Genomic DNA, 56,964 nt, shown 5'->3' on the forward strand with positions numbered 1-56,964 from the left:
CCCTGGCCCGTGGCGCCAAGCCGCTGGCCCGCCTGATGGGTGCCGGTATCACCTCGGATGCGTTCCACATGGTGGCTCCGGCCGCGGACGGCGCTCGCGCCGGCCAGGCCATGAAGCGCGCCATGGAGACCGCGGGGTTGTCGCCCAAGGACATCTCGCATGTCAACGCGCACGCGACGTCCACCTCGATCGGCGACGTCGCCGAGGCGAACGCCATCCAGGTCGCCGGTGTAGAGCACGCCGCGGTGTACGCGCCGAAGTCGGCGCTGGGCCACTCGATCGGTGCCGTCGGTGCCCTCGAGTCGATCCTGACGGTGCTGGCCCTGCGCGACGGTGTCATTCCGCCCACGCTCAACTACGAGACCCCCGATCCTGAGATCGATCTCGATGTTGTCGCGGGTGAGCCTCGTTATGGCGACTACCAGTACGCCATCAACAACTCGTTCGGTTTCGGTGGCCACAATGTGGCTCTGGCCTTCGGCCGGTACTGAGAACGAGCGTTACTGAGGCTTCAGAAGACAGGCCTTTGGAAGATCGCAGTACATGAGGTGGGGAACGGCTTGAACAAGCTGTCAACGGGGAACGGTTTGCCCAACGTGGTCGTCACTGGCATCGCCATGACGACCGCGTTGGCGACCGATGCCGAAACAACGTGGAAGAAACTGCTCGCCGGTGAGAGCGGCATCCGTCGGCTCGACGACCCGTTCGTCGAGGAATACGACCTGCCGGTCCGCATCGGTGGTCACCTGCTGGAGGACTTCGAGGACGAGCTCAACCGCGTCGAGAAGCGGCGGCTGTCCTACCTGCAGAAGATGGCGACCGTCATCGGCCGCCGGGTATGGGAGAACGCCGGCTCCCCCGACGTCGACCCCAAACGGTTGATGGTCTCGATCGGGACCGGCCTCGGCTCAGCGGAGGAACTGATCTTCGCCTACGACGGTATGCGGGCCAAGGGTCTGCGTGCCGTCTCCCCGCTGGTCGTCCAGATGTACATGCCCAACGGTGCCGCCGCGGCCGTCGGCCTGGAGCGCAAGGCCAAAGCCGGTGTGAACACCGTCATCTCGGCCTGTGCATCGGGATCGGAAGGTATCGCCAACGCGTGGCGCAACATCGTCTTCGGTGAGGCCGACATCGCCATCTGTGGTGGCGTGGAGACCAAGATCGAGGCGGTGCCGATCGCCGGGTTCGCCCAGATGCGCATCGTGCTGTCCAACACCAACGACGACCCGCCCGGCGCCTGCCGGCCGTTCGACGTCGACCGCAACGGGTTCGTCTTCGGTGAGGGCGGCGCGATGATGGTCATCGAGACCGAGGAGCACGCCAAGGCGCGCGGCGCCAACATCCTGGCGCGCATCATGGGCGCCAGTGTCACCTCCGACGGGTTCCACATCGTGGCTCCCGATCCCAACGGAGAGCAGGCCGGCCACGCGATGAGCCGGTCCATCGAGCTGGCAGGGCTGCAGCCCTCCGATATCGACCATGTCAACGCGCACGCCACCGGCACATCCGTCGGTGACGTCGCCGAGGGCGTGGCGATCAACAACGCCATGAAGGGCCACAAGCCCGCGGTGTACGCGCCCAAGTCCGCGCTGGGCCATTCGGTCGGGGCGGTCGGTGCGGTGGAGTCGATTCTCACCGTGCTCGCCTTGCGTGACGGGGTCATCCCGCCCACGCTGAACCTGAAGAATCTGGATCCCGAGATCGACCTGGACGTGGTGGCTGGCGAGCCGCGCACCGGCAACTACCAATACGCGATCAACAATTCGTTCGGATTCGGTGGGCACAATGTGGCGCTCACCTTCGGAAAGTACTGAACCAAAGTAAGACCCGAGGGCGCCGGTCACCATCCGACGCGTAAGAGGAGGACTGGATGACCATCATGGCTCCCGAAGCGGCCGCCGAGTCGCTCGACCCGCGTGATCCGCTGCTGCGGCTGAGCACGTTCTTCGACGACGGCAGCGTCGCGCTGCTGCACGAGCGTGACAAGTCCGGTGTGCTCGCCGCCTCCGGCACGGTCAACGGTGTTAAGACCATCGCGTTCTGCACCGACGGCACCGTGATGGGCGGCGCGATGGGCATCGAGGGATGCGCGCACATCGTCAACGCCTACGACACCGCCATCGAGGAGCAGAGCCCGATCGTGGGCATCTGGCATTCCGGTGGTGCGCGGCTGGCCGAGGGCGTCAAGGCGCTGCACGCGGTCGGCCTGGTCTTCGAGGCGATGATCCGCGCCTCGGGCTACATCCCGCAGATCTCGGTGGTCGTCGGCTTCGCCGCCGGCGGTGCCGCCTACGGACCCGCGCTGACCGACGTCATCATCATGGCCCCGGACAGCAAGGTCTTCGTGACCGGCCCCGACGTGGTGCGCAGCGTGACCGGCGAGGACGTCGACATGGTGTCCCTCGGCGGCCCGGAGGCCCATCACAAGAAGTCCGGCGTGTGCCACATCGTGGCCGATGACGAGCTCGACGCCTACGAGCGCGGCCGTCGCCTGGTCGGATTGTTCTGCCAGCAGGGCCATTTCGACCGCAGCAAGGCCGAGTCCGGCGATGTCGACCTCAAGGCCCTGATGCCCGAGTCGGCCCGCCGCGCCTACGATGTGCACCCGATCGTCGAGGCTCTGTTGGACGCGGACGCGCCGTTCGAGGAGTTCCAGTCCCGCTGGGCTCCGTCGATCGTGGTCGGCCTCGGCCGGCTCGCCGGCCGCTCGGTCGGCGTGATCGCCAACAACCCGCTGCGCCTCGGCGGCTGCCTGAACTCCGAGAGTGCCGAGAAGTCGGCGCGTTTCGTGCGGTTGTGCGATGCCTTCGGCATCCCGCTGGTGGTCGTGGTGGACGTCCCGGGTTACCTGCCCGGCGTCGATCAGGAGTGGGGCGGCGTGGTCCGGCGTGGCGCCAAGCTGCTGCACGCGTTCGGTGAGGCCACCGTCCCGCGCGTCACGCTGGTGACGCGCAAGATCTACGGCGGTGCCTATATCGCGATGAACTCCCGCTCGTTGGGTGCCACCAAGGTGTTCGCCTGGCCGGACGCCGAGGTCGCCGTCATGGGTGCCAAGGCCGCCGTCGGCATCCTGCACAAGCGCAAGCTCGCCGCCGCCGCGGACCATGAGCGCGACGCGCTGCACGAGGAGCTGGCCGCCGAGCACGAGCGGATCGCCGGTGGGGTGGACAGTGCCATCGAGATCGGTGTGGTGGACGCCAAGATCGATCCCGCGCACACCCGCAGTGTGATCACCCAGGCGCTGGCCGAGGCGCCCGCCCGGCGCGGTCGACACAAGAACATTCCGCTGTAACCTTCAGCTGGGCCCAATGGCCGGTTATGACACGCTCTCCCCGGAAAGCCGTGTCATAACCGGCCATTCGCCGTTTCAACGGGTGGTTCAGCGGGTGGTTCAGCGGGTGGTGTAGCCGCCGTTGGCGAAGACGGTCTGGCCGGTGATCCAATGTCCTTCGCCGGCAAGGAACAACACCAGCGGGGCAATATCCTCGATGCGCGTCAGACGCCCGCCCATGCCCTGGGATTTGTGAAACTCCACCCGCTCGGGGGTCTCCTGACCGTAGAAGAACGGTGTGTCCATCGGGCCGGGGCCGATGTTGTTGACGTTGATCCCGCGCGCCGCGAACTCCTTGGCGGCCGCGCGGGTGAAGTGCTCGACCGGACTCTTGGCGCCGGCATAGGTGGAATAGCCGTCGGTGAATGCGGCCAGCAGGGCGGTGACGATGGTGATGACCGAGCCGTTGTCGGCGAGGCGACGCCCCGCCTGCTGAAGGAAGAAGTAGGCCGCCTTGGCATTGATGTCGAACATGGAGTCGTATTCGGCCTCGGTGGTCTCCACGATGGGCTTGCGCAGCACCTTGCCCACGGTGTTGATCGCGATATCGACTCCCCCGAACGCATCGACGGCGGTGTCGAACAACCTCTCGACGTTGGCGGGCACGGTCAGATCGCCCTGCACCTTGATGGCCTTGACGCCGGCCCGCTCGGCCTCGGCGACCGTCGCATCGGCATCGGACTCGGTCGCCGAACTGTTGTAGTGCACGGCGACATTGACACCGTGCTGCGCCAGACTCCGGCTGATAAGGCCCCCGAGGTTCTTGGCACCGGCGGCGACGACTGCTGACTTTCCCGTGATTTCGCTCATGTATCGCACGCTAACGACGGTTCAGACAATTGAAAAACAGATATAAACTGACTTACGACAAATGATGCTTGTAGATTGATCGGATGACTCTCGACCTTCGGCGACTGGGCCACTTCGTCGCCGTGGCCGAGGCCGGTAGCTTCACCGCAGCAGCGACCACCCTGCACATCACCCAACAGGCGCTGAGCCAATCGGTCCAACTGCTCGAAAAAGAGCTCGGTGCCGAGCTTTTCACCCGGTCCGGGCGCCGCATCACCCCGACCGCGGCCGGCGCACAACTGCTGATCGAAGGACGGGTACTGCTGGCCGCCGCCGATACCGTGGCCAACCGGGTGTCGCGGACCGCCGGTGACAGCCCCGAGGTGTTCGTGGTCGGACACACCCCCGCGCTGAGCTCGGCAGAGGTGTACACCACGCTCGAACCCGCGATCGAGCGCTTCACCCACATGTCGGTCACCTGTCGCCAGATGTATCCCGGCGAGCTGCTGCGCGAGATCCTCGATGGCACCGTGCACCTGGGGCTACGCCGAGGCATCGCGCCCACCGCCGAATTGTCCTCGGCCACCATCGGTTACGACCGGGTGCGGGTGGCCGTACCTCGTGAGCACCGGTTGGCCGACGCCACGGTCATCGACATCCGCGAACTGGCCGGCGAGCAGATCGCGCTGTGGGCACCGCCCGGCGCGTCGTACTACAGCGACTTCCTGATGGGCGCGTGCCGGCGAGCGGGTTTCGAGCCCGACTTCGTCGTCAGCCGCGTCCAGGGCTCGACGACGGTCGCCGCGCCGCTGACCACCGGGGCGCCGGCGTTCGTCACCACCCAGGCCGGGCCGGCGATGGATGGCCGGGTACGGGTCATCGACCTCGAACCCGATCTCCTCGTCGGTGTGCAGGCACTGTGGCAACGGCACACCCGGTCGGCATTCCGTGACGCCGTTCTCGCGGCCCGTTGAGTCAGACGAACTCGGCCGCCGCCGCCTCGGCGCGCTCCCGGTCGGCGGCGACCAGGCCGATCCGGGTTCGCCGGTCCAGGATGTCCTCGACGCTCAGGGCTCCCTCGTGGGTCACCGCATAATCGAATTCGGCACGCAGCACGTCGATTCCGTCGGCCACCCGCTCGGTGGGCCGATCACAACTGGCCACGGCGAGGACATTCGACGCCTCGGCGCCGTAGCGGGCCGTCAAAGACGCCGGCAACGCCGTGGATGCGGCTGCGGCGGCGACGGGGTTGGCGGGTGCGCCGACCAGCGGCAGGTCACGAGTTCGACAGGGGCCCGCAGAGAGCCCGCGCCGGGCGATCGCCTGGTTCACCACATCCTCTGCCATGTACCGGTATTCGGTCAGCTTGCCACCGACCACACTGATGACACCGGCGGGCGACTCGGTGACGGCGTGATCACGCGACAGGTCGGCGGTCTCACCAGCACTCTCGATCAGCGGGCGCAGCCCGGCGTAGGCCCCGCGCACATCGCCTTCGGTCAGCGCGGTGTCCAGCGCGGTGTTGACGGTATCGAGCAGGAAGCGCACCTCGGCCGGGGTCGGTTCTGGCACATCGGGTATCGGTCCGGGGGCATCCTCGTCGGTGAGGCCCAGATACACCCTGCCGAGCTGCTCGGGCATCGCGAAGACGAACCGGTTCAGCGCACCGGGGATCGGGATGGTCAGAGCGGCGGTGGGATTACCGAACGCGGTCGCGTCGAACACCAGATGCGTGCCGCGGCTTGGCCGCAGGCGGATGGTCGGGTCCACCTCCCCCGCCCACACCCCGGTGGCGTTGACGACGGCACGCGACCGTATCGTCAGGGCCTGCCCGGTGAGCGCATCGGCCAACGTCACCGAATCACCTTGAACACCAGCGGCATTCGCCCGGGTCAGGATGATCGCGCCGTGTTGGGCCGCGGTGCGCGCCACCGCCGTGACCAGCCGGGCATCGTCGATGAGCTGACCGTCATAGGCCAGAAATGCCCCGTCCAGACCGTCGCGGCGCACGGTCGGAGCCAGATCGACGGCCTCCCCCGCACCGACCCGTCGAGAGCGCGGCAGTACCGATGCCGGCGTACCGGCCAGCCTGCGCAGCCCGTCACCGGCGAGGAATCCGGTACGGACCAGCGCGCGCGCCGGGCGGCCCATCGCCGGCAGCAGGGGCACCAGCTGCGGCATGGCGTTCACCAGGTGAGGTGCCGTGCGCGTCATCAGGATTCCGCGTTCGACGGCACTGCGGCGGGCGATGCCGATATTGCCCGAGGCCAGGTAGCGCAATCCGCCGTGCACCAGTTTGGAGCTCCAGCGGCTCGTCCCGAAGGCGAGGTCGTGCTTTTCGGCCAGCACCACACGCAGGCCACGCGATGCCGCGTCGAGGGCGATTCCGGTGCCGGTGATCCCGCCACCGATGACCACCAGGTCGACGACGCCACCGTCACCGAGCGCGCTCAGTTCGGCGCTGCGGCGGGTCCGGTTGAGGGCGCTGTCGCGCACTGGGCTCATGGGGTCAGGTATCCGTTCAGTGCGTGGGTGAGTTCCTCGGCGAGCGCGTCGGCGCCCAGGATCGGTTCGACCATCTGGGCGGACTGCACGGTGGACTGGGTGATGAGCAGGCACATGGCGGCCAGCCGGCGGGGATCGCCGGCGCGGACACTGCCGTCTTCCTGGGCCAGCTTGAGCTGCCCGGCCACCGCGTCGATGAGGATCTGCTGACTGGTGCCGAGCCGCTCGGCGATGTAGACCATGGCCAGTTCGGGAGCGTCGTGCAGCACCGACATCACGATCTGATCGTCGCGCAGCCGGCGTGCAACACCGACGATGCGGGCCACCAGGGCGCGGCGCCCGGTCTCGGGGTCCCCCGCGCCGTCGAGTACCCGCACCACTCGCGCGGTCAGCAGCGCCGCCAGGATCGACTGGGTGTCCGGGAACCGGCGATACACCGTCGGGCGGCTGACACCGGCGCGCCGGGCGATCTCGGCGAGTGTCACCCGATCCACCCCGAAGGCGAGCACGCAGTCGGCGGCCGCGTCGAGAATCCGGTCGCCGACCGAATCTTCGTTACTGATTGACACCATGTGTAATACTGTAACTTATGACGCAAGCCCGCACCGACCTGCAGCCCCCGATGAAGTGGAACGCCTGGGGCGATCCGCAGGCGGCCAAGCCGCTGTCCGACGGTATTCGCGGCCTGCTCAAGCAGGCCCTCGGCATCGACGGGCCTACCGATCCAGAACTTGCGGCCGAGGATGTCCGGCTGCGGCCGTCGGCGCTGCGCGATACCGACCGCGCGACCCTGCAGGCCGTCATCGGCGCCGAATACGTCCGCACCGACCAGCACAGCCGGTTGTTGCGCGCCGGCGGCAAGTCGACACCAGATCTGCTGCGCCGCAAGAGCACCGGCGAACAAGATGCGCCCGACGCCGTGCTGCTCCCCGCCGATGAGGCCGCCGTGATCGAGGTGCTCAAGGTCTGTGGCGAGCGGGGTATCGCCGTCGTCCCGTTCGGCGGTGGCACCAGTGTGGTGGGCGGGCTCGACCCGCTGCGCGGCGAGTTCGCCGCCGTGGTGGCGGTGGACCTGCGTCGACTCGATGCGCTGCACCAGCTCGACCCGATCTCCGGGGAGGCCGAACTCGGCGCCGGCGTCACCGGCCCCCAAGCCGAGGAACTGCTCGGCGCACAGGGCTTCTCACTCGGACACTTCCCGCAGAGCTTCCAGTTCGCCACCATCGGCGGCTTCGCCGCCACCCGGTCCTCGGGTCAGGACTCCGCAGGCTACGGCCGATTCGACGATATGGTGCGCGGGCTGACCGTGGCCACCCCGGCCGGCGTGCTCGACCTCGGGCGAGCCCCGGCCTCGGCGGCCGGCCCCGACCTGCGACAGCTGATCGTGGGCTCGGAAGGGGTGTTCGGCATCATCACCCGGGTGCGGGTACGGGTGCATCCGGTCCCCGAGACCACCCGCTACGAGGCATGGTCGTTCCCCGATTTCGGCACCGGCGCCGCAGCACTGCGCGCGGTGGTGCAGACCGGAACCGGGCCCACGGTGATCCGCCTGTCCGACGAGGCCGAGACCGGCGTGAATCTGGCGACCACCGAAAGCATCGGCGAGCAGACCATCACCGGCGGATGCCTGGCCATCACCGCGTTCGAGGGGTCCGCGGCGCACACCGAGAGCCGCCACGGCGAAACCGCGGCCGTTCTGCGCGCACACGGTGGCACCTCACTCGGCGACGGCGCGGCCCGGGCCTGGGAGCACGGCCGGTTCAACGCGCCGTATCTGCGCGATTCCCTACTCGCGGCCGGCGCATTGTGCGAGACCCTGGAGACCGCGACGAACTGGTCGAATATCGCCGCACTCAAGACCGCGGTCACCGAGGCGCTCACCGAAACGCTGGGCCAGGCCCTGGTGATGTGCCATATTTCGCACGTGTACCCCACCGGAGCGTCGCTGTACTTCACGGTGGTCGCCGCCCAGCACGGCGACCCGATCGAACAGTGGCGGCGGGCCAAGACCGCCGCCTCCGAGGCGATGGTGCGCACCGGGGCCACCATCACCCATCATCACGCCGTGGGCGCCGATCACCGGCCGTGGATGCGGGCCGAGGTGGGTGACCTCGGTGTCGAGGTGCTGCGGGCGGTGAAGTCGGTGCTCGATCCGGCCGGAATCATGAACCCGGGCAAGCTGATCCCGTGATCAAGCGGGTCACCGTCCTGACCAACCCGGCGTCGGGACACGGCAGCGCACCGCATGCCGCCGAACGCGCCGTCGCACAGTTGCACCGGCGCGGGGTCGACGTGGTGGCCGTCGCGGGCCGCGATCCCGCTCATGCCCGTCAGCTCGTCGAGGGCGCCCTTGAACGCGGGATGGACGCGCTGGTCGTGGTGGGCGGTGACGGGATCATCTCGCTGGCATTGCAGGTTCTCGCCACCACCGGTATTCCGCTCGGTATCATCCCGGCGGGCACCGGTAACGACCACGCCCGCGAGTTCGGCATTCCGACAAAGGATCCCGAGGCCGCGGCCGATATCGTCGTCGACGGCCGGGCGGCGACGGTGGATCTGGGACGCATCGTCGGTGCCGACGGGACCCAGCGCTGGTTCGGCACCGTCATGGCCGCCGGTTTCGACTCGTTGGTGACCGACCGGACCAATCGGATGCGGTGGCCGCACGGCCGGATGCGCTACAACCTCGCCATGGTCGCCGAGATCTCCGCCCTGCGGCTGTTGCCGTTCCGACTGATATTCGACGGTGTCGAGGTGCAGACCGACCTGACGCTGGCGGCGTTCGGCAACACCCGCAGCTACGGCGGAGGTATGCGGATCTGTCCCGGCGCCGATCCGACCGACGGGCTGCTCGATGTCACCATGGTGGCGTCGGCATCGCGAACCCGGCTCATCCGCCTGTTCCCCACCGTCTTCCGGGGCACACATGTCGATCTCGACGAGGTACAGACCCGGCGGGCCCGGGTGATCACGGTCGACTGTCCGGGAATCAATGCCTACGCCGACGGAGAGTTCGTCTGCCCGTTGCCCGTCGAAGTGTCGGCGGTGCCGGGTGCGCTGACGGTGTTGAGACCCTGACGCGGGCCTCGAGGGTCAACCGATCAGCAATCGCCGTGGACGTTGACCGACACCCGCGGGACCGTGTGCGGGGCGATTTCGCTTCCCGGGTCGGGCGACTGGGAGCAGACATCCCACATCGCCGGCGCCACGATCTTCCATGACGCGACCTGCTTGTTGACGTACTTGAGGGTGGGCCCGTTGCCACCGACCGCCTCGTTGTACAGAGCCTGAGCCTTCTCCAGGTTCATCCCCTGCAGCGAAGGCATGGTCCAGGTGGATCCTGCTGCCGCAGTGGGCATTCCGGCAGCGGACAGAACAACCAATGCGGCACCGGCCGCGGCGAACGCTGTCTTCGACTTCATAGCGCGAAGAGTAGCCAGCGTTTCTGTAAGGAAGCTGGATCCCAGGCGTGACTCTCCTGCAAGCCGCGAAAAGCGTTTCCGGGCAACCCAAATCGACCGAAAACCCGACTCTCTTGGTGTGACTCAGCCCACTCCGCGATTGAGCCAGGTGACCTCTCCGGTGTCGCCGCCACCGCGGTAGGGCTCCAGCGACTCGTCCCACGCGGTGCCCAGGACCGAATCCAGATCGGCGGCCAGCGCGTCGGCACCGGAGGCCATCAAGGCGCGCAACCGCTGCTCGCCGACCATGACGTCACCGTTGGCGCTCATCGCTCCGCTCCACAGCCCGAGCTGAGGCGTGTGGCACCAGCGGTGCCCGTCGACGCCCTCACTGGGGTCCTCGGTGACCTCGAAGCGCAGCACCGACCACGACCGCAGTGCGTTCGCCAACTGAGCACCGGTACCCACCGGGCCCACCCAGTTGGTGACGGCACGCAGCTGTCCGGGCATGGCGGGTTGGGGCGTCCACTTGAGGTTCGCCCGCGCCGACAGGGTCGACGAAAGAGCCCACTCCACGTGTGGGCATACCGCCGCGGGCGAGGCGTGAACGTAAACCACGCCAGTTGTCGCCTCGGCGAACTGGTTCGACGCACGCATACTTTTGCTCCTTCGGCTCCACGAGGGACGTCTTCCCCAACGACCTGGCGTTACCGAAATGTGCAGTTGTTTCGTGCGTGTCTATTGTGCCTTGTGAGACGCGTGTTGCGCTAGTGTGCGCCGAATTCTCTCAGGACTCCATCAGAGATCGCCGGCCACAGCTCGTACGCCCAGTCCCCGAAGTCGCGGTCGGTGAGCACCACCAGGGCCAGCTCGGCGACCGGATCGACCCACAAAAACGTCCCTGACTGGCCGAAATGCCCGAACGTCGATGGCGAGTTCGCGGCGCCGGTCCAGTGCGGCGACTTGTGCGAGCGCAGTTCGAACCCCAGCCCCCAGTCGTTGGGGCGTTGCGAGCCGAACCCGGGCAGCACACCGTTGAGACCGGGAAACTGCACCGTCGTCGCCTCGGCGTGCAGCTCCGGTGAGACGAGCACCGGCCGCAGCAGATCACCGGCGAAGCAAACCAGATCGTCGACGCAGGACTGGCCACCATGACCGGCGACATCGGCCCCGCCCGCCAACGACGAACCGGCCATACCCAGCGGTTCGAACACCGCCTCGCGCAGGTAGTCGGAGAACTCGATCTCGGTCGCGTCCTGCAGCGCATCGGCCAGCAGGGCGAAACCGTAGTTGGAGTAGACCCGCCGGCTGCCGGGTGCGGCCAGTTGATCGGGCCCCTGCATGCTCACCCCCGAGGCGTGCGCCAGCAGATGGCGCACCGTCGCACCGGGCGGACCGGCCGGGGTGTCCAGATCGAACGCACCCTCTTCGACGGCAACCTGGGCGGCGCGGGCGACGAGGGGTTTGGTGACCGAGGCCAACCGGAAGCGCTGAGCGGTGTCCCCGCGGCCGGCGAGCACACCATCCGGGCCGACCACCGCGGCAGCGACCGTCGGGACCGGCCAATCGTCGAGAAGTTCGAGGGCACCCACGCGCAGGATGCTACCCACGCACAAACTGGACACCTGTCCGGCGAGGGCGGGTATCGCGTATTAGGTTATAGGCATGAGTCAGACAGTGCGTGGTGTGATTTCCCGGTCCAAAGGTCAGCCCGTCGAGTTGGTCGACATCGTTATCCCCGATCCCGGTCCGGGTGAGGTCGTGGTCGCGATCCAGGCCTGCGGTGTCTGCCATACCGATCTGACCTACCGCGAGGGCGGTATCAACGACGAGTACCCGTTTCTGCTCGGCCACGAGGCCGCCGGGATCGTCGAGAGCATCGGTGAGGGCGTCACCCATGTCGAGGTCGGCGATTTCGTGATCCTGAACTGGCGTGCGGTCTGTGGTGAGTGCCGGGCGTGTAAGCGGGGCCGCCCGCACCTGTGCTTCGACACCTTCAATGCCACCCAGAAGATGACGCTGACCGACGGCACGCAGCTGTCCCCCGCACTGGGTATCGGCGCGTTCGCCGACAAGACCCTGGTCCATCAGGGCCAGTGCACCAAGGTCGATTCCACCGCCGACCCGGCCGTGGCCGGGCTGCTGGGCTGCGGTGTGATGGCCGGTATCGGTGCGGCGATCAACACCGGGGCGGTCAACCGCGATGACACCGTGGCTGTCATCGGCTGCGGTGGTGTGGGTGATGCCGCCATCGCCGGGGCGGCCCTGGTCGGTGCGCGGCGGATCATCGCCGTCGACGTCGACGATCGAAAGCTGCACACCGCCCGCGAGTTCGGCGCCACCCACACCATCAACGCCAAGGATCTCGACCCCATCGAGACGATTCAGGATTTGACCGACGGGTTCGGCGCCGATGTCGTCATCGATGCTGTCGGGCGCCCCGAGACCTGGAAGCAGGCCTTCTACGCCCGCGACCTGGCCGGCACCGTGGTCCTGGTCGGTGTGCCCACCCCGGACATGACGCTGGAGATGCCGCTGGTGGACTTCTTCTCCCGCGGCGGGTCGCTGAAATCGAGTTGGTATGGCGACTGCCTGCCCGAGCGTGACTTCCCCACCCTGATCTCGCTGTATCTGCAGGGGCGTCTGCCGCTGGAGAAGTTCGTCTCCGAGCGCATCGGCCTCGATCAGGTCGAAGACGCCTTCCACAAGATGCATGCCGGTGAGGTCCTGCGCTCGGTGGTGGTCTTCTGATGGGCAACCTCCAGCGGGTGGTCACCAGCGGCACCTTCGAACTCGACGGCGGCAGCTGGGATGTCGACAACAACATCTGGCTCGTCGGTGACGACAACGAGGTGATCGTCTTCGATGCCGCCCACACCGCCGCCCCGATCATCGAGGCCGTCGCCGGACGCCATGTCGTCGCGGTGGTGTGCACCCACGGCCACAACGACCACATCACCGTCGCGCCGGAACTGGCCACGGCCCTGGACGCCCCGGTGTTCCTGCACCCGGCCGATGAGATGCTGTGGCGCGCCGTGCACCCCGAGGCGGCGTTCCGCACCGTCGATGACGGCCTGGTGCTGACCGCCGGCGGGATCGAACTGCACGCCCTGCACACCCCCGGGCACTCGCCGGGATCGGTGTGCTGGTCGGCACCGGCACTGAACGCCGTCATCTCCGGAGACACCCTCTTCCAGGGCGGCCCGGGCGCCACCGGCCGCTCCTACTCCAGCTTCCCGACCATCCTGGAATCCATCAGCAAGAAGCTGGGCACCCTGCCCGACGAGACGACCGTATACACCGGCCATGGTGACACCACCACCATCGGGGGTGAACTCGTGCACTACGACGAATGGGTCAAGCGCGGCCATTAGGGTCCCGGCGACCCGCCGGACGGGATTTGCGGGCGGACGAATTTTTGTTTGCTGAGATTGCATGCCCATGCGACATTTCGCCAAATTGACGCGCATTTTCCCAGGTTCCGAGTTGCTAAAACCGCAGTAGCTGACTTGTTGCCCGAAGCAGGTGTTCGGCGGGGTTAAAGTCAGCTCATGGCTCGCCCGTGGTTGCGTACCCTCACGGCGTGTATCACCGTGGCGCTGACTGCTGCGTGCTCGGTCCAGTCGCCCCAAGGGGCGATCCCCACCAGTTCGGGCGCACCCCAACCGTTGGCCGCCACGACGTCGACGACGGCCACACTCGGTGTCGAGGGAACCACCCTCACCCTCGACGGGAAGCCGTGGTGGCCGATCGGCCTGAACGCCTATCAGCTGGGCACGGACTGGTCCATCAACGCCGGCTGCGGTGCGCAGGTCGACCTCGACATCTATTTCAGCCGGCTCCCACCGCACTCGCTCACCCGTTTCAACGCCTTCTCAAGCCTGGCCGTCAACAAGTACACCGGGATGCTCGACTTCACGGCGCTGGACGCCGTCGTACGTGCCGCCGAGCGGCACGGTCAGATGTTGATCGCCGTGCTCTCCAGCAACGAGGGCAGCTGCGAGGACGACACGTTCAAGGAATACGGCTGGTACACCGACGGCTGGGAGACCGACCGGTCCCCCGGCACGACGCTGACCTTCGCGCAGTGGATGGACACGGCGGTGAAGAGGTGGGCGGCCTCACCCGCGGTGGCCGGCTGGACCGCCGTTGGCGAGCCGGAACCGTCGCTGTGCACCGACGACGGGTGCACCTGGCAGGCACGGTCCTGCCCGCCCGATGCGGCACAGGTGCTACGCCAGTTCTACGACGCGACCGGTGCCCGCATCCACGAACTCGATCCGGGCACCACCGTGTTCAGCGGGCACGCCGGCGGCGGCCAATGCGGTTCGGCAGGCGACTCGTTCGAATACGTGAGCGCCTCGCCCGGGATCGACGTCCTGGAGTACCACTTCTACGAGTCGACCGACTCGCTGCCCGGCAACGAGTACGACGGGCTGGCCCGCCGGGTCCAGCAGGCCCGGGCGCTCGACAAGCCACTGGTGATCACCGAGGTCGGCATGGAGGCCGGATCGTGCGGTTCGGTCGGCGATCGTGAGCAGGTCCTACGGGAGGCCTTCGGCGAGATGCGCGATCAGGGCGCAGCCGGGGTCATGTTCTGGTCCTACGTCCCCGACCCACGGCCCGGCGAGTGCACCCTGGACATCGGGCCTGCCGATCCGCTGATGCGGCTCGTCGGCACCACCACGTAGGCCCTGGCACCACCACGTAGGCCCACTGTTTCGCGCAGGCTGAGCCTGTCCCTGTCGGTCCCGGGCCGCGGCACCGATAGTGGTGCCATGACGACTTCGAACGGACGCTCCGCGGCCATCATCGGCGCCGGCCAGACCGGTGTGACGGCCGCACTCGGACTGCTGGACAACGGATTCGACGTCACCCTCTACAGCGACCGAGACCAGCACGCCCTGCGCAACGATGTGCCCGCCACCGGAACCGCGCTGATCTTCGGCAAGGCCCAGCAGGCCGAGGAGAGCCTGGGGCTGAACACCTATCTGGCGACCGCGCCCACGTCGACCGGGCAGAGCGTCCGCGTCGTCGCCGACGGCGCCGAGGCGATCGCCTTCGACGGTTGGTTCGACGGGGCCCGCGGTGTCGCGGTCGACACCCGGCTCAAGGCCGACGACCGGTTGACCCTCTTCGGCCGCCGCGGCGGCCACTTCGTGGTCGAGTCGGTGGACCCGCAACGACTCGACGCCATCGCCGCCCGAACCGACCTGACGTTGGTCGCCACCGGCCGCGGCGGGCTCTCGACGCTGTTCCCCGTCGATGCGGACCGCACCGCCTACGACAGGCCCCAGCGCTCGCTGCTGGCGTTCTCGGTCACCGGTCTCGGACACGGCCCCGACGTCTTCGCGCACCGGGGCTCCGGCGGCGGCAGTCACCACGCGTTCACCGTCGTGGCCGGCCAGGGTGAATCGTTCTGGGGTCCTTACCTGCACAAGGATGCCGGCCCGAGCTGGGCCTTCCTGGGCTGGGCGCATCCCGGTGCGACTGGGATCGACGCTTTTCCACCGTGACCGACGCGGTATCGGCACTGCGAATCGTCACCGGCCTGCACCGCGACTACATCGACTGGGACCTCCCGGAGGTGAGCCGACTGCGGGTCATCGACGAGGATCCGCACTCCTGGCTGACCGGTGCGGTCACCCAGGTCGTCCGTAAGCCGGTGGGCACCACGGCCTCCGGGCATCCGGTGCTGGCCCTCGGCGACACCGCGATCTCCTATGACCCGATCGCCGGGCAGGGGGCCCAGGGCGGCCTCATCCAAACCGCCGATCTGGTGCGCAGCGCCGCGTCGCACGACGGGCCGTTCGACACCGAATGGCTGACAACATCATTCGAGGAGTTCTACCGACAGCGCGGCCGCGCCGCCCAGCGTGTCACCCGATTGTTCCTGTCCGACCCTGCCTTCGCCGACTACGGCAGCCTGTTCTTCGCCGCCGCCAGCGCCAGCCCACGCTTCGCCGGCAAGCTGGTCGGCCTGCTCGACGACCCGGCGCCCTTCGAGCCGGTGACCTCCGAGGACGCCGCCAAGGCGCTCATCACCGAGTTCGCCGGCGAGCCCGCCGACGAGGTGTTGTCCAGGTTCCGGCCGGCGGGCCGGTTCGAGCGGTCACAGCTGGCGCGGTCAGCCGCCTAACAGCCTGCGCTTCTCGGATTCGAACTCGGCCTCGGTGAGCGCGCCGGAGTCGCGCAGTGCTGCCAGCGTCTTGAGACTTTCGAGGCGGATCCCGTCTTCGGTGGGGATATTGCCGGTGGGGATATTGCCGGTGGGGATATTGCCGGTGGGGATATGGGAGGCCGGGACCTCGCCGATGGTGAACGTCGGCGAAATCGGCCGCGATCGCGCGCGCGACCGGGCGGCCCAGACCCTGGCGATGACCAGGTCGACCAGCGCGAGACCGAACACCGCCGCACACCACCACGGCGCCGGTCCCAGCGGGCTGTCATGCCCGAACGCCAACCGTGGCCTGACGTAAGCACTGACGTCACCGTCGGTGCGCACGGTGTAGGTACCCGCCTCTGCAACCTGGGCCACCCAGACCCGGACCCTGGCATCGCTGTTGACAGTCGTTGTGCCGCCGATGTTCTCGACGACCTCAGGTTCGGGCACACCGGCCGGCGGGTCGATGGCCAGCCGCATGTCCGGGATCGGCAGACCCGCGCCGCCGGCACTGCCGATGATCTGGGTGTGGAAGCTGATGTTCACCTCGCCCGCCGGCAGGTGCAGCTCGGCCCGGCCGGGGATCGGGACCTCACCGTAGGCGTTGTACCGGTCCAGCACGAAGGCGTTGAGTATCAGTGTGGTGATGAAACCGATCCCGGCGGCCACCATGACCAGTACGGCGACAAAGGTGAGCAGCCGGGGCGCGGTGGCGGGACGCATGGCAGGAAGTGTGGCACGCCCGGCGCCACGACAGCCGGACATCGGCGGCGCGCAACGGCCGACGGTACTAACCTCACGAGAATGCCCGAGTCCAGCGTCGTGGTGCGGCCGATCCCGGTCGGCAGCGGTGACTACAGTGCCAGCTCGCGGTTGCAGGCCGCCGGGCTCAAGCAGGCGATTCGGCTCTTCGAGGAGGCCGCCGCAGCGGTGCCGATTCCTCAGCCGCCGCTGCCCATCGTCATCGCCGACTACGGTGCGGCCAACGGCCACAACTCGCTGCTGCCGCTCAACGCCGCGATCACCACCCTGCGCGGGCGCACCCGGCCGGAGCATTCGATCCTGGTGACCCACACCGATGTACCGGAGAACGATTTCAGCGCGTTGTTCCGGGTGCTGCGTGAGGACCCCGACAGTTACCTGCGACGCGATCCGGCGACCTTCACCTCTGCGGTCGGACGGTCGTTCTACAGCCAGATCCTGCCGTCCAACACCGTCAATCTCGGCTGGTCGGCCTGGTCGATCCTGTGGCTGAGCAGCATTCCCGCGGTGGTGTCCGACCACATCCAGGCCTCGTTCAGCACCGACAGCGCCGCACGGCTGGCGCATGACCGGCTGGCCGCGCGGGACTGGCACGAGTTCGTCGCCTACCGCGGCCGCGAGCTCTGTCCGGGTGGGCGCGTCGTGGTGATGACGATGGCTATCGCCGAGGACGGCGAGTTCGGATACCGGGCCTTGTTCGGGGCACTGATGGCCGAGCTCGCCGAACTGGCGGCGCGGGAGGTGATCACCGCCGACGAACTGACCCGGATGTCGCTGCCCATCGCCGGTCGTCGCACGGCCGATTTCACCACCCCGTTCGCCCCCTCCGGGCGGCTGGAACAGCTGACGATCGAGCACCTCGAGGTGTTCGACGCCGAGGACCGGTTCTGGCGCCAGTACCAGAAGGACGGGGATGCAGCGGCTTTCGGGGCGCAGTGGGGTGATTTCCTACAGGCCGCGGTGATCCCGGTGTTGACCGGTTTCGTCGCAGCCGAACGCCGGTCGGCGTTCGGCTCAGCGCTGCAGTCGGGGGTGTCGGCCAGGATGGCGGCCGAACCTCAGGAGACCCAGATCCCGATGGCCCAGATCGTCCTGCACAAGAAGCCGCGCGGCTAGCCCGGCCAGATCACATGAAGGCGGGGACGGCCGCGTCGATCAGGTGCGGTCCCGGCTCGGCCAGGGCCGCGCTGAACTGGGCCGCCAGCTCCTCGGCGGTGGTGGCACGGGTGGCCGGAACCCCGAAACCCGCTGCGATCGCGACGAAGTCGATATCGGGGTTGCCGATGTTCAGCAGGGATCGGGCCTTTTCGCCGCCACTGCCCTCGCCGGCGTTCGCCCCCACCCTCGCCAGCTCCATCTGCAAGATTGCGTAGGCATGGTTGTTGAGGATGACCACGGTGATGTCGAGGTTCTCCCGTGCCATCGTCCACAGCGCCGAAATCGTGTACAGCGCACTACCATCGGCCTGCAACGCGATGACCGGCCGGTCCGGGGCCGCCACCGCGGCGCCGACGGCGACCGGCAGTCCCTGCCCTATCGCGCCGCCGGTCAGCGTCAGCACATCGTGGGCCGGTGCACCGGCGGTGGATGCCGGCAACAGCATCCCGCTGGTGTTGGCCTCATCGGAGATGATGGCATCCGGCGGTAACAGCGCGCCGATGACCTGCGCCCAATTCGCCACCGTCAGCGGCCCTTCCGGGAGCTCCGGCCGAGGTATATCGGGCAGCGACAGTGGCCCGGCACCGAGTTGTGCGGCCAGGTCGGCCAGTTCGTCGGGCGCCATCACGTGGGTCTGCACGCCGATGGGGACCAGACCGCTGGGCTTGCCGGGATAGGCGAAGAACGCCACCGGCGCCCGCGCCCCGACCAGCACGAGGTGCGTGGCCCCGGCCAGTTGCTGCTCGGCCTGCTCGGCCAGATAGCCGAGCCGTTCGACCGCGGGTATCCCCTGGCCGCGGCGCAGGCGGGCCGGGAAGGTTTCCACCAACATGCGCGCGCCGGTGGCGGCGGCGATGCGGGCCGCGGCGGCCAGCCCGGCCTCCGTGGTCGCCGCACCGCCGAGCAGCAGCACGGTCTCGGGGCCGTGCGCGCGCAACGCCTCCAGGGCGGCATCGGCACCGGAGCGCGCGTCGTTGCTCGGCGCGGCGGTCGGCGTGACGAGTTCGCCGGGGGTCTGGGCGGGGCTCCACGAGTAGTCCGCGGGCAGAATGACCGTCGCGACGCGCCCGGGCGGTCCGGCCGCGGCGGCAATGGCGGCGTCGACGGCCGGGGCCAACTGCCCGGCCGATTCCGGGCGGAACACCACCCCGTCCGGCCAGCCGGCCAGCGCCTCGATATCGGACTGCAGCGGTGCGTCGAATTCGACATGGTGGGTGGCGTGGTCGCCGACGATGTTGACCACCGGGGTGTGGGCGCGGCGCGCGTTGTGCAGGTTGGCCAGCCCGTTGGCCAGTCCCGGTCCGAGGTGCAACAGCGTGGCGGCCGGGTGCCCGGCGATGCGCGCATAACCGTCCGCTGCGCCGGTGGCCACCCCTTCGAACAGACAGAGCACGGCCCGCATCTGCGGTGTGTTGTCCAGTGCGGCAACGAAATGCATCTCTGAGGTGCCCGGGTTGGCGAAGCACACGTCCACCCCGCCGCCCAGCAGTCGTTGCAGGACGGTATCCGCACCGGAGGCCATCAGCGAATGGTACCGGCGCCGGGAATGAGGGGAAGATCCAGTGCGGTCACCCAGCCCGGCGGGAGATCGTTGACGGCAGGGACGGCGTTGAGCGCACGCAGGCCCGTCGCCAGGCACCCCGCCGCGGCGGCGTCCCGGCCGGAACCGTCGGTGAACCGGAACGCGGTCTCCTGCGAGATGCTCGGTGTGCCTTCGATATCGACGCGGTACACATCGTTGTCGTTACCGGTCGGCCAGTGCGGGGCGGCGTCGAGTCCGATCCGGTTGACATGCTCGAGCTGGATGCGGGTCGCGCCCCGGTAGCGACCGTTGATGGTGAACCGGACGGCCGCGACGTTGCCTGTCTCGATGACACCCTTGGCCGATGGCCGGTCGGTCGGGGTCACCCACTTGTCCCAGGTCGTGGTGATCTCGTCGAGCGTGATGCCTGCGGCGTGGGCGATCATCGGAACCGTTGCGCCCCAGGCCATGATCAGGATTTCCGGGCTCTCCAGCAGCGGACGGTACTGCGGCGGGCGCCCGATGCCCATCTCGAACTCGTAATCGCCGGTGTAGTTGGTGTAGTCGAGCAGCTCCGAGGCCCGCACCGTCCTGACCTCCGAGCACAGCCCCATCAGGGTCAGCGGGAACAGGTCGTTGGCGAAACCGGGATCGATCCCGGTGGTGAAACAGGATGCTCCCCCGGCCGCGCAGGCGTCGGTGATGGGCTCGATCCAATTCGGCGGGTTGAGATGCATCGTGGGCCAGACCCACGGGGTCATGGCCGTGGAGACGACATCGATTCCCGCGCGCAGGAAACGACCGATCACGTCGATGTTCGCCTCGGCCTGTGCGGCGGTCGGCCCGTAATGCACCAGCGCATCGGGCCGCAACGCGATCAGGGCATCGACATCGTCGGTGGCGATGATGCCGAGTTGGCGGCCCAGCGCGCAGATGTCACCGACATCGCGCCCGGCCTTGGCGGGATTGCTCACCCCGACACCGACGAGTTCGAAGTTCGGATGGGTGACGATCTCGCCGATCACCATCGACCCGACGAAACCGGTACCCCACACCACCACCCGCTTGGGTGACGCGCTCATCGCGGCAGCCCTAGAAGCACCGGCGCAGGCCGCCCGGCTCGCAGATCAGCGGGTACTGGGTGATCGGGATGGGCAGCGGCCGCGCATAGGTCAGGGTGAACGGGAACTTGTCCAGCGTGGCGCTCAGCCCACACCCCGGGTTGTGCGACACGGTGCGCATGCCGGTCATGGTGATGGTGTTGAACGCGAACGTCTCGAACAGCGGCTGGGTGCTGCCGTCCGGACAGGTCAACCCGTCCACCGAGTTGATGTTGTAACTCCACTGCCCACCCACCAGTTTCGCGATGCCGCCCTTGGCGGTGGAGTTGGGCGTCGAACTGATGGACAGCTGGCAGGCGACCGGGTCGCGGATCTCGGCGCGCAGGTCGCCGACGACGGGCACGCAGACCGGGTAGATCGACCATGCCGCGTCGGGCAGGCCCTCCTGTTTGAAGGTGTAGACCCCCTCCAGCACCTGCTGTTGCGGGTTCGCCCCGGCCGGTGCGGCCGGACCGACCATCGCCACACCGGCGGCCAGCAACACGGCACTGAACAATCCGCGAAGTATGTTCACACGTCGCAGTATTGCAGGGCGCTTCTGACCCGTCCGGCGTTTGCCCCGTGAGAGGGTGCCGGGTATGACCTCATTGGACGGAAAAGTCGCATTGATCACCGGGGCGTCGGCCGGACTCGGCGCCGCCACGGCCACGCTGTTCGCCGAACGCGGGGCCACGGTCTACGGGGTGGCGCGGGACACCGACCGGATGGCCGAGGTGTTCGGCAGCGTGCCCGGCGGCCGGTTCGGCTCGTATGACATCGCCTCCGCCGAGGCCTGCGCGCAGGCGGTGGCCGACTGCGTCGAGGCGTTCGGGCGCATCGACGTGCTGGCCAATGTGGCGGGGTTTCACCAGATGCGGCGCACCGCCGGGGTGACCGATGCCGACTGGGCAACCGATCTCGCGGTCAATCTCAACGGGCCGTTCTATCTCAGCCGTGCGGCCCTGCCGCACCTGCTGAGTTCCGGCGGCAACATCGTCAATGTCGCGTCGGTGGCCGGGGTCGAGGGCGAGGTGTACTCGGCGGGGTACTGCGCGGCCAAGCACGGGCTCATCGGTTTGACCCGGGCGATGGCCGTGGAGTTCACCAGGGAGACCCTGCGCGTCAACGCGGTCTGTCCCGGCGGGATGCTCACCGCGCAGGTCACCGACTTCTCGGCACCCGAGGATGCCGACTGGGATCTGATCATGCGGATCGCCGCACCGCGCGGAATGATGGATCCGGTCGACGTCGCCAAGACCATCGCCTTCCTGGCCAGTGACGACGCCGCCGCCATCCATGGCGCGGTCTACCGGGTCGACAACGGAAAGGGTGCCGACTGATGAGTGAGATCGACACCGGCACACAGTCGGTCGGCACGGTCGGCAGCACCGAGGTGGAGGGCTCCATTGGCACCGTCGGCAGCACCGCGGTGGTCGGCTCCATCGGCACCGTCGCCAGTGCCGGGGTCGCCGGGTCCATCGCCACGGTCAACAGTGCGGGCGTCGCGGGTTCCATCGCGACCGGTGGAAGTGCCGGGGTGGCCGGCGGATTCGCCGTCGTCGGCACGGCCTTCTCGTTGCTGTGCGCGGCGCTGGTGGGCTGTGTGGCCTGCATCGCGTGCGTGGCGTGTCACAAGTGCGCGGCGTGTGTGGCCTGTGCGGGGTGCACCGACTGCGTGGGCTGTATCGGCTGTGTGAACTGCTCGGGCCTGCGCGGCGCGGTCGGTCTGCGCGACGTGCACGCCTGAGGTGCCGAGTGGCCAGTTATGGCACACCATTGGCTCATTGGCGTGTCATAACTGGCCACTCGACCGTTGGACTGGACCCGGCGGCTAGATTCTCCGCCGACGACCCAACAGCGCGGCCCCGCCGACGGCGCCGAGGCTCAGCACCGCGCACGCCACCGCCGCCGTGATCAGCAGCGTCTGGCTGCTCCCCCCGGTGGCCGGAGCCTCCTCCGCGGCCAACCGCAGCCGGTAGTCACCGGGCAGCGGACCTTCCCGCGGCTCGTCGAGGCCCGGGTACTGCTGGGTCCGGTGCACCTCGAACATCCGCTCGCCGCCCGCGCTCTGCTTCCACACGCCCCAGGCCGGCGTCGCCCCGTCGAGCAGCACGCGGCGTTCGCCGTAGCGGGTGTCATCGCCGATATCGACGATGCGCTGGACCCGGAAGGGCTCATAGACCGCATCGGAGTAGCGCACCTGCACCGGCACATTGTCGTAGCGGAACAGCGGCGGCGGGGGCGGCGGCGCGATCGCCCCGATGTTGGCGATGGTCGGGATGAACCCACCGCCGAAGAAGCTGCCGACGGCCACCCCGACCGCGGTGCTGACCACGGTGTTGACGGTGTTGAGCACCACCGCGGTGAAGCTGTAGGCCGCCAGGTCGGCCACATACATGACCATCCGCTGCAGCGGCGGGATCGTCACCACGCGCGGTTCGTTCTGGTACTCGTAGACGATGCGCACCGGATCGCGATAGGGGTTGACGATCACCGGCCGGTAGAACTCGTCGTACTGCACCCAGTCCGGGCTCCACTGCCGCACCCGGTTGTCCCAGTCGCGCTGGTCGGCGCGCAGCTGGCGCTGGTCCTCAAGGAGCTCGCGCTGATCATCGCGTAGCTCACGGCGCTCCTGCGCCAGCCGGTCGCGCTCATCGGCGAGGCCGACCAGCGATGACAACGCGGCGAGGTCCTCGACCTTGGCGGGCTCCGGTTTGACCTCCACCGGGGCGGCCTTGCTGGCCAGCACGACATCATCGGCGGGCGCCTCGAGCACCGCGGGCTTCACCGTCTCGATGACGCGGGCCATCGGCTCGACCTGCTCGGTCTCCCCGGTGGTCTGCGCGGTCTCCTCGGTCGCCTCGGCAGGTGCCCCGGTTGTCGAGGTGGCCGGCGCCTCGACCGACGAAGTGGCCGCGGGCGCGGTGCTTGTCGAGTCGCTCGGCGCCGCGCTCGACGGGGTCGGGGTCTCGGTGCGGGCCTCCACGGTGCGCGGCTGCTGGGTGGCGGGCTCTTGGGTGACCGGCGCGGCGCTGGTCTCCGGCGGGGCGACGGAGGTGGTCGTCACCTGCGTGCTCGACCGGGTGGTGGTCGTCTCGGGTGCGCGGGTGGGCTGCGGGGCAACCGTTTCCGGCGCGGCGGGCACAGGTTCCGGCGCCCGGGTCGGCTCGACGGCCTCGGTAGGCACCGGCGTCGGTGCAGGAGCTTGCGTCACCGCCGGGGCCTGCGTCGGCGCGGGAGCGACCGCGGTCGTGGCGGCCTGGGCGGGAGCCTCGGCGGTGACGGCGGGCTCGGCCTCGGAGCGGCCGCCCGAAACGGCACCACCGCCGCCGGCGGAGGGCGAGGGTTCCTCGACGACGGTCGTCTCCACGACACCGGTCTCGCCGGAACCGGGCTCGGCCAGCGCGGGTGCGACCCCAACGGTCAGCGCGGTCAAGGACATCACCACGGTGGACGCCACGCCTGCCACCAGGCTGCGTCGCAGGAACTCGTCACGTGCGGCACTCATGGTGCATCGACTCCTCGAAGATCAGGAGCAGGGCAATTCTCAGCCACTACTGCGGTTCGCAGTCATCTCCCCCGACACCGGCCGTACGGCCCAGCAGCTGTCTCGCATGGTTCATCGCTGTGGGCGCCCCAGCGTTACATCCGGAGCTACCTGGATCCCGAGATTCACATCACGTACGTCGTGGCACCGGATGACGTACCTGATGTGAATCTCGCCGGAGCGGCGTCTGACACCATCGTCGGGTGCCGCACCGCGAATTCGTCCTCACCGACGAGGTCCGCGATGCCATGGAGCTGCTCGCCGGCGGCAGGCATCTGTTCCTGACCGGCAAGGCGGGCACCGGCAAGTCGACGCTGATCCGGCGGTTCATGGCGCAGACCGACCGCGCCGTCGTGGTGGCCGCCCCGACCGGGATCGCCGCGCTCAACGTCGGCGGTTACACCATCCATCGGCTGTTCGGCTTCACGCCCACCACCAGCCTGGCCGATATCCGGACCGGCGGGTACTACCCGGGCCGGTTCGCCCGGACGGTCAAGGGCCTGGACACCCTGATCATCGACGAGGCCTCGATGGTCCGCGCCGACCTGTTCGACAAGATGGCGGCCGCACTTCAGCGGTACGGCCCCGATCCCGGTACCCCGTTCGGCGGCGTCCAACTGGTCCTCGTCGGCGATCTGTATCAGCTGCCACCGGTGGTCACCGAGGCCGAAACCGATTTCTTCACCGACCGCTACCCCACCCCGTACTTCTTCTCTGCGGACAGCTTCGACCGTGACGCGTTCCCGATGGTCTCACTCACCACGGTGTTCCGTCAGCTCGGCGACGACCGAATGACGGCCATCCTCAACGAGATCCGCGAGGGTGTGCTGCTGGGGCACGCGCTGGCCGAGCTGAACACCCGCACCGACCCGGAGTTCGTGCCGCCCGCCGACGAGTTCTGGTTGACCCTGGCGCCGACGAACCGGCTGGTGTCGGCCCGCAACCGGCGGCAGCTGGAGCTGCTGGCCGGTGACGAGATCACCCACCAGGCCCGCCACAGCGGCGACCTGAGCATGTTCGACCCGCCCGCTGATGAGACCCTGCGCTTCAAGGTCGGCGCGCAGATCATGATGCTGACCAACGATCCCGCCGACCGCTGGGTCAACGGAACCCTCGGCAGGATCATCGCGCGGGTGAGCGACGGAACGGGAGTCGTCGTCGAATTCACCGACGGCAGCCGCGCCGAGGTCACCCCGTTCACCTGGGAGGCGACCCGGCCCGTCGTCGACGGCGGAGCGCTGCGGCACGAGGTGTGCGGCACCTTCACCCAGCTGCCGTTCACGCTGGCGTGGGCGATCACCATCCACAAGAGCCAGGGCCAGACCCTGGACCGGTTGGTCGTCGACCTCACCGGCGGGATGTTCTCCTACGGCCAGCTCTACGTCGCGCTCAGCCGATGCACCTCGATGAACGGACTGGTGCTCAAACGTCCGGTGCTGCCCAAGGACCTGAAGACCGACCGTCGGATCGCCCGGTTCCTGCGCAGCGCCGAGGCCGACGACGACAGGGCCCGGCGCTACTGCGGTATCGGGATCGTCACCGTCGGAGAGGAAGGCAGGATGTCGCGGCCGAGGCCGGTCGAGCTCGCCGTGGCCTTCGACGACGGCACTGCGGTGAGCACGCTGATCAATCCCCAGCGTGACCTTGCCGACGCCCGGTCCGCCCACGGGATCAACGTCGCCGACATCCTGCTGGCCCCGACACTGGCCGAGGCGTGGGGTGTGATCGCCCCGATGCTCACCGGTTGCACCCCCGTCGGTCCGCGCATCGACGAGACGCTCGGATTGATCGACTTCGAGCTCAAGCGGCTCGAGCAGACGGTGGTGATGCCACTCGGGGTCGACATGCCCCGAGCCCACCCCAGCGGCGGCAACGCGCTGCGGCGTGCCACCCACGCGCTGACCACCTTCACCCAATCCGGTGCCGCGGCAACCGGTTCCACGCCGTTCGGCGATCCACCGGAATCGCTGACCGGCCATCTGCTGACCCGTGATCCGGCCGCGACGCCGGTGTCGGCGCGGCTGCCCGCGCTCTCGGCGCTGCTCGATGTCAGCAGGCACATCGGGCCCGCGCTGCTCGGCCTGCCACCGGCCGCGACACCTCCGCCGGAGACGCCGTGGACCCATGCGGCCCGCCACTCGGTGGCCGCGCAGTTACGCACGGCGGCCGGCCGGGTCCGGCTGACCGAGCAGGTGTGGCGCCGCCTGCACGACGCCGAAGAACTCCTCGGCGTCGAGATCCTCGACCCGGCACTGCCCTCAACGGCGGCAGGCCCCGACATCGCGACGGTCCTGGAACCGGGAGCCCGGGTGTGCTTCACCGGAACCGCGCTCGACGACGGCGGCCGGGAGATGTCGCGGGAGGAGATGATGCGCATCGCCGAGCAGGCCGGCCTGATCCCGGTGAAGACCGTCACCAAGACCCGCTGCGAGGTGGTGGTGACCGCCGAACCCGGCAGCCAGTCCGGTAAGGCCCGCAAGGCGCACGAACTCGGCAAACCCGTGTTCACCGCGCAGGACTTCCTGCGATGGGCCCGTCGCTGCTCGTCATCGCCGCGCACACCTTAAGGTCGAACCCGTGAACCGGCTGGACCGCTTCTTCGAAATCACCGCCCGCGGCTCGACGATCTCCTCGGAGCTGCGCGGCGGTGTCGTCACCTTCATCGCGATGGCCTACATCATCGTGCTGAACCCGATCATCCTGTCCGGGACGCCCGACGTCACCGGCAACCAGCTGGGCTTCACCCAGGTGTCGGCGGTGACCTCGCTGGCCGCCGGGGTGATGACCATCCTGTTCGGCGTCATCGCGCGGTTACCGTTCGCATTCGCCGCCGGCCTTGGCATCAACTCGTTCTTGGCCTCATCGGTGGTCGGCGAGCTGACCTGGGCCGAGGCGATGGGCCTGGTGGTCATCAACGGCATCATCATCGTGCTGCTGGCGGTCACCGGGTTGCGCAGGCTGATCTTCGATGCGGTGCCCATCCAGCTGAAGCTGGCCATCACCGCGGGCATCGGGCTGTTCATCCTGTTCATCGGGCTCGTCGACGCGGGTTTCGTCGCCTCCACCGGTGGCCCGTCACCACCGGTCGGCCTCGGTAGCGGCGGTGCGGGGTCGATCAGCAGCATCCCCACCGTCATCTTCGTGTTCACCCTGCTGCTGACCGGCATCCTGGTGGCCCGCAAGATCCGCGGCGGCATCCTCATCGGCCTCATCACCGGCACCATCGTGGCGGTCGTCGTAGAAGCGATCTGGCATCTGGGATCGGCCACCGAGAAGCCCGGCGGCTGGGGCCTTTCGGTGCCGACGTTGAGCGGCTCCCCGTTCGCGGTGCCCGATCTGTCGCTGGTGGGCGAGTTCAGCCTCGACAGCGTGGGCCGGATCGGCATCCTGGCAGCCGTCATGCTGGTGTTCACGCTGGTCTTCACCAACTTCTTCGACGCCATGGGCACCTTCACCGGGTTGTCCAAACAGGCCGGCGTCGCCGATGACAAGGGCAACTTCCCCCGCCTGCAGTCCGCGCTCGTCGTCGAGGGTGCCGGCGCGGTGGTCGGTGGCGCGGCATCGGCCTCGTCGAACACGGTGTTCATCGAGTCCGGGGCCGGTATCGGCGAGGGTGCCCGCACCGGGTTGGCCAGCCTCGTCACCGGCGTCCTGTTCCTGGCCGCGATGTTCCTGACACCGCTGGCCGCGATCGTGCCCACCGAGGTGGCCGCGGCGGCGCTGGTGATCGTGGGCGCGATGATGGCCTCCCACCTGCGCGATATCGACCTGGCCGATTTCTCCATCGCGCTGCCGGTCGTGCTGACGGTGGCGGTGATGCCGCTGAGCTACTCGATCGCCAACGGTATCGGCGTCGGTTTCATCTCCTGGGTGATCGTGCGGACCGCCGCGGGCAAGGGCCGCGAGATCAGCCCGCTGCTGTGGGTCGTGGCCGCCGGGTTCCTGCTGTACTTCGCGCGTGGGTGGATCGATTCGCTGATCGGGGTATGACCGTCGACGTCGAAAGGTCGACCCGGCGAACGCATCTCATCCGACTGGGTTTGCTGGCGGCGTTCCTGCTGGGCCTGTGGTACCTGATCGGCATCGAACGGGTCATCGATCTGGAGCAGATCCGCGCCGCGGTCGCAGCCACCGGGCCCATCGCCCCCTTGGTCTACATCCCGGTGTCCGCGGTGCTCGGCAGCCTGTTCGTACCCGGTCCCTTGCTGGCGGCGGGCAGCGGACTGTTGTTCGGTCCGGTGCTCGGCGTCTTCGTCACCCTCGGCGCCACCGTCGGCACCGCGACCATCGCCAGCGTCGCCGGCCGGCGGGCAGGCCGGGACAGCACCCGGGCGCTGCTGGGCGCCGAACGGGCCGACCGGATGGACGCGCTGATCTCCCGCGGCGGACTGTGGGCCGTGGTGGGCCAACGATTCGTCCCGGGCATCTCCGACGCCGCCGCCTCCTATACCTTCGGCGCCTTCGGGGTTCCGTTGTGGCAGATGGTGATCGGCTCGTTCATCGGTTCCGCGCCCCGGGCCTTCGTGTACACCGCACTCGGAGCGTCCGTCGGCGATCTGTCCTCACCGCTGGTCTACGCCGCCATCGGGGTCTGGTGCATCACCGCGGTCATCGGCGCTTTTGCCGCACATCGCGGCCTGCGCGGCTGGCGGGCGTCGCGTATCCGCGACGAACACCCCGAAAACGAATGATTCGGTCCTCGATTCGCACAATGGCCGCTTCTCCCGCATGATCGGTCCATGAAGCGCGATGTCGGTGCCGAACTCGAGGTCGACATCACCGCACCCACCACGCTGGAATTCCAGATCGCGGTGGCCCCGCACCCGGGTGCCGAGGTCCACGAGTCGTTGAGTTTCGTGCTGGACGGACAACCGATCCAGGCCCAGGAGATCACCGGCACGCACGGCAACCGCATCCACAAATTCGACGTGGGCACCGGCCATCTACGGGTCGACTACTCGGCCACCGTCATCGGCTACGCAGATCCGCCGCCGGTCACCGATCACGATCTTTCGGTGTATCTGCGGCCCAGCCGGTACGCCGAGGCCGACAAGCTGTTCGGTTTCGCCGGTACCGAATTCGGCGACCAAGCCAAGCCCGCCGAGCTCCTGGAGCGGATCTCCGGCTGGGTCGGCCGCCGCCTGCAGTACGTTCCCGGGTCCAGCGACCCGATCGACGGCGCGGTGGACACCATGCTGGCCGGTGCCGGGGTGTGCCGCGATTACGCGCATCTGGTGGTGGCGCTGCTGCGCGCGGTCAAGGTGCCTGCGAGGCTGGTGTCGGTGTACGCACCGGGCCTATATCCCATGGACTTCCACGCCGTGGCCGAGGCGTTCGTCGACGGTCAGTGGCGGGTGGTCGATGCCACCCTGTTGGCCCCGCGCGAGAGTCTGGTCCGGATCGCGACCGGTCGCGACGCCGCCGACACGGCGTTCCTGGACAACCACAGCGGTGCGATCAACCTGAGCCTGCTGTCGGTGCGCGCCATCACCGACGGGGTGCTGCCGACCGATCAGATCGATCAGCTGGCCACCCTGCGCTGACGCCAGAAGTGCTCGACGCCATAGGTTTCGGCGCTCAGCTCGGCCAGTACCGCGATGCTGTTACCGCTCCCAGTTGCCACGTAGACCACGTCGCCGTCGGGATGCACGGCAATGGCCGACGGATTTCCACCCACCTTGGTGGTGCGCACGACGGTCCTGGTGGCCACGTCGAGCAGCGATACCGTGCCGTCGCCGCGGTTGGCGACGAACACCGTCGCGCCGTCCGGACCGACCGCGATCTCGGTGGGACCCGAACCGACCACGACCACATCGGTGACGGTGCGCGAGTGCGCGTCGATCACCGCCACGGTTGCCCGCCCCGGCGAACCCGCACCGGCGTAGACGGTGGCACCGTCGGGGCTGATGGCGACCGCCGCGGGCTCGTTGCCGACCGGGATGGTCGCGGTGACCGCGCCCGCGTGCACGTCGATCACCGACACCGTGCCGTTGCAGCGGTGCGAGTAGCCACTGTTGGCCACCCAGAGGCTGTCACCGGCCGGGCTCACCACCGCCTTGCGCGGCGCGGCCCCCACGGCGATCGTCGCCGACACGGTCATCGAATCGGTCCGGTACACCTTGACCGCACCTGCGGTGTCGCAGACCGCGTAGAGCCATTCCCCGCCGGGGGCGATCGCCAGCGATATCGGTTGCGGATTCTGGGCGATATCGGCAACGACCGTCCCGGCGTCGGTATCGATCACCGAGATGAATCCGTCGCCGGGGCGCGCCAGGTAGGCCCGGTCGCCATCGGGGTGCACGACGATCGACACCGGATCCGAGCCAAGGGTGACGGTGCTCAGCAGGGTGTCCTCGGCCGTGGAGACCACCGATACATCCGAGCTGTTGACGTTGGCCACGTAGAGGGTGTTCCCGCCGGGGGCGACCACCAGATCGCGCGGATGGCTGCCGACCGGGATACTGGTGACAACGCTGTACATGGAACGGCTGCGCATGGAACCCCTTCCGGCCGACCGTGGCGATGCAGGGCGCCACGGCACCGACTCTGCCGCGGCCGCGGCCTACGGCGATGAGTAGAGAGGTACTTGTTTCCGCCGCGGGCCGGCGTGGACGAGATTGCGGTCACAGCGACCGCTGTTAGGGCAGCCTGTCCTGCCGAATCGCTGCCGAATCTGGTAAGAACGAAGCACCTCTAACATGTCAGGAGGAGAGACCGGACGTGCCCGACTCTTCGGCGGCGACGGTCGTCACTCCCCAGCAACACCGCGGCGGCATCGCCAAGTTCATCCGCAAGTACGCAGTCCTGGTCATCATCGGCTGGATCGCCGTGGTCGGCGTCATCAGCGCCACCGTGCCGCCGCTGGAGACCGTCGGACAGATGCGCTCGGTCTCGATGAGCCCCGAGTACGCACCGTCGGTGATCGCGAGCAAGCGCATCGGCCAGGTGTTCGACGAGTACCGCTCGGACAGCCAGATCATGATCGTGTTGGAGGGCGAGGAGAAGCTCGGCGCCGACGCCCACTACTTCTACAACGACCTGGTCGACCGCCTCGAGGCCGATAACCGCCACGTCGAACACGTCCAGGACTTCTGGGGTGATCCGCTCACCGAGGCCGGCGCGCAGAGCGCCGACGGCAAGGCGGCCTACGTCCAGGTGTTCCTGGCCGGCAACATGGGCGAGGCGCTGTCGAACGAGTCGGTCGAGGCGGCAAAGCAGATCGTCGACGCGGTGCCACCACCGGCCGGCATCAAGGTGTACGTCACCGGCGGGTCGGCCCTGGTCGCCGATCAGCAGATCGCCGGCGACCGCAGCGTCAAGGTGATCGAGAGCGTCATCTTCGTCGTCATCATCACGATGCTGCTGCTCGTCTACCGGTCCATCCTGACCACCCTGTTGGTGCTCGTGATGGTGGTGCTCAGCCTGTCCTCGGCCCGCGGTGTGGTCGCGGTCCTCGGTTACCACGACCTGATCGGTCTCTCCACATTCGCCACCCAGATGCTGGTGACACTGGCGGTGGCAGCGGCCACCGACTACGCCATCTTCCTGATAGGCCGATATCAGGAGGCCCGATCGGTCGGCGAGGACCGAGAAACGGCCTACTACACGATGTTCCACGGCACCGCGCACGTGGTGCTCGGTTCCGGCATGACGATCGCCGGCGCCATGCTGTGCCTGCATTTCACCCGGCTGCCGTACTTCCAGACATTGGGCATCCCGATGGCGTTCGGCATGACGACCGTGGTGTTCACGGCGCTGACGCTGGGGCCGGCGATCATCAGCATCGCCAGTCGGTACCGCAATCTGCTCGAACCCAAGCGCGCCATGCGCATCCGCACCTGGCGACGCATCGCCGCCGGCGTCGTGCGGTGGCCGGGAGCGGTCCTGTTCGCGACCGTCGCACTGTGCCTCATCGGCCTGGTGGCGCTGCCGGGCTACCGCACCAACTACAACGACCGCAACTACCTACCCGAGAACCTGCCCGCCCAGGAGGGTTTCGCCGCGGCGGAACGGCACTTCTCGGTGGCCAAGATGAACCCCGAGGTGCTGCTGGTCGAGACCGACCGCGACCTTCGGAATCCGGCGGACTTCCTGGTGATCGACAAGATCGCCAAGGGCATCTTCGCGGTGCCCGGCGTGGGCAGCGTGCAGGCCATCACCCGCCCGCAGGGTGAGCCGTTGGAGTTCAGCACCATCCCGGCGCAGATGAGCATGAGCGGGGCCAGCCAGCAGATGAACAAGGCGTACATGGAGAACATGTTCGCCGACATGCTGGGCCAGGCCGACGACATGCAATCCAGCGTCGAGACGATGAAAAGAATGATGGCGTTGATGGCGGAGATGAGCGCCACCACGCAGAGCATGGTGACCAAGTCCAACGAGATGGCCGTCGACATCGCCGAACTGCGGGACAACATCTCCAATTTCGACGATTTCTTCCGGCCGATCCGCAATTACTTCTACTGGGAACCGCACTGTTACGACATCCCGATCTGTTGGTCGATGCGGTCGGTGTTCGACGCCCTGGACGGCACCGACCGACTGACGACGCAGTTCGAGGAGGTCCTGCCCGACCTGAACCAGATGGCCGCACTGATGCCGCAGATGCTGGAGGTCATGCCCGCGCAGATCGAGGCGATGGAGTCCTCGCGGGACATGATCCTGCGGATGTATCAGACCCAGAAGGGCATCCAGGACCAGGGCATGGAGATGTCGGAGAACCAGAGCGCCATGGGTGAGGCGTTCAACGACGCCAAGAACGACGACACCTTCTACCTGCCGCCGGACATCTTCAACAACGAAGACTTCAAGCGCGGCATGAAGAGCTTCATCTCCCCCGACGGAAAATCGGTGCGGTTCATCATCTCTCACGCCGATGACCCACTGACCCCCGACGGCATCAAGCTGATCGACCAGATCAAGACCGCGGCCAAGGAGTCGATCAAGGGCACTCCGCTGGAGGGGTCCAAGATCTACATGGCCGGCACCGCCTCGGCGTTCAAGGACATGCAGGAGGGCAACAACTACGACCTCATCATCGCCGGGGTCGCGGCGCTGAGCCTGATCTTCATCATCATGCTGCTGATCACCCGCAGCCTGGTGGCCTCGGCGGTGATCGTCGGCACCGTGGTGATCTCGCTGGGCGCATCGTTCGGCCTGTCGATCCTGATCTGGCAGCACATCCTGGGCATCGAGCTGTACTTCATGGTGATGGCGATGGCGGTGATCGTGCTCCTTGCCGTCGGCGCGGATTACAACCTGCTGTTGGTCGCGCGCATGAAGGAAGAAGTGCACGCCGGGCTGAACACCGGGATCATCCGGGCGATGGGCGGCACCGGATCGGTGGTGACCGCGGCCGGACTGGTGTTCGCGTTCACGATGATGTCGATGTTCGTCAGCGAGATGGTGGTGGCGGCTCAGGTCGGCACGACGATCGGCCTGGGCCTGTTGTTCGACACCCTGGTGATCCGCTCGTTCATGACGCCGGCGATCGCCGCGCTGCTGGGCAAGTGGTTCTGGTGGCCTCAGCTGATTCGACGTCCCGCGCCGGCTTCTCCCCCGCCGACACCGCAGGAAACCGCCTCCGTCTGATCGAGTCCCCGGCCGTCGAACGGTTGCGCGTGTCGCAATCGCGCCGAAAACGCAGACGGCAAACAATCTCCTTCGGACAGATGGAGCTGAATCTAAGCATTTAGCTTGAAGTTTGCTCCGCAACCAGCCGAGTATTGCCGCTTCAGCGAAGTGTTCAGCAAATCACTCCAAATCCACTCCGCGGAGTACGATCTTGAAACGACCCGCTGGTGTGCGCCACTTCACGGAGGGGGTCCGGATGGAGGCAGGATGAGCGCACCCGAGGACCATCGTCTCGGTGACACGCATGCGGTGGAGCGACTGCTGCGTGCCGTGCAAGAACTGTCGCTGGCGCGAAGCCTGGCAGATATCCAGCGGATCGTGCGGGCCGCCGCCCGCGAGTTGACGGGTTGCGACGGCGCCACCTTCGTCCTCAAGGACGGGGGCCTGTGCCACTACGTCGATGAGGATGCCATCACGCCGTTGTGGAAGGGGGGCCGGTTCCCGCTGGAGAATTGCATCAGCGGGTGGGTGATGACCAACCGGAAGGCAGCGGTCATCCAGAACATCTACTCCGATGACCGCATCCCGCACGCCGCGTACCTACCGACCTTCGTCAAGAGTCTGGCCATGGTGCCTATACGCAGGCTCAACCCGGTCGGCGCGATCGGGAATTACTGGGCGGCGGAGCGACTTCCGAGCGAGCAGGAAATGTCGCTGCTGCAGTCGCTCGCCGATGCCACCTCGGTGGCCATGGAGAACGTGCAGATGTACGAGCAGTTGGAACAGCGCGTACGGGACCGGACCGCGGACCTGGAGCGCGCAAACGACGCGATCCTGCACCTGTCGCACACCGACGACCTGACCGGCGTGACCAATCGGCGCGGGTTCTACCTGCTGGCCGAACCGGCACTGCGGGCAGCGCAACGCGACGGGCTCGATTGCATACTGGGATTCATCGATGCAGATGGACTCAAACTCGTGAACGACAGCCTCGGCCATGTCGCCGGCGACGCACTGCTCGCGGATCTGGCCGCGCTGCTGCGCGCGACACTCGGCGAAGCCGACATCCTGGCACGGATGGGTGGCGACGAATTCTGCGTTCTGACAACCGGTTCCGAGAGTGATCCGGTGGCGCTGAAGGCCCGCCTGGCGGCGGCGATAGCCAGGTTCAACGATTCGGAGAACCGATCGTATCTGGTCTCGGCCAGCATCGGGCTGATCCGAGTTCCCGCCAGTGTCGACAGCTCCCTCGATGAACTGCTGGCCTCCGCCGACGAACTCATGTACGCCGACAAGCGGGCGCGAACCGCCTGAATCGCCCTCCCCGGCGTGGCGGGTGCCCGCCTGTCACCGGACGGGTCGAACGTGTGTTCTAATCGATGTCGCGCCGGCCCGCCGTCCGCGGGCGACCACCGGGAGGATTCACCGTAGCAATGACTTTCGATACCGCGACCACCGATCTGCCGTCCGACCTGACGCACCCCGCCGAGGTGAGCACCGAGGCGCCCAAGAAGGCACCGGTCAAGCGGGCAGGCAAGAAGACCAAGACGCTGGAGTTGACGTTGACCGTCACCGGCACCGCTGACGGCGAGTGGCACGCCGAACTCAAACAGGGCAGCACCTACCTGACTCGCGGCCTGGCCGTCGCCGCGGCGGCGGTATCGCGGGCGGCACGCGAGCTGCACGAGGACCTGTCGACGCCCATCGACGCCGTCATCGAGGAGGCCCGCACGCAGCAGGCGGCCCGCGTCGCGGCGCTGGAGGCCGAATTGGAGGCCGCCCGGGCCGCACTGGCCGGGCTGGACTGATCGCAGCCGGGCGACCTCTCGCCGGCCAGTTCTACTGTGCCGGTGGCGGTTCGGGTTCGAAGGGGGTGTACCACATCCATTGGGCGCGCTCCCCCTTCGGACCGCGGCACGGTGGCACATCCGGCGGCGGCCCGGTCGGCGGGCGGGCCAGCGACGCCCCGGTCAACCGGCGACCATCACAGTCGGTGACCACCAACCGATCCGCCGGACCGACGATCGTGATCTCCCCCTTGTGATGCAACCGATGATGAAACGGACACAACAACACCAGATTCTCTAGTTCGGTGGCCCCGCCATGCTCCCAATGCACCAGATGATGGGCATGCAAACCCCGCGTCGCCCCACACCCAGGCACCGCACACGTCCCATCGCGATGCTCCAACGCCCGCCGCAACCGCCGACTGATCGTGCGCGTACTACGCCCCGCACCCATCGGCGTGCCATGACGCTCCAACCACACCTCACAACTGGCATCACACAACAGGAACTGGCGCTCCCACTCCGACAAAACGGGCCCCAGATGCAGCGCCGCCGAACCCTTCTCGACGTCGTAATGCACCACCACAGTCGTACGCGCCCCGTGCGGACGCGCGGCCGCTTCGGCGTCCCAGCCGGACTCGACCACACTCATCAACGCATCCACGGTGTCCGGGAACGGCGGCACCTCCACACCATCCCGGCCATCCCTACCATCAGCGTCAGGGTTGTCGTGGTCGCGTCGCCAGTCGGCGACCAACCCCTCCTTGTGCGCACCCAACGCCGCATCGAACTTCGCCGCCTCCAACTTCGGCAACCGAATCCGATAGGTCGTACACCCGTCCTGTTCATGCCTGCTGAACGACCGCACCGAACCATCCCGCGGCTCCGGCTGCGGGCGAGGCTCCTGCTTGACCGCCGTACGCAATTGCGTCACCGTCGCCATCGTGGCCAGCTCGGCGTAATGATCATCAGAACCATCAGCGGCATGTTCGGCGATCACCCCGAACTGATCCAGTGACATCTGCCCCTGACGCAGGTTCGCCGCCAACCGCGGAAACACCTCCAAGCGTTGGGCGATGGCCACCATCACCTGAGCGTTGCGCGGTGACATCCCCAACCGCCACGCCACCAACTCCGACAGCGACCGACACCCCGTATGACCCCACAACGAGGGTCCATCACCACCATCGATCTCGGCGACAATCTCCACCAACCGACCATCAAGAGCATTACGCTGCCCCACCAACTCAGCAGCCTCGTCATACAAAGCCGACAACCGATCAGACACCGAATTCACCACATCAGCGGCGTAAGGCGTTGTCGGAGGAGGCATACCACGATTCTAAAGACGGGGTCCGACACGTAGCATTCACGAAGTCGGGCACACATGGCCTTGACGGTGTCGGCATGCGAGGAGAGTTCGATGGTACGCGCACCCGCACACCGGAGGCGTCTGAAACCTCTGCGCCGGTCACGTATCAGCGCCTACCGCGGCGGCTGGGCGCTGGTGACCGGCGCGGCCCGCGAGGTGGGCCTGGGATATGCCTTTTCGCGACAATTGGCCGCCGAGGGACTCAATCTGATCCTGGTGGACCTCCTCGCCGAGGAGCTGTCCGCACGCGCCGCGGAGTTACGCGGCGAGTTCGGCATCGACGTGGTGGTCGTGGCATGGGATATGGCCGACCCCGGAGCCATCGACCGAATCGAGCGGGCCGCCGACGGTATCGATGTCGACGTGCTGGTGTGCAATCACATGTTCACCCCGCCGGAGACGCCCCGAATCCTGGACATGCCGTTGGACACGCACCGCCGGATGATCGATATCAACTCCCGCGGCTATACCGACCTGGTACATGTCTTCGGCAATCAGATGCGCGGTCGCGGAAGCGGATCGATCATCATGGTGGCATCGGGGGTTGGCCTCACATCGAGTCCGTTCACCGGCGCCTACGGCGCCAACAAGGCCTTCCAGATCGGTCTCGGCGAGGCGCTGTGGTACGAGCTGCGCGGCACCGGTGTCGACGTCCTGGTGATGGTCGGCGGGCTGATGAACACCCAGGGTGACATGTTCGATCGGTATCCGCAGTGGCTCATCTCCGAGCCGCGTGATGTGGTCCGTCGGGTGTTCGCTGCGGTGGGCCGCAAGCACATGGTGGTGCCGAGCCTGCCCAACCGGTTGTTCCTGCTGGTCCAGACCCGGTTGATGTCGCGCCGCCGGGCCGTCCTCTCGATCGGGGACTTCATGGCGAAGGGGTTGGGCAAGGAGGACTGAGCTGATTGTCGATTATTGACGGCAAGGTCAGGTGAACGTCTTACGCTGCGTGCATGACCGAGTTCGCGCCGTCGCTGCCCCCGACGCTCGATGACATCGTTTCCGCCGAGGGGCGTGCGTTGCCCACCGGGCCGGAGCTGGCCGGCCGTCCATATGCGCTGCCGATCGACCTGCTCGGTGAGCGTTACGGGCCGATCTTCTACGCCGACTTCAACGGCTTCCGCAAGCTCTACGTCTGCTCGATGGACCTTGTCGACGAGCTCTGCGACGAGGCGAGATTCGCCAAGAACATCACCCAAACCCTCGACCGCGTGCGGCCCCTGGCCGGCGACGGCCTGTTCACGGCATATCACGGGGAACCGAACTGGCAGAAGGCACACGACGTCCTGCTACCGGGGTTCAGCTATGCCGGATTGCGCAATTACCACGAGGCGATGCTGGATATCAATGCCGAGCTGATCAGCCGGTGGGACGCGCGTGTGGGTCAGAGCCGGGTGAACGTCTCCGACGATCTGCAAAAGCTGGCGATGGACACCGTGGCACTGGCCGGTTTCGGCGCCCGGTTCGCGTCATTCGACCACGACGGGCTGGCGCCGATCCCGCAGTGCTTCATGTCCTCGTTGACCGAGGCGGTAACCCACGGCGAGACAGCAGAATTCATCGCAGGACGGACGGTTCTGCACAACTACTTCGACGAGCTGATCGCCGGGCATCGCGCCGCCGGAACCGGTGCGGATCTGCTCTACGTCATGTTGGGCCAGGATGGCAGCTCCGCGCTCGACCCGGCCAACATTCGCAATCAGATCATGACGTTCCTGATCGCGGGACAACTCACCACGTCCGAGCTCATGCCCAATACCGTCTACAACCTGATCCACCATCCGGCGGTGCTGGCCCGCGTGCGCCGCGAGGTCGATGCGGTGTTCGGTGCCGACGACGACTACCTACCCAGCTACGACGATATCGGCAAGCTCGGCTATCTACGCCAGGTCATCAGCGAGACGCTGCGGCTGTCCCCACCCGTGCTGACCTTCGATCGGATGGCTCTGGCGGACACCGTCATCGGTGGGAAGTACCCGATCAAAGCCGGCGAGGCGGTCACCGTGCTGGTCGGTGCGCTGCATCGGCAGCCGCAGTGGGGTGACAACGTCGAACTGTTCGACCCCGACCGGTTCGATCCGGACCGGACAGCGGGACGACCGCCTGCGTTGTTCAAACCGTTCGGCACCGGAGAACGGTCCTGTATCGGGCGGCAGTTCGCGCTCCACGAAGCGACCATGCTGATCGCGCGGTTGGTGCACCGGTATCGCCTGGTGGACTCGCAACACTATGTCCTGCAATGGGAAAGCTCGCTGAGTCGACGACCGATCGGTTTCGAGGTCGATCTGGTGCGGCGCACCGCCACGGAGCGCACCCCGACCGCGTCGGTGGTTGCGGCACCGACGGTATCGGACGGCACGTCGGCTTCCTCACCGGTTCGGGCCGGCACCACCCTGGCGGTACTGCACGGGTCGAACCTCGGCACGTGTCGGGCACTGGCCACCCAACTTGCCGAGGAGGCGGCCGACATCGGTTGCACCACAACGGTCGGACCGCTCGATGATGCGGCACACGGGCTGCCCGACGCCGATGTGATCCTCATCGTCGCGTCCTCCTACAACGGGCAACCCACCGACGACGCCAAGCAATTCACCACGTGGCTGTTCGGCGACCACGCGGCGATGTCTGCCGACACCCGCTTCGCCGTCCTCGGCGTCGGGGATCACAACTGGGCCGAGACCTATCAGGCGGTGCCGATCGCGATCGACGACAGGCTGACCGCGCTCGGCGCCCAGGCGCTGGTGCCCCGCGGCGCCGCCGACACCTCGGGTGACATGACCGGTGCGCTGGAGGAGTTCACATCGGCACTCTGGTCGGCGATGTCCGAGCTGTTCGGCGATCCGGATGCCGCGCCACTGACCGACAGCGACGAACCGTTGTACGACCTGACGCTCATCACCGGACCGATCACCGCCGCGATCGACGCCCGTTTTGCGGTGACCCCGATGACCGTGGTCCTCAACGACGAACTGGTCGGTAATGACAACTCGCTGGGCCAAGGGAAACGATATGTCCGAGTGACACTTCCCGACGACGTCGACTACTCTACCGGCGATCATCTGACCGTCCTGGCCGATAATCCCCCCGAGGCGGTGGAGGCAGCGGTGAACCTGCTGGGCATCGACCCGCAGCTACGGTTGTCGATCAACCCGCGCCGCACGTCGCGACGACTGATCGCACTCGACCGCGAAGTCAGCGTCCGTGAACTGCTCACCCACTTCGTCGAGTTGCGTAAGCCCGCCACCCGCAGTCAACTGCGAAAACTGGCCGCCGCCAACCCATGCCGCCCCGAACAGGAGCGCCTTAACGAGCTGGCCGAGTCCGACGAGCCGTGCCCGCTCAGCCCCATCGAGTGTTTGCAGGAGTTCCCCGCTTGTGCGCTGACCGGTGCCGAGCTGCTCGAGATGCTGGAGCCCATGACCCCGCGCCACTACTCCATCGCATCATCGTCGCGGCTGTCGCCGAAGGAGGTGGCATTGATCGTCAGCGTGCTGGATGCCCCGGCACGATCCGGTCGCGGACTCTTCAAGGGCGTGGCGTCCAACCATCTGGCCGATATCGCCCCCGGCGCTTGTGTGCGTGCTCGCGTCGACCCGGCCCGGCAGGCGTTCCGCGCGGGGGCCGACCCGGAGAAGAACGTCATCCTGGTGAGCGCGGGGACCGGGGTGGCACCGTTCTGCGGTTTTCTCGGGGATCGGCTGGCGGCCAAGCAGAGTGGCGCCCCCTTCGCACCGGCGCTGTGCTTCTTCGGCGTGCGGGATCCCGACGTCGACTACATCTTCCGCGATCTGTTCGAGGATGCCGAACGGCAGGGCATCGTCGCGATGCGGCCGGCGTTCTCACGGGCGCCCCAGGCCGGGGTGCGTTATGTGCAGGACCGGATCGCCGCCGATGCCGACGATGTCTGGGCCCTCATCGGTGATCCCGCCAAGAACACCCATGTGTTCGTCTGCGGCGACGGGGCGAAGATGGCACCGGCTGTGCGCGAGGCGTTTCGGGATATCTACCGGGCCCGCACCGGTGCCGATGACGACCGGGCGCGCGAGTGGCTGGAGGCCATGGTGGCCTCCGACCATTACGTCGAGGATGTGTGGGCTGGGTGATCGGACCGGGTGACCACACTCGCAGCGATCACACAGTTAGCTAAGGTAACCTTCTACACCTCGGACTGCAGGAGGGGCTACCGATGATCTGGGGCGAGCTGACAATCCTCGACGGCATCATGGCGGCGGTCTTCGCCACCTGCGTCTTCGTCTACATCACCCGCCTGGAGAACCGGACGCCGCACCCGATGGGTGAACAGGTCGGTGCGCACAAGGCGGTGTTGGCTAAGGTGCGCAAGCGCGAGCCGATCACCCAGGACGAGTACGACTACGCCCGCGAACTGGTCGCCGACGCGCGCTCTCCCCTGGCGCTGGCCATCCCGGCCACGCTGTTCTGCATGGGCCTCTTCTATGTCGTCGGCTGCCTGTACGAGCTGCATGTGCACGGTGGCAACCCGTCGTTCCGCACCTTCATCGGCGGTATCCCCATGCTCACGTCGATGAACATGGCGGCCCAGTTGCGCCGCGTCGCGCGCATGGGGGGCAAGCTCGACGGCATCACCGTCACGTCCTAGACACCACCGGGTCGCCGTCCTCCCACAACGGCAACTGCTGGTTCGTCGCGCGCGGCCGCACGGTCGCGCTGGCCGGTCGCTGCCGTACCCGCAACGGCCACCAGAACCACCTGCCGAGCAGCGCGGCGATGGCGGGCGTCATGAACGACCGCACGATCAGCGTGTCGAACAACAATCCCAGTGCGATCGTCGTGCCGATCTGTCCGAGGATCTTCAGATCGGCGAACACGAAGGACGCCATGGTCGCCGCGAACACCAGACCGGCGGCCGTCACCACCGCCCCCGACCCGCCCATGGCGCGGATGATGCCGGTGTTCAAGCCGGCGTCGATCTCCTCCTTGAACCGCGATATCAGCAGCAGGTTGTAGTCCGAGCCGACCGCGAGCAACAGGATGATGGCCAGCGCCAACACGATCCAGAACAACTCGGTGCCCAGGATGTCCTGCCAGATCAGCACCGAGAGACCGAACGACGCGCCCAGCGACAGCGCCACGGTGCCGACGATGACCAGCGCGGCGACGATGCTCCTGGTGATGAACACCATCACCAGCAGGATCAGGCAGAGTGCGGCGATCGCCGCGATCATCAGGTCGTACTTGGCGCCGTCCTGAATGTCCTTGTACGTGGCGGCGGTACCGGCCAGGTAGATCTTCGAACCGGCCAGCGGGGTGCCCTTGACGGCCTCCTGCGCGGCGTGCCGGATCGCGTCGATATGCGAGATCCCTTCCGGGGTGGCGGGATCGCCGTCGTGGGTGATGATCATGCGGGCCGCTTTGCCGTCCGGTGACATGAACAGCTTCATGCCGCGGACGAATTCGGGGTTGGTGAAGGCTTCCGGCGGCAGGTAGAACGAGTCGTCGGTCTTGGATGCGTCATACGCCTTGCCCAGCGCGGTGGCGTTCTCCAGGGCTGCTGCCGCCTGGTCGTTCAGCCCCGAGGTGGTGGCGTAATTGGTCATCGTCAGGTCGCGGTTGGTTTCCTGGCTCTGGATCTGCGGCGGGATGAGGGCCAACAGCTTGGGTTGTAGCGCGTCGAGCTGGGCGATACTGCCCGAGACGTTGTTCAGCTGGTCGGTGAGGGCGTCGACACCGTCCAGCGCATCGAACAGCGACCGGATGGCGGCACACATCGGGATGTCGAAACAGTGTGGTTCCCAGTAGAAGTAGTTGCGCAGCGGCCGGAACTGATCGTCGAAGTTGGCGATCTTGTCGCGTAGGTCCTCGGCGGTCTGGACGGTCTGCTCGAAGGCTTTGGACTGGGCGTCGGTGACGGCGCTGGACTGCTGTTGCAGCGCATACTGCTGGCGCAGGATGTCGATCGAATTGTTGATCACGTCAACCTGTTTGAGCAGGTCTTGGCCGCGGGCCTGTTGGAAGGGCAGGTTGTTGATCTGTGATGCGCTGCTCGCGCTGATCTGGAACGGGATCGATGTGTGGTCCAGCGGCGTGCCCAGCGGACGGGTGATCGATTGGACTTGGGCGATGCCGTCGGTGTGGAAGACCGCCTTGGCCACCCGTTCCAGCAGGATCATGTCGGTGGGATTGCGCAGATCGTGGTCGGTTTCGATCATCAGCAGTTCGGGATTGAGCCTGGCCTGCGAGAAGTGTTGCGCCGCCGCCGTGTAGCCGACGTTGGCGGGAGCGCTCGCCGGCAGGTAGGGCTTGGCGTCGTAGCTCGTCTTGTACTGCGGGAGGGCGAGCAGACCGATGAGCGCGATGGCGATGGTGGCCGCCAGGATCGGCCCAGGCCATCGGACGATCGCCGTGCCGATCCGTCGCCAACCGCGGGTTTGCATGGGGCGGGCCGGTTCGAAAAGCCCGAAATGCCGGCCGATGGAGATAAGTGCGGGCGCCAGGGTCAACGCGGCGATGACCGCGACGAGCACGCCGGTGCCGGCCGGGACGCCCAGGCTCTGGAAGTACGGCAGCCGGGTGAAGGTCAGACACAGCACGGCTCCGGCGATCGTCAGGCCCGAGCCCAGGATGATGTGTGCGGTGCCGTGGTACATGGTGTTGAACGCGTTGACACGATCCTGGCCGGCGTAGCGCGCCTCGTGAAATCGGCCGAGCAGGAAGATCGCGTAGTCGGTGCCGGCGGCGATCACCAACAGCGTGAGCAGGTTGGTCGAATAGGTCGACAGCTCGATGATCCCGGCGTTGGCGAGCACGGCGACCACGCCGCGCGAGGCGGTCAGTTCGATCATCACCGTGAAGATCACCAGGAACACCGTCGTGAGGCGACGATAGAGCCAGAACAGCATGACCGCGATGACCAGGAGCGTGATGATGGTGGTCTTCAGCGTGCCATGCCGGCCGACCTCGAATTGATCGGTGACCAGGGGCGCCGCGCCGGTGACGTACACCCGCAGGCCCTCGGGCGGCGGGCTGTCGGCGACGATATCGCGCACCGCGTCGACGGATTCGTTGGCCAGCGACTCCCCCTGGTTGCCGGCCAGGTAGAGCTGGACCAGCGCCGCTTTACCGTCGGAGCTCTGGGAGCCGGCCGCGGTCAGCGGGTCACCCCAGAAGTTGTCGATGTGCTGGACGTGCGTGGTGTCGGCCGAGAGCTTGGCAACGAGGTTGTCGTAGTAGTGGTGCGCCTCGGCGCCCAGCGGTTGATCACCTTCCAGGACGATCATCGCCGAGCTGTCGGAGTCGAACTCTTGGAAGACCTTGCCGATCTGCTTGCTGGCCTGCAGGGAGGGTGCGTCCTGCGGGCTCAGCGAGACGTTGTGTTGTTCGGCGACGGTCTCCAGCTGTGGGACGAAGACGTTGGTGACGACCGCCAGTGCCAGCCAGAACAGCGCGATGAGCACCGAGTACCGGCGGATGAAATCAGGAATGCGATTGCTGCTCATCCGGACTTGTCCAAGCAATAGGTGAAGGCGTTGACGTTGTCGGTGGTGCGCTCGTCCTTGACGGCGTCGTCGATGGTGATCCGGCAGCCGATCCAGTCGCCGGTGCCCTGCGCGGTGATGTTGACGAAGACGGCGGGTTGGGTGGTCGTCGCGTCGTAGGCCCAGGGCAGGCCGACGTTATCGGCGCGCTGCGGCTGGGCGTCGACGTCGAGGTAGGTGATGGTCGCCGCCGCCCCGGGCGGGCCGTATACCTCCAGCACCACATGCTTGGGATTGAACGGGACGATCTGGTCCGCCGCACCGTTGGGCGTGGAGACGACATCCTGCGATGCGAAGACACCGTGTAGGCGGTAGACGGCGAATCCGGCGATCGCGATGACCACGACCGCCGTGACGAGCGTCCACCGCCGCATCAAATGGCTCCCGAAGGAAACCCGTTGCATCCGTTACCCTTTCATCAGCGTCGACCGATGCCGGCAGCGGCAATCCCGTTAGGAACGCTAATAAACTTAGTTGACACTACGGTATGGGATCGGAGTCCACAACAGATATCGCCGCGCCCGAAAAGGCTTCGCTCACAGGGAGTTAGCAGACGATCCACAGGATCTGCTGCGATCCCGTTCCGAGTCAGCGCACATGGAGAAACTGGGCACCGAAGCACAGTCCGGAATAATCGGCGTGTCGAGTGCTGCTGTTGAGACCGTGTCCACGATGCCGTTGCCGGAAACCACCCTCACATTTCTCCGCAGGCCGAACCCCGCCGTCATGGCGACGGTCACCTCGGACGGTCGCCCGGTATCGGTAGCGACCTGGTACCTCATCGAGGATGACGGACTGCTCCTGCTTTGCATGAACGACGACCGGGCCCGCCTCAGGCACCTCAAGAACAACGGCCACGTATCGCTGACCGTTCTCGCGGCCGACGATTTCGGCACCCATGTCTCTGTCCAAGGACGCGTCGTGTCCATCAAGCCCGACGACGGACTCACGGACATCGGTCGGCTGTCCCGGCACTTCCTCGGCAGGGATTATCCCGCCAGAGACCGACCACTGGTGACGGTCCACGTCGAGATCGACCGCTGGTTCGGTTGGTCTGGTGGGCACCCACTTCAGCACTGACGCAGGGATCACTCAATCGAGGTAATACACGTCTGAAGTGGGGCGGGCGGGGCTCGAACCCGAGACCAAGGGATTTGGAAATCAGCAAAGCTCACCCGATCTCCTGATATCACGCCGGTTCTCAAAAATCACTGCGCTGCAGAAGGACTGGAACCAAACGCCGCTCCTGCGATCACTGGAGATCTCGCTACCACAGGCGTCATTACAGACATACACGATGAATAGACGATGACTGACTATAACGATGAAAGGTGTGGAACCATGTTGGACTATCGACCAGACTGGTTCGCTAAGGCAACGGATGCAGCTTGCCGCATCAATACAGCTCACACCGCACCTTGGAAGGTCGCCAGTGCGTATGCTCTGCTGGCGATTGCCGAAGCCGTCACCGCCCAGCCGACGCGCGACACGCGGTGAGGCCCATAAGCCACGACGGGCGGCACAAGCCGGGCAGCGACTTCCTCACTCTTATCGAGGTATCCGCGATCACACGGCTACCTGTGGGCACATTGCGCTACTGGAGACACACCGGTTCACGCGGCCCACAATCGGTGAAACTCGGCAGACGAATCATGTACCGGCGTGCCGACTTTGAGACCTGGCTGCACGAAGTTGCGCCTACGGGAGGTTCTACGGGATAGGTCGCCGGTCGAATATCTCATCGTCCACGACACAGCCGGATCTATAACATTCCAAAATAACTACGCGGGTTCAATTCCCGTCGCCCGCCCCAAATAACCGCATGATGAGAGCGGTTTTTTGTTTGCTGGGTAGCGTCACCAACCCGGTATGTACCCGGTTTGTACCCGGTCACCTGCCAGATCGCGGAGTTGTTACTCGCGTCGCGCTCGTCAAATGTCAGATCCCGCCAATATGCTCGGTTGAACTTCTTAAACGACAAGGTGCGGCCGAATGAGCAGGAAGAAGAAGCGTCCGCGGGAGATCCGTCAGATGGACCCGCTTCGCCAACGTACGTCTGATGTCGACTCTCGGACGAAGACGAAACCCAGCGGAACCTTGGAAGCAACATTCATCACGCACCAGGATTCGGTCCTGCCCGTGCAGCTGAACTTCTCGCCGCCACTCGCCCAGCTCGGAACGGACCCGTCGACGTTCGACTACCAATGGCAGCTCCTGGCATACGCGTTCGACCTGCCGGACCCGTCAAAGTTTCCACCGATTGACGGGAACCTGCCTGCCCAGGATGTGCGAAGACTCAAACGCTTTATCGAGGTCTGCGAGAAGACCGCCGCGTACACGGTTGTGGCGCATAAGGGCGGACTCACGCTGACGGGTAAGCACGGCAACTGGGATATGGAGGTGAACGAGACTGACGACGAGCAGACTGTGGGATTCGCCACCCGTTTCCGCCAACTTCATCACTCATCACTAGGCGAGCCGGATTTTCCCTCGGTGCTCAACCTCTTGAACAAGCACGTCCGTGCGTCAGTCGATGACCAGACCGCATCACGTATCGCAGTACTCGAGCAGTGGAAGAAAGCGCGGGCAAAGCTGATGAACCGACCACTCCAGAACATTGTGTGCCGAATGGTCCTGGAGAAGGACGGATACACGCCAGACCAAATCGATGAAATGGCGATGTACGACGACGTAAATCCGGCAGAGCTAATCAATTTCTTCAACTATGGCGAGCTAATCCACTTCGGCAAGCACAGCGAAGAGTACGACAAATTGGCCGAGGATCCTGAACTAGAAGCCGTTCAGCACAACAACTTCAAGCAGTCGATGCTTGGTTTAATTCACCTATACTTCGGCTTCTCCGAAGTCATACGCTCAGCGATCGGCGTGAAGAACGCCGGAGACTAGCCACCCGCCCATCAGTCGAGCAGAGGTTTATGCAGCAATGTTGGAGTGGCTGAAGGATGAGCTGACCATCGCCGATTCAGGCTTCGCCGTGCTAGGCGGTCTGATCGTCGCGGCGGGCTACAGCGTCAAGCCTCTACGACGACGTTGGCAACGCAGACCCTCGCAAATCCAGAAGCAACAGGCCGCGAAACTCGACCAGATCGGACTCGGTCGGCCCTTGGAGACAATTGAAGCCGTGCTGGGGTCGCCCCACCTACTCAACCGATGGAGAGACGGCGGGGACGATCGCGAAGAGCGAATCTATCGATTACCCGGCGCGTGGGTTTCCCTGCACATACTTCAGGATGCTGTCGCGGCCTATTCGATCACCATTACCGACGAGAAGCTGTCCTACGACACCGGGAAGATTACGCGTGGGATAGTCCCCGTGACTCTGGGGTCCAGCGTGTTCACTGACGCGCGACCCGACGAAAGCGCCATCGATGTACTGGAGACCTACCCGCGCTTCTCCACTTTTTACCGGTACTACGACTATGGCTGTACTGCGGCTGGCGGTAAATTCATTTGGTTGGCCTTTCATCCATATGGCGCTGGGGAGTTCGCAGGAGCGCACGAGGTGGACTGGGAGAAGCACAAGACTGAGCATGAGCGAGCGACGACCAGCGATCTATCGCGGATTACGGTAAATACGATCGCAATCTGCGACTGGAACCTGCAGCCTAGGCTGGCAAGCCACGGCTTCTATGGACCGCACCCGGATCTAATTCGCGACTAGTCATCCTCGCAGCTGGATCACCTTGGCCCTCTCCGGTACTTCGCGTCGCTACCGGCCATCGCTCCCAACGCGTCCATGTCGTCGGCTGCGCATTCCCGGTGGAGGTGCGCGTAGACGTCCATCATGAATCATTCCTGTCAATGATTCCGCCTAGCGACCTCCGCGGAGCAAAGTGCATGGGCTGCAATTATTCAGGATGTCGGCTTAACGCAGGGCCACCCTGAGTAGACAACCTTAGCTTCATTCGACTTGTCCACCCGATTCTGCTCGGAGTCAGAGTATGAACTTCTCAACACTAAGGTGTTATCACCGCAACTAAGCTCGTCGTTGTTCTTCAGATTTGCTTCAAATACCACGAATGCATTCGATCCGGGTGAATACCTGCCGATGTTGACTTCAAATCCGGTTTCGGTGGGCGCGACGTTGGCGATCACCGCTCCGTTCAGATTGCTGCCGTTGAGGATGCGAACCTTGCTCAAATCGACAACGAGTTCGGGCGGAATTGGCATCCGCAACGTAACATTGGATGTGTCGGGACCCGGATTCTTGTAGTGGAGGCGGACAAACACCTCTCCAGTCCCAATCACGCGGACCTCGTCCTTATACCTGGTCGGTTCCGCAAGAGACTGCCGAACTTGAGTCGCGAAGTTGGGAAGACTAGCCAACGACTCAGCGGTGTCAGGTTCTTCAGATACCTCTTCGTCAGCCGCATCGGGTGGCACCACTCCAGTGCTGGCACTGCTCTCCGCGTCATCCTTTGTGAGCCCGTACCACGTTCCAGCTACACCCACCGAAGTAGCAATGACCGCCAGCACAGAAATAATAAGCTTGGCCCTCGGATAGTCTTCCGCCACGGACAAAACGTACTAGCAGTATCTAGCTAGAGCACGTGCGGGCGCACACAGCGGACATTACGTGTCGTCCGGTCTACCTACGCTCGCCGCGTGCCCGAGCAAGGAGACCTGGTGCGGACCCCATTAGGAGAGTGGGCCGTCGAACCCCTGGCAGTGTGCCCGCCCCCCTGACAGCGAACGCAGCGGCTCTGCACCTGGAAGTCGGGGATGAGCAGCGGCGAAAACCGCCTTCGAGTCATACTCCTCGCCGTTGTGGCGCCCCCCGACTGCGGAGGCAGTCGATAGGTGCCTTAATTACCCTGTGAAGCGCCCGCGTTAGCTCCAAACCAGGGTTGCACCGCCCTATTGGTTGAAGCAGTGCAAACGTATGCTAGCGACGGCCACGGATCAGCATCGATCGCGCATTCGTATGGACGTCGAACGCGCTTCCTAACGTGAATACGCGGGTTCGATATTGTCATCGGCACCAGGGATGCCCAGCTCAGCGCCTTGGCGCATCATTTGCTTGCACCCGCCAGCACTCTTCAGGTCGCCGCTTGACTGTGATGGCGCGGAAACACGTCGCGACACCAGTGTGCCCCTCCGGGCCGGTCGCGCCGTAGTCTCTATCTCACCAGGTAGGGAGGTCAGTTATGGGCTACGAACGAGCGGCATGGATCGGGAATGGACTCCTTGCCGCTGTGACGATCTACCTCGCGTGGCAACAAGTCGCCAGCCAGTTGACGCGATGGACGACTATGGGAATCGCTGCTGTGGCTATTTTGGCCCTAATTGCTTTGTTCCCTAGGAAGCAAGAAAACAACACCCCGTCCCGATTAATCCACAAATTTCGAGCGCGACATGATTCACTACAGGCACCGACCATGTCCGCCGGTCCACATTCAAGTCAAATTATTAGTCATGGCGACAGCACTTTTAACATCGACACAGGAAAGTCTATTTAAACTGTGCCCGACATGACCGCTGGGGACGAGGCAACCCAAATATATACCGATAGCGGCGTCGTCAACATCGGTACGCAAATTTCGGTTGGCGAAGTCCTAGAAATCGGAAGAGCCGCTGCAAAAGCGGTGCTGATGGAATCGTGGCCCGTTGCCGAGAAATTGATCGATCAGAGAATGCAATTAGTTCTCGACAGCGTAGTTCAAAAAATGCGAGCAAAGGACGATCGACTACTAGAAAGATTCAAAGATCCCCGTTTCCTTGCAGCACTCTCATCGGCAGAGAAAAGCTTCGCGGAGAGCGGAGACAGCCAGCTTTGCGAAATATTGACCGGTCTACTCACCGACTTGGCCTACAATGATATCCGTTCTCGTCGAGAAATTATCTTACGCGAGTCAATAGAGTGCGCCCCTAGGCTGACATCTCGACATCTTAACGCACTTTCGGTGATTTTTAGAACCACGAAGATGCCCTATCGATTCTCTGCAAATGTCGCTGGATTACTAGCCCGACTCAACGAAGATTTTGCACCGTACTTTAACGATATTCCAACAGATCCGATCGACTATAGCTATATGGGAGCCACCGGCGCTGGAATCTACATGCCCGCAACCAGCAGATCTATCGCCAGCATAATCTACGACGCCCACCGAGGTGCGATGCACCAGCCGTTCACACTAAGCGATCTAGAGCACGTTTTCCCTGCTACCTACCACCAATTCCTAGACAAGAGAACCAAGAATAGGCGCGTTGAATACGAAGATAGACGCCTTGAATACGCGTTGGAATTAGTTGAAGAAGTGCCAGATAAGCCGACCCCATCGGCACGAGAGCAGGTGCCGTTGAGGCTTAAATGGGAGGTATCAAGTCGGCTACTCAGTAACGTGGAAAAGATCGTTCTTAATTTAAGTCCCCTTGAGCGGAAGATGAGGGACTTTATTATGAGCCGCACGCTTCCCGAAGATAGTTTCACCGTTAAGATCCGCGACGAACAGCCGGACCTCTGGAGCTTTTTCGAACTACTGCAGAAGACTAGCGCTCTTAACTTTCAGCCATCGCCAGTTGGATATATGCTTGCGCGCTACGAGATGGCCAGTCGATCTCCAGAAATAGCTGCTCACATTGACACCCTTTTCGAAGACTAACGCCCATTCCGCATCGGCAGCACGTTCTGGTCGTCAGTCGGTCGGCTCAACGCTAGCGGGGCCCGCGTGCCCATGAAGCTCGAAAGACACGGCGGGGAATGCCAACCGCGCCGTAACAACCCAGCTTAGGCGAACTGGGCGCGTCACGTACGCGATGAACTCGGCGTGCCGGAGGTCACCAGCCACTCATTCCGCAAGACATTGGCCACGCTCATCGATGAGGGCGGTCTGTCTGCGCGCGTCGGCGCCGCCCAGCTCGGGCACTCCAAAGTATCCATGACCCAAGACCGGTACATGGTTCGAGGTCGGATCCATCCCGAAGTCGCGGCCCTTCTCCAGGGCGTCGTAAACGATGAATAATCCTTGGATCGAGAGGTCGGGTTTGAAAATCAACCTCTGAAGTGGGGCTGTTGAGTGGGGCGGGCGGGGCTCGAACCCGCGACCAAGGGATTATGAGCAATTGTCGGAGTTTGCTGGCAGCGTTCTAGCGGCGGCTGTAATCGTCGTCTGGGGCGTTGCAGCGTCCGTATTACACTACGTTCCTACGCTGCTGTAAGGCCAGCAAACCGGTACAAGACAGCACCGGCCGAAACCCAGGTCGCGCGGTCACCCGGCAACTTTGCGGACGGTGTGGACAAAGTGTGTCCACGGGGGGGTTTGCTGCCATAGACTACCGCCCGATCAGTCAGTCTCTTGAGCGTAGTCAACTACTATCTCGATAATCCCTTGTACGGCATCCGAGCAGTTGCTGAAGGTAATTAGATCAAGCCACTCACCATTTGTACGTATAACCTTCGCCAACATGGCGTGGATAAACGATTGCGTGGCATATTCTACGTTTTCGAAATCCATCTCAACTTCGTCCGCAGATCTCTTTAAAGCTGGCAGTAGCCATGTGTCTCGGATAACTGCGGCGGCATCTTTATTCTCTGCAAAAGTTCCCGCGTACTCGACAACCTTTATGTGCCTACGCAAAACGAGCCTTCCTCTTGTACTTTTGCTCACTTCGTACGCGGTAGTGGTACACCGTTCGTATTTGCTCTAGCAGATCGTTGAACTTAATGTCTGGACTAACCTGAATGTCTATACCGATAGCTGTGCCTTGATACGGCGGTTGGGCCTCGCGCCAGTAAACCCGATCCTGCAAGAGCGACGGCTGCACTGAAATCCCGCTGCCCTTCGGACGTCTACCGAGCTTCATGGCGGTGTCTCCGGACACTGCGACCATGTGGCAACGCGCCATCGTCGCCATTGCTTTCATGAAGAACAGTCCTGCTCCGCCGTTGTTCTCGTTGCCACCGAAAGTAACAGTCGCTCCCGAAATGCCTGGTTCAAATGCTTTTACGATGGCTTCTTGGTCGTCTTTCGCAGCGTGAAACCTTGTGATCGACTTTCGGATACCGATGCCGGCATCAGCCACCGCGACAGCGAGCCTGCCGTCTGTCCTTATCACCTGCGCCGCCACAAAGGCAGCGTGAGGCGGACCAGAGTGTTCCAGTGTATTTCGTACGAGCTCAGCGAGTACATAGCGAATCGTCATAGCCTCTTCGGGTTCAGCGTGGAGAAGAGGGATGAAGTCGGTCAGGAAATCGGTGAGTTCCTTGCCGTCCGTTATTCGGGTGACCGGGATGAATCGACCGGCAGGATCATGCTCCTGGACGCTGCTGACTGATTCACAACCAATCGCGTCGAAAAGTTTCATCCTTTCCAGGTATCTGATGCTGGAAGTTGAACGGTCGTTAGTCAGGTTAACTTTGCCGCCTTTTCTCTGGGCATCGGCAGCCATCGCAGCGATCATGCACAGCACGAGTGGATGGACGTTGAAAAAGCCTTGCTTCAAATCGAACGTAAAATCTGAACTGCCATCATCGATGCGGTTCCTCAGAAACCGCTCAATATCAGCCAAGTAGGCGCGATTCGGTAGCTCAAGACGCATGTCAGGCATCATAGTTGGTGATCGCGCCAAATTCTGACGCTTATACGGCTTCTACAGCGGCTCGCCAGACACGCCGCGATTCGCGTCGCCCGCTGTCACACATGTCAGCTACGTTGGCCCTGTGCTGCAAGCCGAGAGCTTAATTGAACGCAACGGAACCCTCTTCCAGGTGCTTGCAACGTTCGTCGCGCTTCCTCTTGCCTGGTGGCTGGGGACTCGCAGCAAGCGGTCCAAGACTTTCGACTATCGGGTGCTGTCGGATATCACCATCGTTGCAAGCCATCGTCGTCCCGAGCGACTGAGCGTTCACTTTGGGTCGCGTGAAGTGAAGAACCCGTTCATCACCGAGATTGAGTTCAGGAACACGGGCACCGGCGCGATTCCAAAGGCAGACTTTCTTGAACCAATTCAGATCGCGAGACCAGCTGCTGAGATTCTTGACTGGGCCATTATTGAGCAGTCGCAGAAAGCCCTAGTTCTTCACAGCAGCCGCGTGGTGCCCATCGATGGTCAGCCAGAGCCGGAGTACATCGAAATTCAACCCGAGACCATGAACAAGCAAGATTTCTTCGTCGTACAGATTGTGTACGATGGCGACCCTGCCGAGCCGCCAATGGTATCGTGCCGAATCCTCAACGAAAGCAGGCCGATTCAGACGTTTCGACAGAAAGAGAAACGCACACCAAAGTCACTGGCGCTGTCCATCTCAAGTGGCGCAGCGGCCATCTCGGTAGGCGCCGGAACTTTCTACCTGCTGACTGGCATGGGCACACGACCGGACTGGCTAATCCCAGCAAGTGGCGGCATCGCGTTTGCCTTGCTCTTGGCCTTCTTCGTGTCGTACGTCCAGCGAGACTAATTCGCCCTTCGCTGTAGCGGCACCACGTTGTCTGCAGGGAGCGGAACGGGTCGCGCACTGGGACTGACCTTTCCGGTGTTCTCGGTCTTGAGCACTGCGGCATAAATGTCCATGGTGGTACTGATCTTCGCGTGGCCTAACCACCGGCTCACGTCTCGCACGTTCTCGGTGGCCAACGTTGACACTGCGGCTGCGTGGCGCAGGTCGTGCCAACGTGAGTGCGGCAGTCCGAGAGCATCCAGCGCGGGCAGCCAGAACCGTTTGTAGACATTGGCCGCGTGAATCGGACGGGTCCAATCGAACCTTTCAACCGACGTAGTCGGCGCACCTTCTCTGCCTTCTCCGAGTTCGGCTCAACGTCTACAGCAGACTTCGCCAGCTTCACGGCCTTGGCCTTAGCTGCTGGCAATCTTCCTGGAAACAGTGGAGCCTGACCATTGTCGGCATCACCGTGCACGTCAAACAGATAGTCCCGCAGATCATCTGCCAACCACGGGTCAATCGGTACGTCGCGGTAGGCGTTGGCGGTCTTCAGCGGCTCAGGTGCCCAGCTCGCAACGGGTCGCTTCTTCCGCCGCCCTGAACTGGACGAAAGCTTGAGTGGGGCGGGCGGGGCTCGAACCCGCGACCAAGGGATTATGAGTCCCCGGCTCTAACCAACTGAGCTACCGCCCCGGCGCACTGCGCGGCACCTATGTTCGCACAGTGCCCACGGCGCGGTCGCACCGCGGTTAGGCTCAGCGGGTGGTCAGATTCCTGCTGCGCATCGCCATCTTCCTGGGCTCGTCGGCCATCGGGTTGCTGGTGGCATCCTGGCTGGTCTCCGGGGTGACACTGCGCCCGCTCGGGTTCGTCACCGCGGTGGTGATCTTCACCGTCGCCCAGGCCATCCTGTCACCGTTCTTCCTCAAGATGGCCAACCGCTACGCCTCGGCCTTCCTCGGCGGTATCGGGCTGGTGTCCACCTTCGCCGCGCTGTTCCTGGCCTCGCTGTTCTCCAGCGGCATCGGTATCAGCGGCATCGGCTCCTGGATCGCGGCCACCGTGGTCGTCTGGCTGGTCACCGCGGTGGCAACGGTCGTCCTACCGGCCGTTTTCCTCAAGAAGAAGACGATGACACCGAGCTGACACCGTCGGACTCCTCGCGCGCCAACAGATCACGGGCGCTGGCCACGATATGGGTGTCCAGAGCCGCGATACGTCCCGCCGCATCCGCGCTGGTGATGGCATCGAGCAGCACTCGATGCTCCTCCAAGATCGCAAAGGGCGTGGTGTGACGCTTCGCCAACCGGTGAATCTGCATCCTGATCCGCGGTTGCACGCTGGCCCAAAGTTGCATCGCATGCTCTGACTGCGAACTCCGCACGATCGCCTCATGGAAAGCAACGTCCAATTCGTTGAGTGCGTCGAGATCGCCGGCCCCGGCCGCCTCGTCCATCGCTGCGACCACACGCTCCAGTTCGGCCACGACAGCGGGATCCGCGCTGGCGGCCTCGACCGCGAAAGACTCGATCGCCAACCGCACCGGCAGCAGCACGCCGAGCAACTCCGCGGGGCTCACCGACGCAACGAAGGCTCCCCGGTTCGGGATGTGATGGACCAGCCCTTCGCTCTCCAACTGCCGCAACGCTTCTCGCACCGGCCCAGGGCTGGCCCCCAGGTGGGCAGCCAACACATCCTGCTTCAGTTGGGCTCCCGGCGCCAGCGCACCCTTGACGATCTGTTCACGCAGCCAGTCGGCCACCTGGTGACGACGCGATGACACCACCGGCGCCGCCACGGCCAACGATTGCACAGCCTCGGTCACTAGATGTCACTCCGCTCCGCGGGCAGTCGCCCCGCGCACTCAGATCCTAAACCGCTCACCGCAGGGTTGCGGCGATCACAGATTATAGATAATCTCCAATCTGTTCCAGGACGTGCTTCCGATCACAGGCCGTCACCTTCCCACCCGACACCCATCAGAGGAGAGCCATGCGTCGTCGCATTCGGGTCGCGATCACCGTTCTCGCCACCACCCTCACGCTGACCGCCGCGGGATGCACCTCATCCGGTCAGAACGGACCCGTGCAGGCCGGTGAGAGCACACTGACGAAAGTCCTTACCTCCAAGAAGATCTCGATCGGAGTGTTCGCCGACGCTCCCCCGTACTCGGTGCTCAACAGCTCGGGTCAGTACGAAGGATTCGACATCGACAAGGCCACCGCACTGGCGGAATCGCTCGGTGCCGAAATCGAATACGTCAGCACCACCAACGCCAGTCGCATCCCCATGCTGGAGACGCAGAAGGTCGACGTGATCATCGCCGCCCTGACCAACCTCGACGAACGCGCGCAGGTCATCGCGCTCACCCGCCCCTACGCATCCGAGGGCCAGCTGGTCGTCGTGCCGGCCGACAGCGATATCCGCACATACGACGATCTCGACGGCCGCGCCGTCGCCGCCACCCGCGGAAGCGTCCCGGCCACCATTCTGGAAACCCAGTTCCCGCAGGCGCGCGCAAGCCTCTTCGAAGCAGTGGCCGACTCCATCCAGGCGCTGCGGAGCAACAAGGTCGACGCGCTCATGGAGAGCACCGCCGTCGTCGCCGATATCCGCCGCAGCCAGGGCGACGCCGTCCGCGTCCTCGACGCCCCGGCGCTGTCGCCCTCGCTGGTGTCGTTCGGAGCGAAGATGGGTGATCAGCTGTGGCTGAACTACCTCAACAACTTCATCATGAACTACAACATCAGCAAGTCCGCCAACGACTCCTACAACCGTTGGCTCGGGGTCGATGTCCCGGACCTGATCAAGTAACCGACCGCCATGCAGCTCTACTACGGCGACCTCATCCCCTATCTGCATCCCCTGTTACTCGGCCTGCTGATCAGCATCGCGGTCAGTGCGGCCGCGGTGGCCGGCGGTGGCAGCCTCGCGCTGGTGCTCTACGCCGGTCGGTCGTCCACGATCCGGGTCATCCGCGCCGCGGCGGCCGGCTACATCGAGATCATCCGCAACACACCGTTGCTGTTGCAGCTGTACC

52 protein-coding genes, 1 tRNA gene and 2 pseudogenes (2 of these 55 only partly in view) are annotated in these 56,964 nt (G+C 65.4%); 34 read left to right on the forward strand and 21 right to left on the reverse strand.

The features are described 5' to 3' along the window. The 3 genes in view from kasA to FBY28_RS04425 are tightly spaced (at most 57 nt apart) and all read left to right on the forward strand, a layout consistent with a single transcriptional unit that may run on beyond the window. Window positions 1–491, forward strand: the 3' portion of a protein-coding gene (kasA, locus tag FBY28_RS04415; protein ID WP_141864589.1) for a 3-oxoacyl-ACP synthase KasA. Its footprint begins 760 nt before the window's first position; the window shows 491 of its 1,251 coding nt (coding positions 761–1,251); its start codon lies beyond the left edge, outside the window; it ends in the stop codon at window positions 489–491. Between the two features lie 57 nt (window positions 492–548). Beyond that, window positions 549–1,814 (forward strand): 3-oxoacyl-ACP synthase KasB, encoded by a 1,266-nt coding sequence (gene kasB, locus FBY28_RS04420; RefSeq protein ID WP_286177740.1) that lies wholly within the window; start codon window positions 549–551, stop codon window positions 1,812–1,814. 56 nt (window positions 1,815–1,870) lie between these two features. Further along, the gene (locus FBY28_RS04425) at window positions 1,871–3,292 is read left to right on the forward strand and encodes an acyl-CoA carboxylase subunit beta (RefSeq protein ID WP_019513338.1); all 1,422 of its coding nucleotides are present in this window, start codon (window positions 1,871–1,873) and stop codon (window positions 3,290–3,292) included. A gap of 99 nt (window positions 3,293–3,391) precedes the next feature. On the opposite strand, the gene FBY28_RS04430 is transcribed toward FBY28_RS04425, so the two are convergent. Beyond that, the gene (locus FBY28_RS04430) at window positions 3,392–4,141 is read right to left on the reverse strand and encodes an SDR family oxidoreductase (RefSeq protein WP_141864593.1); all 750 of its coding nucleotides are present in this window, start codon (window positions 4,139–4,141) and stop codon (window positions 3,392–3,394) included. Window positions 4,142–4,224: 83 nt separating this feature from the next. On the opposite strand from FBY28_RS04430, the gene FBY28_RS04435 reads away from it, so the two are divergent. Next, on the forward strand, window positions 4,225–5,094 hold the full coding sequence (locus FBY28_RS04435; RefSeq protein ID WP_141864595.1) for a LysR family transcriptional regulator: 870 nt from the start codon (window positions 4,225–4,227) through the stop codon (window positions 5,092–5,094). 1 nt (window position 5,095) lies between these two features. Here the strand turns inward: FBY28_RS04435 and FBY28_RS04440 are convergent, their stop codons facing one another. Together FBY28_RS04440 and FBY28_RS04445 are read right to left on the reverse strand one after the other, a co-directional pair. After that, entirely contained in the window at window positions 5,096–6,625 is a 1,530-nt protein-coding gene (locus FBY28_RS04440) for a glycerol-3-phosphate dehydrogenase/oxidase (RefSeq protein ID WP_141864597.1), read from the reverse strand. Next, window positions 6,622–7,197, reverse strand: a complete 576-nt coding sequence (locus FBY28_RS04445) for a TetR/AcrR family transcriptional regulator (RefSeq protein WP_141864599.1) — start codon at window positions 7,195–7,197, stop codon at window positions 6,622–6,624. The genes FBY28_RS04440 and FBY28_RS04445 overlap by 4 nt, the downstream gene beginning before the upstream one ends. A 17-nt stretch (window positions 7,198–7,214) precedes the next feature. On the opposite strand from FBY28_RS04445, the gene FBY28_RS04450 reads away from it, so the two are divergent. Further along, a complete protein-coding gene (locus FBY28_RS04450; RefSeq protein ID WP_286177742.1) occupies window positions 7,215–8,816 on the forward strand; it encodes an FAD-binding oxidoreductase in 1,602 nt (533 codons plus the stop codon). Then, window positions 8,813–9,703, forward strand: coding sequence for a diacylglycerol kinase (locus tag FBY28_RS04455; RefSeq protein WP_019513332.1), 891 nt, complete (start codon window positions 8,813–8,815; stop codon window positions 9,701–9,703). The genes FBY28_RS04450 and FBY28_RS04455 overlap by 4 nt, the downstream gene beginning before the upstream one ends. 23 nt (window positions 9,704–9,726) lie before the next feature. On the opposite strand, the gene FBY28_RS04460 is transcribed toward FBY28_RS04455, so the two are convergent. The 3 genes from FBY28_RS04460 to FBY28_RS04470 all read right to left on the reverse strand — a co-directional run bounded on the left by FBY28_RS04460 (window position 9,727) and on the right by FBY28_RS04470 (window position 11,618). Next, window positions 9,727–10,047, reverse strand: coding sequence for a PASTA domain-containing protein (locus tag FBY28_RS04460; protein ID WP_141864601.1), 321 nt, complete (start codon window positions 10,045–10,047; stop codon window positions 9,727–9,729). Window positions 10,048–10,170: 123 nt separating this feature from the next. Beyond that, complete coding sequence (locus FBY28_RS04465; protein WP_023986000.1) at window positions 10,171–10,683, reverse strand: DUF3145 domain-containing protein; 513 nt, start codon at window positions 10,681–10,683, stop codon at window positions 10,171–10,173. Between the two features lie 110 nt (window positions 10,684–10,793). Beyond that, window positions 10,794–11,618 carry a serine hydrolase domain-containing protein gene (locus tag FBY28_RS04470; RefSeq protein WP_141864603.1) on the reverse strand — a complete coding sequence of 275 codons (825 nt, stop codon included), beginning with the start codon at window positions 11,616–11,618 and terminating at the stop codon, window positions 10,794–10,796. A 73-nt stretch (window positions 11,619–11,691) separates the two neighbouring features. Between FBY28_RS04470 and FBY28_RS04475 the strand changes: the two genes are divergently transcribed. From FBY28_RS04475 to FBY28_RS25960, 5 genes are all read left to right on the forward strand, one after another. After that, window positions 11,692–12,777 carry an S-(hydroxymethyl)mycothiol dehydrogenase gene (locus FBY28_RS04475; protein WP_141864605.1) on the forward strand — a complete coding sequence of 362 codons (1,086 nt, stop codon included), beginning with the start codon at window positions 11,692–11,694 and terminating at the stop codon, window positions 12,775–12,777. Further along, a complete protein-coding gene (locus FBY28_RS04480) occupies window positions 12,777–13,400 on the forward strand; it encodes an MBL fold metallo-hydrolase (RefSeq protein WP_141864607.1) in 624 nt (207 codons plus the stop codon). The genes FBY28_RS04475 and FBY28_RS04480 overlap by 1 nt, the downstream gene beginning before the upstream one ends. A gap of 177 nt (window positions 13,401–13,577) precedes the next feature. Then, window positions 13,578–14,717, forward strand: a complete 1,140-nt coding sequence (locus FBY28_RS04485; RefSeq protein WP_216847499.1) for a hypothetical protein — start codon at window positions 13,578–13,580, stop codon at window positions 14,715–14,717. 87 nt (window positions 14,718–14,804) lie between these two features. Continuing rightward, complete coding sequence (locus FBY28_RS25955) at window positions 14,805–15,542, forward strand: styrene monooxygenase/indole monooxygenase family protein (protein ID WP_216847500.1); 738 nt, start codon at window positions 14,805–14,807, stop codon at window positions 15,540–15,542. Beyond that, the gene (locus FBY28_RS25960) at window positions 15,539–16,165 is read left to right on the forward strand and encodes a hypothetical protein (protein ID WP_216847501.1); all 627 of its coding nucleotides are present in this window, start codon (window positions 15,539–15,541) and stop codon (window positions 16,163–16,165) included. Before FBY28_RS25955 ends, FBY28_RS25960 begins: the two co-directional genes overlap by 4 nt. Here the strand turns inward: FBY28_RS25960 and FBY28_RS04495 are convergent. Beyond that, complete coding sequence (locus FBY28_RS04495; protein WP_141864609.1) at window positions 16,154–16,912, reverse strand: SHOCT domain-containing protein; 759 nt, start codon at window positions 16,910–16,912, stop codon at window positions 16,154–16,156. The genes FBY28_RS25960 and FBY28_RS04495 overlap by 12 nt on opposite strands. Before the next feature lie 81 nt (window positions 16,913–16,993). On the opposite strand from FBY28_RS04495, the gene FBY28_RS04500 reads away from it, so the two are divergent. Continuing rightward, the gene (locus tag FBY28_RS04500; protein WP_141864611.1) at window positions 16,994–18,067 is read left to right on the forward strand and encodes a class I SAM-dependent methyltransferase; all 1,074 of its coding nucleotides are present in this window, start codon (window positions 16,994–16,996) and stop codon (window positions 18,065–18,067) included. A gap of 10 nt (window positions 18,068–18,077) precedes the next feature. Here FBY28_RS04500 and FBY28_RS04505 read toward each other — a convergent pair whose 3' ends face one another. From FBY28_RS04505 to FBY28_RS04515, 3 genes are read right to left on the reverse strand one after another with little or no spacing between them, the layout of a single operon-like run. Continuing rightward, the gene (locus FBY28_RS04505; RefSeq protein ID WP_141864613.1) at window positions 18,078–19,631 is read right to left on the reverse strand and encodes an acetolactate synthase large subunit; all 1,554 of its coding nucleotides are present in this window, start codon (window positions 19,629–19,631) and stop codon (window positions 18,078–18,080) included. Next, on the reverse strand, window positions 19,631–20,713 hold the full coding sequence (locus tag FBY28_RS04510) for an NAD(P)H-dependent amine dehydrogenase family protein (RefSeq protein ID WP_141864615.1): 1,083 nt from the start codon (window positions 20,711–20,713) through the stop codon (window positions 19,631–19,633). Before FBY28_RS04510 ends, FBY28_RS04505 begins: the two co-directional genes overlap by 1 nt. A 10-nt stretch (window positions 20,714–20,723) precedes the next feature. Then, window positions 20,724–21,266, reverse strand: coding sequence for a hypothetical protein (locus tag FBY28_RS04515; RefSeq protein WP_141864617.1), 543 nt, complete (start codon window positions 21,264–21,266; stop codon window positions 20,724–20,726). A 64-nt stretch (window positions 21,267–21,330) separates the two neighbouring features. Here FBY28_RS04515 and FBY28_RS04520 point away from each other — a divergent pair, with 64 nt between their 5' ends. Both FBY28_RS04520 and FBY28_RS04525 read left to right on the forward strand, forming a co-directional pair. Next, the gene (locus FBY28_RS04520) at window positions 21,331–22,071 is read left to right on the forward strand and encodes an SDR family NAD(P)-dependent oxidoreductase (RefSeq protein WP_141864620.1); all 741 of its coding nucleotides are present in this window, start codon (window positions 21,331–21,333) and stop codon (window positions 22,069–22,071) included. Then, complete coding sequence (locus tag FBY28_RS04525; RefSeq protein ID WP_141864621.1) at window positions 22,071–22,478, forward strand: hypothetical protein; 408 nt, start codon at window positions 22,071–22,073, stop codon at window positions 22,476–22,478. Before FBY28_RS04520 ends, FBY28_RS04525 begins: the two co-directional genes overlap by 1 nt. Window positions 22,479–22,562: 84 nt before the next feature. Here FBY28_RS04525 and FBY28_RS04530 read toward each other — a convergent pair whose 3' ends face one another. Beyond that, window positions 22,563–24,239, reverse strand: coding sequence for a ribonuclease E domain-containing protein (locus FBY28_RS04530; protein WP_141864623.1), 1,677 nt, complete (start codon window positions 24,237–24,239; stop codon window positions 22,563–22,565). 242 nt (window positions 24,240–24,481) lie between these two features. Between FBY28_RS04530 and FBY28_RS04535 the strand changes: the two genes are divergently transcribed. From FBY28_RS04535 to FBY28_RS04550, 4 genes are read left to right on the forward strand one after another with little or no spacing between them, the layout of a single operon-like run. Continuing rightward, complete coding sequence (locus FBY28_RS04535; protein ID WP_286177744.1) at window positions 24,482–26,845, forward strand: AAA family ATPase; 2,364 nt, start codon at window positions 24,482–24,484, stop codon at window positions 26,843–26,845. A 10-nt stretch (window positions 26,846–26,855) separates the two neighbouring features. Continuing rightward, a complete protein-coding gene (locus tag FBY28_RS04540) occupies window positions 26,856–28,268 on the forward strand; it encodes an NCS2 family permease (protein WP_141864625.1) in 1,413 nt (470 codons plus the stop codon). Continuing rightward, window positions 28,265–28,969, forward strand: a complete 705-nt coding sequence (locus FBY28_RS04545; protein ID WP_141864627.1) for a TVP38/TMEM64 family protein — start codon at window positions 28,265–28,267, stop codon at window positions 28,967–28,969. The genes FBY28_RS04540 and FBY28_RS04545 overlap by 4 nt, the downstream gene beginning before the upstream one ends. Before the next feature lie 48 nt (window positions 28,970–29,017). Continuing rightward, window positions 29,018–29,821 carry a transglutaminase-like domain-containing protein gene (locus tag FBY28_RS04550; protein ID WP_141864629.1) on the forward strand — a complete coding sequence of 268 codons (804 nt, stop codon included), beginning with the start codon at window positions 29,018–29,020 and terminating at the stop codon, window positions 29,819–29,821. Here the strand turns inward: FBY28_RS04550 and FBY28_RS04555 are convergent. After that, on the reverse strand, window positions 29,800–30,774 hold the full coding sequence (locus tag FBY28_RS04555; protein WP_141864631.1) for a beta-propeller fold lactonase family protein: 975 nt from the start codon (window positions 30,772–30,774) through the stop codon (window positions 29,800–29,802). The two genes, FBY28_RS04550 and FBY28_RS04555, sit on opposite strands and share 22 nt — an antisense overlap. Window positions 30,775–30,998: 224 nt before the next feature. Here FBY28_RS04555 and FBY28_RS04560 point away from each other — a divergent pair, with 224 nt between their 5' ends. From FBY28_RS04560 to FBY28_RS04570, 3 genes are all read left to right on the forward strand, one after another. Further along, a complete protein-coding gene (locus FBY28_RS04560) occupies window positions 30,999–33,869 on the forward strand; it encodes an MMPL/RND family transporter (RefSeq protein WP_141864633.1) in 2,871 nt (956 codons plus the stop codon). Window positions 33,870–34,118: 249 nt separating this feature from the next. Next, window positions 34,119–35,165 (forward strand): GGDEF domain-containing protein, encoded by a 1,047-nt coding sequence (locus FBY28_RS04565; protein WP_141864635.1) that lies wholly within the window; start codon window positions 34,119–34,121, stop codon window positions 35,163–35,165. A 119-nt stretch (window positions 35,166–35,284) separates the two neighbouring features. Continuing rightward, window positions 35,285–35,659 (forward strand): DUF6319 family protein, encoded by a 375-nt coding sequence (locus FBY28_RS04570; protein WP_141864637.1) that lies wholly within the window; start codon window positions 35,285–35,287, stop codon window positions 35,657–35,659. Between the two features lie 31 nt (window positions 35,660–35,690). On the opposite strand, the gene FBY28_RS04575 is transcribed toward FBY28_RS04570, so the two are convergent. Beyond that, complete coding sequence (locus tag FBY28_RS04575) at window positions 35,691–36,971, reverse strand: HNH endonuclease signature motif containing protein (RefSeq protein ID WP_141864640.1); 1,281 nt, start codon at window positions 36,969–36,971, stop codon at window positions 35,691–35,693. Window positions 36,972–37,061: 90 nt separating this feature from the next. Between FBY28_RS04575 and FBY28_RS04580 the strand changes: the two genes are divergently transcribed. The 3 genes from FBY28_RS04580 (at window position 37,062) to FBY28_RS04590 (ending at window position 41,628) form a co-directional block, all read left to right on the forward strand. Beyond that, on the forward strand, window positions 37,062–37,910 hold the full coding sequence (locus FBY28_RS04580) for an SDR family NAD(P)-dependent oxidoreductase (RefSeq protein ID WP_160145463.1): 849 nt from the start codon (window positions 37,062–37,064) through the stop codon (window positions 37,908–37,910). Window positions 37,911–37,963: 53 nt separating this feature from the next. Further along, window positions 37,964–41,113, forward strand: a complete 3,150-nt coding sequence (locus tag FBY28_RS04585; RefSeq protein WP_141864645.1) for a bifunctional cytochrome P450/NADPH--P450 reductase — start codon at window positions 37,964–37,966, stop codon at window positions 41,111–41,113. Window positions 41,114–41,196: 83 nt separating this feature from the next. Further along, window positions 41,197–41,628: a hypothetical protein gene (locus FBY28_RS04590; protein WP_141864647.1), complete on the forward strand. Its 432-nt coding sequence runs from the start codon at window positions 41,197–41,199 to the stop codon at window positions 41,626–41,628. Here FBY28_RS04590 and FBY28_RS04595 read toward each other — a convergent pair. Together FBY28_RS04595 and FBY28_RS04600 are read right to left on the reverse strand one after the other, a co-directional pair. After that, complete coding sequence (locus tag FBY28_RS04595) at window positions 41,618–44,485, reverse strand: MMPL/RND family transporter (protein WP_141864650.1); 2,868 nt, start codon at window positions 44,483–44,485, stop codon at window positions 41,618–41,620. The genes FBY28_RS04590 and FBY28_RS04595 overlap by 11 nt on opposite strands. After that, complete coding sequence (locus FBY28_RS04600) at window positions 44,482–44,898, reverse strand: MmpS family transport accessory protein (protein WP_019514653.1); 417 nt, start codon at window positions 44,896–44,898, stop codon at window positions 44,482–44,484. The genes FBY28_RS04595 and FBY28_RS04600 overlap by 4 nt, the downstream gene beginning before the upstream one ends. Window positions 44,899–45,196: 298 nt before the next feature. Between FBY28_RS04600 and FBY28_RS04605 the strand changes: the two genes are divergently transcribed. The 4 genes from FBY28_RS04605 to FBY28_RS04620 all read left to right on the forward strand — a co-directional run bounded on the left by FBY28_RS04605 (window position 45,197) and on the right by FBY28_RS04620 (window position 48,206). Then, window positions 45,197–45,604, forward strand: coding sequence for a pyridoxamine 5'-phosphate oxidase family protein (locus tag FBY28_RS04605; protein ID WP_141864654.1), 408 nt, complete (start codon window positions 45,197–45,199; stop codon window positions 45,602–45,604). A 413-nt stretch (window positions 45,605–46,017) separates the two neighbouring features. Further along, window positions 46,018–46,245, forward strand: a complete 228-nt coding sequence (locus FBY28_RS04610) for a helix-turn-helix transcriptional regulator (RefSeq protein WP_286177745.1) — start codon at window positions 46,018–46,020, stop codon at window positions 46,243–46,245. Between the two features lie 271 nt (window positions 46,246–46,516). Beyond that, window positions 46,517–47,431 (forward strand): hypothetical protein, encoded by a 915-nt coding sequence (locus tag FBY28_RS04615; protein ID WP_141864656.1) that lies wholly within the window; start codon window positions 46,517–46,519, stop codon window positions 47,429–47,431. 37 nt (window positions 47,432–47,468) lie between these two features. Continuing rightward, entirely contained in the window at window positions 47,469–48,206 is a 738-nt protein-coding gene (locus FBY28_RS04620) for a hypothetical protein (RefSeq protein ID WP_141864657.1), read from the forward strand. A 191-nt stretch (window positions 48,207–48,397) separates the two neighbouring features. Here FBY28_RS04620 and FBY28_RS04625 read toward each other — a convergent pair whose 3' ends face one another. Together FBY28_RS04625 and FBY28_RS26470 are read right to left on the reverse strand one after the other, a co-directional pair. Further along, window positions 48,398–49,060, reverse strand: coding sequence for a hypothetical protein (locus tag FBY28_RS04625; protein ID WP_141864659.1), 663 nt, complete (start codon window positions 49,058–49,060; stop codon window positions 48,398–48,400). Between the two features lie 123 nt (window positions 49,061–49,183). After that, window positions 49,184–49,306: pseudogene (locus tag FBY28_RS26470) on the reverse strand (hypothetical protein); the annotation flags it as partial. A gap of 710 nt (window positions 49,307–50,016) precedes the next feature. On the opposite strand from FBY28_RS26470, the gene FBY28_RS04630 reads away from it, so the two are divergent. Next, the gene (locus FBY28_RS04630; protein ID WP_141864661.1) at window positions 50,017–51,147 is read left to right on the forward strand and encodes an LPO_1073/Vpar_1526 family protein; all 1,131 of its coding nucleotides are present in this window, start codon (window positions 50,017–50,019) and stop codon (window positions 51,145–51,147) included. A gap of 159 nt (window positions 51,148–51,306) precedes the next feature. Continuing rightward, a pseudogene (locus FBY28_RS26355) lies at window positions 51,307–51,507 on the forward strand (hypothetical protein); the annotation flags it as partial. A gap of 321 nt (window positions 51,508–51,828) precedes the next feature. Here FBY28_RS26355 and FBY28_RS26360 read toward each other — a convergent pair. Together FBY28_RS26360 and FBY28_RS04645 are read right to left on the reverse strand one after the other, a co-directional pair. Next, window positions 51,829–52,152, reverse strand: a complete 324-nt coding sequence (locus tag FBY28_RS26360) for an STAS-like domain-containing protein (RefSeq protein ID WP_141864665.1) — start codon at window positions 52,150–52,152, stop codon at window positions 51,829–51,831. Beyond that, window positions 52,115–53,083, reverse strand: a complete 969-nt coding sequence (locus FBY28_RS04645) for an ATP-binding protein (protein ID WP_141864667.1) — start codon at window positions 53,081–53,083, stop codon at window positions 52,115–52,117. Before FBY28_RS04645 ends, FBY28_RS26360 begins: the two co-directional genes overlap by 38 nt. Before the next feature lie 121 nt (window positions 53,084–53,204). Here FBY28_RS04645 and FBY28_RS04650 point away from each other — a divergent pair, with 121 nt between their 5' ends. After that, window positions 53,205–53,942: a hypothetical protein gene (locus FBY28_RS04650; RefSeq protein ID WP_141864669.1), complete on the forward strand. Its 738-nt coding sequence runs from the start codon at window positions 53,205–53,207 to the stop codon at window positions 53,940–53,942. A 601-nt stretch (window positions 53,943–54,543) separates the two neighbouring features. On the opposite strand, the gene FBY28_RS04660 is transcribed toward FBY28_RS04650, so the two are convergent. After that, window positions 54,544–54,617: transfer RNA gene (locus FBY28_RS04660), tRNA-Ile, on the reverse strand. 69 nt (window positions 54,618–54,686) lie between these two features. Here FBY28_RS04660 and FBY28_RS04665 point away from each other — a divergent pair. Beyond that, on the forward strand, window positions 54,687–55,070 hold the full coding sequence (locus FBY28_RS04665) for a phage holin family protein (RefSeq protein ID WP_141864671.1): 384 nt from the start codon (window positions 54,687–54,689) through the stop codon (window positions 55,068–55,070). On the opposite strand, the gene FBY28_RS04670 is transcribed toward FBY28_RS04665, so the two are convergent. Then, window positions 55,042–55,749 (reverse strand): GntR family transcriptional regulator, encoded by a 708-nt coding sequence (locus FBY28_RS04670; protein ID WP_141864674.1) that lies wholly within the window; start codon window positions 55,747–55,749, stop codon window positions 55,042–55,044. The two genes, FBY28_RS04665 and FBY28_RS04670, sit on opposite strands and share 29 nt — an antisense overlap. Before the next feature lie 167 nt (window positions 55,750–55,916). Here FBY28_RS04670 and FBY28_RS04675 point away from each other — a divergent pair, with 167 nt between their 5' ends. After that, complete coding sequence (locus FBY28_RS04675) at window positions 55,917–56,738, forward strand: transporter substrate-binding domain-containing protein (protein ID WP_141864676.1); 822 nt, start codon at window positions 55,917–55,919, stop codon at window positions 56,736–56,738. Between the two features lie 9 nt (window positions 56,739–56,747). Beyond that, on the forward strand, window positions 56,748–56,964 hold the start of the coding sequence (locus FBY28_RS04680) for an amino acid ABC transporter permease (protein ID WP_141864678.1). 446 nt of this gene lie beyond the right edge of the window; the window shows 217 of its 663 coding nt (coding positions 1–217); the start codon lies at window positions 56,748–56,750; the stop codon falls past the right edge of the window.

The organism is Arthrobacter sp. SLBN-53 (assembly GCF_006715585.1).
Lineage (GTDB): Bacteria > Actinomycetota > Actinomycetes > Mycobacteriales > Mycobacteriaceae > Mycobacterium > Mycobacterium neoaurum_A.

Excerpts from the sequence above, each read along its gene's own strand:
- FBY28_RS04445 (WP_141864599.1), bottom strand. The coding sequence starts at position 7,197 with ATGGTGTCAATCAGTAACGAAGATTCGGTCGGCGACCGGATTCTCGAC.
- FBY28_RS04440 (WP_141864597.1), bottom strand. The coding sequence starts at position 6,625 with ATGAGCCCAGTGCGCGACAGCGCCCTCAACCGGACCCGCCGCAGCGCC.
- FBY28_RS04580 (WP_160145463.1), top strand. The coding sequence starts at position 37,062 with ATGGTACGCGCACCCGCACACCGGAGGCGTCTGAAACCTCTGCGCCGG.
- FBY28_RS04475 (WP_141864605.1), top strand. The coding sequence starts at position 11,692 with ATGAGTCAGACAGTGCGTGGTGTGATTTCCCGGTCCAAAGGTCAGCCC.
- FBY28_RS04510 (WP_141864615.1), bottom strand. The coding sequence starts at position 20,713 with ATGAGCGCGTCACCCAAGCGGGTGGTGGTGTGGGGTACCGGTTTCGTC.
- FBY28_RS04495 (WP_141864609.1), bottom strand. The coding sequence starts at position 16,912 with ATGCGTCCCGCCACCGCGCCCCGGCTGCTCACCTTTGTCGCCGTACTG.
- FBY28_RS04570 (WP_141864637.1), top strand. The coding sequence starts at position 35,285 with ATGACTTTCGATACCGCGACCACCGATCTGCCGTCCGACCTGACGCAC.
- FBY28_RS04530 (WP_141864623.1), bottom strand. The coding sequence starts at position 24,239 with ATGAGTGCCGCACGTGACGAGTTCCTGCGACGCAGCCTGGTGGCAGGC.
- FBY28_RS04585 (WP_141864645.1), top strand. The coding sequence starts at position 37,964 with ATGACCGAGTTCGCGCCGTCGCTGCCCCCGACGCTCGATGACATCGTT.
- FBY28_RS04485 (WP_216847499.1), top strand. The coding sequence starts at position 13,578 with ATGGCTCGCCCGTGGTTGCGTACCCTCACGGCGTGTATCACCGTGGCG.
- FBY28_RS04630 (WP_141864661.1), top strand. The coding sequence starts at position 50,017 with ATGACCGCTGGGGACGAGGCAACCCAAATATATACCGATAGCGGCGTC.
- FBY28_RS04575 (WP_141864640.1), bottom strand. The coding sequence starts at position 36,971 with ATGCCTCCTCCGACAACGCCTTACGCCGCTGATGTGGTGAATTCGGTG.
- FBY28_RS04550 (WP_141864629.1), top strand. The coding sequence starts at position 29,018 with ATGAAGCGCGATGTCGGTGCCGAACTCGAGGTCGACATCACCGCACCC.
- FBY28_RS04460 (WP_141864601.1), bottom strand. The coding sequence starts at position 10,047 with ATGAAGTCGAAGACAGCGTTCGCCGCGGCCGGTGCCGCATTGGTTGTT.
- FBY28_RS04645 (WP_141864667.1), bottom strand. The coding sequence starts at position 53,083 with ATGCGTCTTGAGCTACCGAATCGCGCCTACTTGGCTGATATTGAGCGG.
- FBY28_RS04500 (WP_141864611.1), top strand. The coding sequence starts at position 16,994 with ATGCCCGAGTCCAGCGTCGTGGTGCGGCCGATCCCGGTCGGCAGCGGT.
- FBY28_RS04520 (WP_141864620.1), top strand. The coding sequence starts at position 21,331 with ATGACCTCATTGGACGGAAAAGTCGCATTGATCACCGGGGCGTCGGCC.
- FBY28_RS04615 (WP_141864656.1), top strand. The coding sequence starts at position 46,517 with ATGAGCAGGAAGAAGAAGCGTCCGCGGGAGATCCGTCAGATGGACCCG.
- FBY28_RS04450 (WP_286177742.1), top strand. The coding sequence starts at position 7,215 with ATGACGCAAGCCCGCACCGACCTGCAGCCCCCGATGAAGTGGAACGCC.
- FBY28_RS04675 (WP_141864676.1), top strand. The coding sequence starts at position 55,917 with ATGCGTCGTCGCATTCGGGTCGCGATCACCGTTCTCGCCACCACCCTC.
- FBY28_RS04435 (WP_141864595.1), top strand. The coding sequence starts at position 4,225 with ATGACTCTCGACCTTCGGCGACTGGGCCACTTCGTCGCCGTGGCCGAG.
- FBY28_RS04430 (WP_141864593.1), bottom strand. The coding sequence starts at position 4,141 with ATGAGCGAAATCACGGGAAAGTCAGCAGTCGTCGCCGCCGGTGCCAAG.
- FBY28_RS04600 (WP_019514653.1), bottom strand. The coding sequence starts at position 44,898 with ATGCGGCGGTGGACGCTCGTCACGGCGGTCGTGGTCATCGCGATCGCC.
- FBY28_RS04595 (WP_141864650.1), bottom strand. The coding sequence starts at position 44,485 with ATGAGCAGCAATCGCATTCCTGATTTCATCCGCCGGTACTCGGTGCTC.
- FBY28_RS04620 (WP_141864657.1), top strand. The coding sequence starts at position 47,469 with ATGTTGGAGTGGCTGAAGGATGAGCTGACCATCGCCGATTCAGGCTTC.
- FBY28_RS04545 (WP_141864627.1), top strand. The coding sequence starts at position 28,265 with ATGACCGTCGACGTCGAAAGGTCGACCCGGCGAACGCATCTCATCCGA.
- FBY28_RS04565 (WP_141864635.1), top strand. The coding sequence starts at position 34,119 with ATGAGCGCACCCGAGGACCATCGTCTCGGTGACACGCATGCGGTGGAG.
- FBY28_RS04465 (WP_023986000.1), bottom strand. The coding sequence starts at position 10,683 with ATGCGTGCGTCGAACCAGTTCGCCGAGGCGACAACTGGCGTGGTTTAC.
- FBY28_RS25955 (WP_216847500.1), top strand. The coding sequence starts at position 14,805 with ATGACGACTTCGAACGGACGCTCCGCGGCCATCATCGGCGCCGGCCAG.
- FBY28_RS04505 (WP_141864613.1), bottom strand. The coding sequence starts at position 19,631 with ATGGCCTCCGGTGCGGATACCGTCCTGCAACGACTGCTGGGCGGCGGG.
- FBY28_RS04555 (WP_141864631.1), bottom strand. The coding sequence starts at position 30,774 with ATGCGCAGCCGTTCCATGTACAGCGTTGTCACCAGTATCCCGGTCGGC.
- FBY28_RS04590 (WP_141864647.1), top strand. The coding sequence starts at position 41,197 with ATGATCTGGGGCGAGCTGACAATCCTCGACGGCATCATGGCGGCGGTC.
- FBY28_RS04480 (WP_141864607.1), top strand. The coding sequence starts at position 12,777 with ATGGGCAACCTCCAGCGGGTGGTCACCAGCGGCACCTTCGAACTCGAC.
- FBY28_RS04425 (WP_019513338.1), top strand. The coding sequence starts at position 1,871 with ATGACCATCATGGCTCCCGAAGCGGCCGCCGAGTCGCTCGACCCGCGT.
- FBY28_RS04525 (WP_141864621.1), top strand. The coding sequence starts at position 22,071 with ATGAGTGAGATCGACACCGGCACACAGTCGGTCGGCACGGTCGGCAGC.
- FBY28_RS04605 (WP_141864654.1), top strand. The coding sequence starts at position 45,197 with ATGCCGTTGCCGGAAACCACCCTCACATTTCTCCGCAGGCCGAACCCC.